The sequence below is a fragment of the Pseudomonas sp. 43(2021) genome, assembly GCF_017490805.1.
In the GTDB taxonomy this organism is placed as follows: Bacteria; Pseudomonadota; Gammaproteobacteria; order Pseudomonadales; family Pseudomonadaceae; genus Aquipseudomonas.
In genome coordinates, this window is the sequence record NZ_JAFGYJ010000017.1 from 52,843 (window position 1) to 105,235 (window position 52,393).

At 62.9% G+C, this 52,393-nt stretch carries 71 protein-coding genes (2 of these 71 running past the window's edge); 54 read left to right on the forward strand and 17 right to left on the reverse strand.

Features of this window, described 5'->3' with window-relative positions:
* On the reverse strand, positions 1-211 hold the 5' portion of the coding sequence (locus J5M71_RS16010; protein ID WP_207833625.1) for a Cro/CI family transcriptional regulator. The gene continues 38 nt to the left of window position 1, outside the view; only the first 211 of its 249 coding nucleotides appear in the window; its start codon is at positions 209-211; its stop codon lies off the left edge, out of view.
* A 96-nt stretch (positions 212-307) separates the two neighbouring features.
* Between J5M71_RS16010 and J5M71_RS16015 the strand changes: the two genes are divergently transcribed.
* From J5M71_RS16015 to J5M71_RS16020, 3 genes are all read left to right on the forward strand, one after another.
* Positions 308-1,150, forward strand: a complete 843-nt coding sequence (locus J5M71_RS16015) for a S24 family peptidase (RefSeq protein ID WP_207833627.1) — start codon at positions 308-310, stop codon at positions 1,148-1,150.
* A 2-nt stretch (positions 1,151-1,152) separates the two neighbouring features.
* Complete coding sequence (locus tag J5M71_RS29320) at positions 1,153-1,392, forward strand: hypothetical protein (protein ID WP_243434220.1); 240 nt, start codon at positions 1,153-1,155, stop codon at positions 1,390-1,392.
* 229 nt (positions 1,393-1,621) lie between these two features.
* A complete protein-coding gene (locus J5M71_RS16020; RefSeq protein ID WP_207833637.1) occupies positions 1,622-1,948 on the forward strand; it encodes a type II toxin-antitoxin system HicB family antitoxin in 327 nt (108 codons plus the stop codon).
* A gap of 385 nt (positions 1,949-2,333) precedes the next feature.
* On the opposite strand, the gene J5M71_RS16030 is transcribed toward J5M71_RS16020, so the two are convergent.
* Entirely contained in the window at positions 2,334-2,831 is a 498-nt protein-coding gene (locus J5M71_RS16030) for a hypothetical protein (RefSeq protein ID WP_207833639.1), read from the reverse strand.
* A gap of 119 nt (positions 2,832-2,950) precedes the next feature.
* Complete coding sequence (locus J5M71_RS16035; protein WP_207833641.1) at positions 2,951-3,292, reverse strand: DUF1654 domain-containing protein; 342 nt, start codon at positions 3,290-3,292, stop codon at positions 2,951-2,953.
* Positions 3,293-3,798: 506 nt separating this feature from the next.
* Between J5M71_RS16035 and J5M71_RS16040 the strand changes: the two genes are divergently transcribed.
* The 12 genes from J5M71_RS16040 to J5M71_RS16095 all read left to right on the forward strand — a co-directional run bounded on the left by J5M71_RS16040 (position 3,799) and on the right by J5M71_RS16095 (position 8,672).
* On the forward strand, positions 3,799-3,999 hold the full coding sequence (locus J5M71_RS16040) for a hypothetical protein (RefSeq protein WP_207833643.1): 201 nt from the start codon (positions 3,799-3,801) through the stop codon (positions 3,997-3,999).
* Between the two features lie 432 nt (positions 4,000-4,431).
* Positions 4,432-4,710: a hypothetical protein gene (locus J5M71_RS16045; protein WP_196183924.1), complete on the forward strand. Its 279-nt coding sequence runs from the start codon at positions 4,432-4,434 to the stop codon at positions 4,708-4,710.
* Positions 4,707-4,919 (forward strand): DUF551 domain-containing protein, encoded by a 213-nt coding sequence (locus J5M71_RS16050; protein ID WP_207833645.1) that lies wholly within the window; start codon positions 4,707-4,709, stop codon positions 4,917-4,919. Before J5M71_RS16045 ends, J5M71_RS16050 begins: the two co-directional genes overlap by 4 nt.
* Positions 4,920-4,939: 20 nt before the next feature.
* Complete coding sequence (locus tag J5M71_RS16055; RefSeq protein ID WP_207833647.1) at positions 4,940-5,194, forward strand: hypothetical protein; 255 nt, start codon at positions 4,940-4,942, stop codon at positions 5,192-5,194.
* On the forward strand, positions 5,191-5,421 hold the full coding sequence (locus tag J5M71_RS16060) for a hypothetical protein (protein ID WP_207833655.1): 231 nt from the start codon (positions 5,191-5,193) through the stop codon (positions 5,419-5,421). The genes J5M71_RS16055 and J5M71_RS16060 overlap by 4 nt, the downstream gene beginning before the upstream one ends.
* Positions 5,418-5,612: a hypothetical protein gene (locus tag J5M71_RS16065; RefSeq protein ID WP_015269564.1), complete on the forward strand. Its 195-nt coding sequence runs from the start codon at positions 5,418-5,420 to the stop codon at positions 5,610-5,612. Before J5M71_RS16060 ends, J5M71_RS16065 begins: the two co-directional genes overlap by 4 nt.
* A gap of 120 nt (positions 5,613-5,732) precedes the next feature.
* Positions 5,733-5,879 carry a hypothetical protein gene (locus J5M71_RS16070; protein WP_207833905.1) on the forward strand — a complete coding sequence of 49 codons (147 nt, stop codon included), beginning with the start codon at positions 5,733-5,735 and terminating at the stop codon, positions 5,877-5,879.
* 8 nt (positions 5,880-5,887) lie between these two features.
* Positions 5,888-6,520, forward strand: a complete 633-nt coding sequence (locus J5M71_RS16075; RefSeq protein WP_207833657.1) for an AAA family ATPase — start codon at positions 5,888-5,890, stop codon at positions 6,518-6,520.
* Between the two features lie 11 nt (positions 6,521-6,531).
* Entirely contained in the window at positions 6,532-7,185 is a 654-nt protein-coding gene (locus tag J5M71_RS16080) for a hypothetical protein (RefSeq protein WP_207833659.1), read from the forward strand.
* A 63-nt stretch (positions 7,186-7,248) separates the two neighbouring features.
* Positions 7,249-7,914: a 3'-5' exonuclease gene (locus tag J5M71_RS16085; RefSeq protein WP_207833661.1), complete on the forward strand. Its 666-nt coding sequence runs from the start codon at positions 7,249-7,251 to the stop codon at positions 7,912-7,914.
* 3 nt (positions 7,915-7,917) lie between these two features.
* Positions 7,918-8,112 (forward strand): hypothetical protein, encoded by a 195-nt coding sequence (locus J5M71_RS16090; RefSeq protein ID WP_121757586.1) that lies wholly within the window; start codon positions 7,918-7,920, stop codon positions 8,110-8,112.
* Positions 8,113-8,153: 41 nt separating this feature from the next.
* Positions 8,154-8,672 (forward strand): hypothetical protein, encoded by a 519-nt coding sequence (locus J5M71_RS16095; RefSeq protein ID WP_207833670.1) that lies wholly within the window; start codon positions 8,154-8,156, stop codon positions 8,670-8,672.
* On the opposite strand, the gene J5M71_RS16100 is transcribed toward J5M71_RS16095, so the two are convergent.
* Both J5M71_RS16100 and J5M71_RS16105 read right to left on the reverse strand, forming a co-directional pair.
* Positions 8,669-9,076, reverse strand: coding sequence for a hypothetical protein (locus J5M71_RS16100; protein WP_207833672.1), 408 nt, complete (start codon positions 9,074-9,076; stop codon positions 8,669-8,671). The genes J5M71_RS16095 and J5M71_RS16100 overlap by 4 nt on opposite strands.
* A gap of 69 nt (positions 9,077-9,145) precedes the next feature.
* On the reverse strand, positions 9,146-9,436 hold the full coding sequence (locus tag J5M71_RS16105) for a hypothetical protein (RefSeq protein ID WP_207833674.1): 291 nt from the start codon (positions 9,434-9,436) through the stop codon (positions 9,146-9,148).
* Positions 9,437-9,540: 104 nt separating this feature from the next.
* Here J5M71_RS16105 and J5M71_RS16110 point away from each other — a divergent pair, with 104 nt between their 5' ends.
* The 3 genes from J5M71_RS16110 to J5M71_RS16120 all read left to right on the forward strand — a co-directional run bounded on the left by J5M71_RS16110 (position 9,541) and on the right by J5M71_RS16120 (position 10,869).
* Positions 9,541-9,924 (forward strand): hypothetical protein, encoded by a 384-nt coding sequence (locus J5M71_RS16110; RefSeq protein ID WP_207833683.1) that lies wholly within the window; start codon positions 9,541-9,543, stop codon positions 9,922-9,924.
* Between the two features lie 78 nt (positions 9,925-10,002).
* A complete protein-coding gene (locus J5M71_RS16115; protein WP_207833685.1) occupies positions 10,003-10,353 on the forward strand; it encodes a hypothetical protein in 351 nt (116 codons plus the stop codon).
* 15 nt (positions 10,354-10,368) lie between these two features.
* Positions 10,369-10,869 (forward strand): hypothetical protein, encoded by a 501-nt coding sequence (locus J5M71_RS16120; RefSeq protein WP_207833687.1) that lies wholly within the window; start codon positions 10,369-10,371, stop codon positions 10,867-10,869.
* Here J5M71_RS16120 and J5M71_RS16125 read toward each other — a convergent pair.
* Together J5M71_RS16125 and J5M71_RS16130 are read right to left on the reverse strand one after the other, a co-directional pair.
* The gene (locus J5M71_RS16125; RefSeq protein ID WP_207833689.1) at positions 10,857-11,081 is read right to left on the reverse strand and encodes a hypothetical protein; all 225 of its coding nucleotides are present in this window, start codon (positions 11,079-11,081) and stop codon (positions 10,857-10,859) included. The two genes, J5M71_RS16120 and J5M71_RS16125, sit on opposite strands and share 13 nt — an antisense overlap.
* 163 nt (positions 11,082-11,244) lie before the next feature.
* A complete protein-coding gene (locus J5M71_RS16130) occupies positions 11,245-11,472 on the reverse strand; it encodes a hypothetical protein (protein WP_207833691.1) in 228 nt (75 codons plus the stop codon).
* Between the two features lie 123 nt (positions 11,473-11,595).
* On the opposite strand from J5M71_RS16130, the gene J5M71_RS16135 reads away from it, so the two are divergent.
* The 10 genes from J5M71_RS16135 (at position 11,596) to pbpG (ending at position 16,251) form a co-directional block, all read left to right on the forward strand.
* On the forward strand, positions 11,596-11,925 hold the full coding sequence (locus J5M71_RS16135) for a hypothetical protein (protein ID WP_207833693.1): 330 nt from the start codon (positions 11,596-11,598) through the stop codon (positions 11,923-11,925).
* A complete protein-coding gene (locus J5M71_RS16140) occupies positions 11,922-12,185 on the forward strand; it encodes a hypothetical protein (protein WP_207833695.1) in 264 nt (87 codons plus the stop codon). Before J5M71_RS16135 ends, J5M71_RS16140 begins: the two co-directional genes overlap by 4 nt.
* Positions 12,182-12,427, forward strand: a complete 246-nt coding sequence (locus J5M71_RS16145) for a hypothetical protein (protein ID WP_207833697.1) — start codon at positions 12,182-12,184, stop codon at positions 12,425-12,427. Before J5M71_RS16140 ends, J5M71_RS16145 begins: the two co-directional genes overlap by 4 nt.
* On the forward strand, positions 12,424-12,828 hold the full coding sequence (locus J5M71_RS16150; RefSeq protein ID WP_207833699.1) for a phage protein NinX family protein: 405 nt from the start codon (positions 12,424-12,426) through the stop codon (positions 12,826-12,828). Before J5M71_RS16145 ends, J5M71_RS16150 begins: the two co-directional genes overlap by 4 nt.
* Positions 12,816-13,148 carry a hypothetical protein gene (locus J5M71_RS16155; RefSeq protein ID WP_207833701.1) on the forward strand — a complete coding sequence of 111 codons (333 nt, stop codon included), beginning with the start codon at positions 12,816-12,818 and terminating at the stop codon, positions 13,146-13,148. The genes J5M71_RS16150 and J5M71_RS16155 overlap by 13 nt, the downstream gene beginning before the upstream one ends.
* Positions 13,149-13,203: 55 nt before the next feature.
* Positions 13,204-13,377 carry a hypothetical protein gene (locus J5M71_RS16160; RefSeq protein WP_023661633.1) on the forward strand — a complete coding sequence of 58 codons (174 nt, stop codon included), beginning with the start codon at positions 13,204-13,206 and terminating at the stop codon, positions 13,375-13,377.
* A 61-nt stretch (positions 13,378-13,438) separates the two neighbouring features.
* Positions 13,439-13,777, forward strand: coding sequence for a hypothetical protein (locus J5M71_RS16165; protein WP_207833703.1), 339 nt, complete (start codon positions 13,439-13,441; stop codon positions 13,775-13,777).
* Between the two features lie 37 nt (positions 13,778-13,814).
* Positions 13,815-14,159: a hypothetical protein gene (locus J5M71_RS29660; protein WP_258229932.1), complete on the forward strand. Its 345-nt coding sequence runs from the start codon at positions 13,815-13,817 to the stop codon at positions 14,157-14,159.
* Entirely contained in the window at positions 14,060-15,193 is a 1,134-nt protein-coding gene (locus J5M71_RS16170) for a tyrosine-type recombinase/integrase (RefSeq protein ID WP_347709867.1), read from the forward strand. The genes J5M71_RS29660 and J5M71_RS16170 overlap by 100 nt, the downstream gene beginning before the upstream one ends.
* Positions 15,194-15,324: 131 nt before the next feature.
* Entirely contained in the window at positions 15,325-16,251 is a 927-nt protein-coding gene (pbpG, locus tag J5M71_RS16175; RefSeq protein WP_063915020.1) for a D-alanyl-D-alanine endopeptidase, read from the forward strand.
* Positions 16,252-16,304: 53 nt separating this feature from the next.
* Here the strand turns inward: pbpG and J5M71_RS16180 are convergent, their stop codons facing one another.
* A complete protein-coding gene (locus tag J5M71_RS16180) occupies positions 16,305-16,751 on the reverse strand; it encodes a hypothetical protein (protein ID WP_063915091.1) in 447 nt (148 codons plus the stop codon).
* 176 nt (positions 16,752-16,927) lie between these two features.
* On the opposite strand from J5M71_RS16180, the gene J5M71_RS16185 reads away from it, so the two are divergent.
* From J5M71_RS16185 to J5M71_RS16225, 9 genes are all read left to right on the forward strand, one after another.
* Positions 16,928-18,262: a SidA/IucD/PvdA family monooxygenase gene (locus tag J5M71_RS16185; protein WP_207833708.1), complete on the forward strand. Its 1,335-nt coding sequence runs from the start codon at positions 16,928-16,930 to the stop codon at positions 18,260-18,262.
* A 313-nt stretch (positions 18,263-18,575) separates the two neighbouring features.
* Positions 18,576-19,769: a PepSY domain-containing protein gene (locus J5M71_RS16190; RefSeq protein WP_207833710.1), complete on the forward strand. Its 1,194-nt coding sequence runs from the start codon at positions 18,576-18,578 to the stop codon at positions 19,767-19,769.
* On the forward strand, positions 19,766-20,305 hold the full coding sequence (locus J5M71_RS16195; protein ID WP_207833718.1) for a thiamine pyrophosphate-binding protein: 540 nt from the start codon (positions 19,766-19,768) through the stop codon (positions 20,303-20,305). Before J5M71_RS16190 ends, J5M71_RS16195 begins: the two co-directional genes overlap by 4 nt.
* Entirely contained in the window at positions 20,302-20,622 is a 321-nt protein-coding gene (locus tag J5M71_RS16200) for a hypothetical protein (RefSeq protein ID WP_063915024.1), read from the forward strand. Before J5M71_RS16195 ends, J5M71_RS16200 begins: the two co-directional genes overlap by 4 nt.
* Complete coding sequence (locus tag J5M71_RS16205) at positions 20,619-21,188, forward strand: DUF6162 family protein (protein ID WP_207833721.1); 570 nt, start codon at positions 20,619-20,621, stop codon at positions 21,186-21,188. Before J5M71_RS16200 ends, J5M71_RS16205 begins: the two co-directional genes overlap by 4 nt.
* A gap of 16 nt (positions 21,189-21,204) precedes the next feature.
* Positions 21,205-22,107, forward strand: a complete 903-nt coding sequence (locus J5M71_RS16210; RefSeq protein WP_063915026.1) for a metal ABC transporter substrate-binding protein — start codon at positions 21,205-21,207, stop codon at positions 22,105-22,107.
* On the forward strand, positions 22,104-22,850 hold the full coding sequence (locus J5M71_RS16215; RefSeq protein ID WP_207833723.1) for a metal ABC transporter ATP-binding protein: 747 nt from the start codon (positions 22,104-22,106) through the stop codon (positions 22,848-22,850). The genes J5M71_RS16210 and J5M71_RS16215 overlap by 4 nt, the downstream gene beginning before the upstream one ends.
* Positions 22,850-23,749 carry a metal ABC transporter permease gene (locus tag J5M71_RS16220; RefSeq protein ID WP_207833725.1) on the forward strand — a complete coding sequence of 300 codons (900 nt, stop codon included), beginning with the start codon at positions 22,850-22,852 and terminating at the stop codon, positions 23,747-23,749. The genes J5M71_RS16215 and J5M71_RS16220 overlap by 1 nt, the downstream gene beginning before the upstream one ends.
* Positions 23,746-24,609 carry a zinc ABC transporter substrate-binding protein gene (locus J5M71_RS16225; protein ID WP_207833735.1) on the forward strand — a complete coding sequence of 288 codons (864 nt, stop codon included), beginning with the start codon at positions 23,746-23,748 and terminating at the stop codon, positions 24,607-24,609. The genes J5M71_RS16220 and J5M71_RS16225 overlap by 4 nt, the downstream gene beginning before the upstream one ends.
* Before the next feature lie 125 nt (positions 24,610-24,734).
* On the opposite strand, the gene J5M71_RS16230 is transcribed toward J5M71_RS16225, so the two are convergent.
* The 5 genes from J5M71_RS16230 to J5M71_RS16250 form a co-directional block, all read right to left on the reverse strand.
* Positions 24,735-25,787, reverse strand: a complete 1,053-nt coding sequence (locus tag J5M71_RS16230) for a DUF1615 domain-containing protein (protein WP_207833748.1) — start codon at positions 25,785-25,787, stop codon at positions 24,735-24,737.
* 26 nt (positions 25,788-25,813) lie between these two features.
* Positions 25,814-26,365, reverse strand: coding sequence for a hydrolase (locus J5M71_RS16235; RefSeq protein ID WP_043199084.1), 552 nt, complete (start codon positions 26,363-26,365; stop codon positions 25,814-25,816).
* 57 nt (positions 26,366-26,422) lie between these two features.
* Positions 26,423-27,142 carry an alpha/beta fold hydrolase gene (locus J5M71_RS16240; RefSeq protein ID WP_207833750.1) on the reverse strand — a complete coding sequence of 240 codons (720 nt, stop codon included), beginning with the start codon at positions 27,140-27,142 and terminating at the stop codon, positions 26,423-26,425.
* Entirely contained in the window at positions 27,139-27,360 is a 222-nt protein-coding gene (locus J5M71_RS16245) for an MbtH family protein (RefSeq protein ID WP_003256222.1), read from the reverse strand. Before J5M71_RS16245 ends, J5M71_RS16240 begins: the two co-directional genes overlap by 4 nt.
* A 119-nt stretch (positions 27,361-27,479) precedes the next feature.
* A complete protein-coding gene (locus J5M71_RS16250; protein ID WP_063915033.1) occupies positions 27,480-27,881 on the reverse strand; it encodes a hypothetical protein in 402 nt (133 codons plus the stop codon).
* Positions 27,882-28,145: 264 nt separating this feature from the next.
* Between J5M71_RS16250 and purU the strand changes: the two genes are divergently transcribed.
* From purU to J5M71_RS16280, 6 genes are read left to right on the forward strand one after another with little or no spacing between them, the layout of a single operon-like run.
* On the forward strand, positions 28,146-29,012 hold the full coding sequence (gene purU / locus J5M71_RS16255) for a formyltetrahydrofolate deformylase (protein WP_013973142.1): 867 nt from the start codon (positions 28,146-28,148) through the stop codon (positions 29,010-29,012).
* Complete coding sequence (folD, locus tag J5M71_RS16260; protein ID WP_207833764.1) at positions 29,009-29,920, forward strand: bifunctional methylenetetrahydrofolate dehydrogenase/methenyltetrahydrofolate cyclohydrolase FolD; 912 nt, start codon at positions 29,009-29,011, stop codon at positions 29,918-29,920. Before purU ends, folD begins: the two co-directional genes overlap by 4 nt.
* On the forward strand, positions 29,902-31,143 hold the full coding sequence (locus tag J5M71_RS16265; RefSeq protein WP_207833773.1) for an FAD-dependent oxidoreductase: 1,242 nt from the start codon (positions 29,902-29,904) through the stop codon (positions 31,141-31,143). Before folD ends, J5M71_RS16265 begins: the two co-directional genes overlap by 19 nt.
* 11 nt (positions 31,144-31,154) lie before the next feature.
* On the forward strand, positions 31,155-31,460 hold the full coding sequence (locus J5M71_RS16270; protein WP_063915037.1) for a sarcosine oxidase subunit delta: 306 nt from the start codon (positions 31,155-31,157) through the stop codon (positions 31,458-31,460).
* Complete coding sequence (locus J5M71_RS16275; RefSeq protein WP_207833782.1) at positions 31,457-34,360, forward strand: 2Fe-2S iron-sulfur cluster-binding protein; 2,904 nt, start codon at positions 31,457-31,459, stop codon at positions 34,358-34,360. The genes J5M71_RS16270 and J5M71_RS16275 overlap by 4 nt, the downstream gene beginning before the upstream one ends.
* 3 nt (positions 34,361-34,363) lie before the next feature.
* Entirely contained in the window at positions 34,364-34,969 is a 606-nt protein-coding gene (locus J5M71_RS16280; protein ID WP_207833798.1) for a sarcosine oxidase, read from the forward strand.
* Between the two features lie 357 nt (positions 34,970-35,326).
* Here J5M71_RS16280 and J5M71_RS16285 read toward each other — a convergent pair whose 3' ends face one another.
* Entirely contained in the window at positions 35,327-36,211 is an 885-nt protein-coding gene (locus tag J5M71_RS16285) for a LysR family transcriptional regulator (protein WP_207833806.1), read from the reverse strand.
* A 146-nt stretch (positions 36,212-36,357) separates the two neighbouring features.
* Here J5M71_RS16285 and J5M71_RS16290 point away from each other — a divergent pair, with 146 nt between their 5' ends.
* Positions 36,358-37,377 carry an alpha/beta hydrolase gene (locus J5M71_RS16290; RefSeq protein ID WP_207833808.1) on the forward strand — a complete coding sequence of 340 codons (1,020 nt, stop codon included), beginning with the start codon at positions 36,358-36,360 and terminating at the stop codon, positions 37,375-37,377.
* A gap of 54 nt (positions 37,378-37,431) precedes the next feature.
* Positions 37,432-38,154 (forward strand): pirin family protein, encoded by a 723-nt coding sequence (locus J5M71_RS16295; RefSeq protein ID WP_207833810.1) that lies wholly within the window; start codon positions 37,432-37,434, stop codon positions 38,152-38,154.
* Between the two features lie 114 nt (positions 38,155-38,268).
* Here J5M71_RS16295 and J5M71_RS16300 read toward each other — a convergent pair whose 3' ends face one another.
* Complete coding sequence (locus J5M71_RS16300; protein WP_207833812.1) at positions 38,269-38,562, reverse strand: DUF1330 domain-containing protein; 294 nt, start codon at positions 38,560-38,562, stop codon at positions 38,269-38,271.
* A 78-nt stretch (positions 38,563-38,640) separates the two neighbouring features.
* On the opposite strand from J5M71_RS16300, the gene ribBA reads away from it, so the two are divergent.
* From ribBA to J5M71_RS16335, 7 genes are all read left to right on the forward strand, one after another.
* Positions 38,641-39,762 carry a bifunctional 3,4-dihydroxy-2-butanone-4-phosphate synthase/GTP cyclohydrolase II gene (gene ribBA / locus J5M71_RS16305; protein ID WP_207833815.1) on the forward strand — a complete coding sequence of 374 codons (1,122 nt, stop codon included), beginning with the start codon at positions 38,641-38,643 and terminating at the stop codon, positions 39,760-39,762.
* A 328-nt stretch (positions 39,763-40,090) separates the two neighbouring features.
* Positions 40,091-41,116 (forward strand): ABC transporter substrate-binding protein, encoded by a 1,026-nt coding sequence (locus J5M71_RS16310; RefSeq protein ID WP_063915047.1) that lies wholly within the window; start codon positions 40,091-40,093, stop codon positions 41,114-41,116.
* Positions 41,113-42,030, forward strand: a complete 918-nt coding sequence (locus J5M71_RS16315; RefSeq protein ID WP_063915048.1) for an ABC transporter permease — start codon at positions 41,113-41,115, stop codon at positions 42,028-42,030. The genes J5M71_RS16310 and J5M71_RS16315 overlap by 4 nt, the downstream gene beginning before the upstream one ends.
* Before the next feature lie 6 nt (positions 42,031-42,036).
* Positions 42,037-42,846, forward strand: coding sequence for an ABC transporter permease (locus tag J5M71_RS16320; protein WP_015270845.1), 810 nt, complete (start codon positions 42,037-42,039; stop codon positions 42,844-42,846).
* 19 nt (positions 42,847-42,865) lie between these two features.
* A complete protein-coding gene (locus J5M71_RS16325) occupies positions 42,866-44,014 on the forward strand; it encodes an ABC transporter ATP-binding protein (protein ID WP_207833817.1) in 1,149 nt (382 codons plus the stop codon).
* Positions 44,015-44,171: 157 nt separating this feature from the next.
* The gene (locus tag J5M71_RS16330) at positions 44,172-45,479 is read left to right on the forward strand and encodes a phosphate ABC transporter substrate-binding/OmpA family protein (RefSeq protein WP_207833819.1); all 1,308 of its coding nucleotides are present in this window, start codon (positions 44,172-44,174) and stop codon (positions 45,477-45,479) included.
* A 396-nt stretch (positions 45,480-45,875) separates the two neighbouring features.
* Complete coding sequence (locus tag J5M71_RS16335) at positions 45,876-46,940, forward strand: TerC family protein (protein ID WP_207833822.1); 1,065 nt, start codon at positions 45,876-45,878, stop codon at positions 46,938-46,940.
* Positions 46,941-47,333: 393 nt separating this feature from the next.
* Here the strand turns inward: J5M71_RS16335 and J5M71_RS16340 are convergent, their stop codons facing one another.
* A complete protein-coding gene (locus J5M71_RS16340; RefSeq protein ID WP_207833824.1) occupies positions 47,334-48,734 on the reverse strand; it encodes a PAAR domain-containing protein in 1,401 nt (466 codons plus the stop codon).
* Between the two features lie 294 nt (positions 48,735-49,028).
* The gene (locus J5M71_RS16345; RefSeq protein ID WP_063915055.1) at positions 49,029-50,258 is read right to left on the reverse strand and encodes an acyl-CoA dehydrogenase; all 1,230 of its coding nucleotides are present in this window, start codon (positions 50,256-50,258) and stop codon (positions 49,029-49,031) included.
* A gap of 140 nt (positions 50,259-50,398) precedes the next feature.
* Between J5M71_RS16345 and J5M71_RS16350 the strand changes: the two genes are divergently transcribed.
* Positions 50,399-51,325, forward strand: coding sequence for a LysR family transcriptional regulator (locus tag J5M71_RS16350; protein WP_063915056.1), 927 nt, complete (start codon positions 50,399-50,401; stop codon positions 51,323-51,325).
* Positions 51,326-51,520: 195 nt separating this feature from the next.
* A protein-coding gene (locus J5M71_RS16355) for an aminotransferase class V-fold PLP-dependent enzyme (RefSeq protein ID WP_207833826.1) crosses the window boundary here: on the forward strand, positions 51,521-52,393 show its 5' portion. The gene runs 282 nt beyond the window's last position; only the first 873 of its 1,155 coding nucleotides appear in the window; the start codon lies at positions 51,521-51,523; its stop codon lies beyond the right edge, outside the window.

A 52,393-nucleotide genomic window follows, 5' to 3' on the forward strand; every position in this document is an offset into this window, starting at 1 on the left:
TCTGGTTCCACGGGAACGACGGACACAGGTCGGCACGATTCACGGCGCCATTCGTAAGCACCTCAATCTGCAGCGCGCGCTTGGCTGGGACTGCGCGCTCCCCGGAACACCATTGGTTGACGGTCGGCGCCGCAACATTCAGCCGGCGCGCCATTTCCGCCTGGCTGCCCAGCAAGCGGGATGCTTCTTTGGCTGCTTCTGCTGATTTCATGAGTTATCTCCTGGAGATTTACCGATGAATATAAGGCATTACCTTATTTTGCACAAGCCATTGCCTAACCAGCGCCGCGATAGGCCTAATTAGGCAATGCTTACCGGACCGGAATTAGGCGCAGCCATTGAGGCAGCGCGGATCGCCAAGGGCGTATCGAAGAAACAACTCGCAGACGACTTCCAGGTGAAGCCTCCGTCGGTACAGGGCTGGGTGAAAAACGGCCGGATCGACAAGTCGAAGCTGATGGACGTCATCGCCTACTTCGCTGACGTTGTAGGCCCTGAGCATTGGGGGCTGCGTCCAGGATTTACCTACGAGAGCCTGCCGGACGGCGCCTCAGTGTCGGTTGAGGAGCCGGCGCCCACCTCAGCTGCGGACATGGTTCGCAACATGCTCGCCAAGCAGGGGAAGAACCTGCCGGAAAGTGCTCGGGCGCAGCTAATGGCAGTTGCCGAAGCTTCGGACCAGGGCAATGTAATCACCGTCGACTTCTCCCGCCCGGGGCTCGTCGGGGATGAGGTTCGGATTGCTCACTACGATGTGCGCGCGGCCATGGGCAACGGCCAGGCCACGCATGACTACCCGGAAATGCTCAAGGACATCCGCGTCAGCCCGAGCCATCTACGTGAGCTGGGCGTCGAGTTCGAAGAGCACTTCCACCTGAAGGTGGTCACCGGCTGGGGCCAGTCGATGGAGCCCACCATCAAGCACCGTGACCCGCTGATCGTGAACATTAACGTCCGCGAGTTCGTAGGCGACGGGATATACCTATTCGTCTGGGATGACCTGCTCTACATCAAGCGCCTGCAGGTGGCTGATGAGGAGCACTACGAGATGATTTCGGACAACCCGAGGCACAAGGATCGTCTGATCCGGCGGGACATGACCTACATCCAGGCCAGGGTGCTGCTAGTCTGGAATGCGCATCTGGTGTAGCCATGCCCCTAACCAAGCCCAACCAAGAACTCCGCCGCGACCTCCACGGCTTGGCCAGCGACCTAAAGTGGTCAGCCATCGAGTTAATGCGGATTGCGGCTCGCCTGAGCCAGGCCGGAAGCGAGGCTGACGCCCAGGCAGTGATCAGGATCTGCCAGGTGATGCAAGCTGGGGAGGATCGTCTGGCGGGGTATGGGGATGAGGTTGGATCTGGCAGTATTATGCGGAAACCATTGCCCTAGAGGGCTTTTGGGCACCATTGATTTCCTTCATTACCCAGATAGTTACCGCTCGTTCGAACCAGTGGCGCCTTCGGCTGCCTAACCTATAGTCACTGTACGCACCACAAAATCGTTAGCTTCGGTTTCGTGGTGCGGATTTCAGTTGACTTATGCGGCGACGTATCCATAATCGCCATCCAGTGTTGTCTGTGGATAACCTGTGCACCAGTATTGTCGGAGGTTTTGCATCATGTCTAACAACCCGTTCGTTCTCCGTTGCTACGCAGAGAAGAAGGATGGTTATTGGATTGCTGCCTGCCCGCAATTTACCCTGGCCGCTCAAGGTGAAACCTTTGAAGAGGCCAAGGAGAAACTCGAAGGACAGATCAAGTCCTACGTGGTGGAGGCTCTCACTGTCGACAAGGAGCACGCAGCCGAGCTGCTTGGTCGACGCGCCCCACTATCCATGCGGTTGGGTTATAGCATTAAGGCTTTCTTCTGGTCTCTGGCTCAGCGCCGAAGCGCCAAGAAGAAGGTTCGATTCTTCAACGAGCCAACGCTTCAGTACGTTTGCTAAGGATTGTGAATGGGCTTTGGGCGCCATCGTCCTCTTACCTATAGAGAAGTCATCGGCGTCCTGAAGAAGCTAGGCTTCCGCTTCCGAAATCAGGAAGGAAGCCATGAGCAGTGGGTGAAGGACGGAAACCCTTTTCGAAAGGTCACTGTCGACAAGCCCAAGGCCCCATTCCACGGGGACCTCATTAAGTACATGAGTCTCCAGGCGGGCGTGAGCAAGAAAGAATTCTACAAGCTTGTTGATTAGTTAAGCCCGCCTCGGCGGGCTTTTTCATGCCTTCACGCTTTTTTCACGCCCTGTCCTGCACAGTGAAGGCTCATCCGATTCCCTACGTTAGCCCGCATAGCAGTGCGGGCTTTTCTTTGGCCGGTGCGCAGCTCGGTGGTCAGTTGACAGGAACTAGGCGCGCTCTCTGAGCTGGCGTTAGGTCGTCAATCACGCCCACTTTGAGGGTCTCGGCGCTGATGTCAGCCAGGGGCTTGCCCATGTCAGCAGATGCGAATTCTGGAAGCTTGTACATCGCGCCAGTAAGGGGGTCAACGATCAGCATGCCGATCAAACCGCCAAGCAAGATATTGCCCCAATACCAACCACTCAGGCTGGAATCGAGCTCAATAGTCTTGTCTGGATATCCGTCCTTTTTGAAGTGCAGCTTGTAAGTCTGGCCGGAAAAATACCCTTTACCAGACTTCAATGTGACGGTGCTTGGGGTGTTGCCTGAGTGGACCACGGTACCGTTTTTATCGGTGATCTCGAAGCTTGCTCCTTGTGGAGCACTTGATACAGCTACTGGGTAGCGAGACTCGCCAACAATACTTGCACACCCTTGAATACCAACGAGCGCGACAACCGCAACCACCCCAGTCACTTTCCGAAACGTCATTGATACTGCTCCATGTTGCCGTCATTGGCATGGCCGGATATCGGCCGGCGGCGATTGTACCCGTAGCAATATCATTTTGACATTATTCGAAAAAGCTTTTCGCCCGCAGGGTTGCATCCCTAGAAAGGCGCCTCCTCCTCCACCCTCTCCTCCTCCACCCTCTCCTCCTCCCAATCTCGCTCCACAACCAGGTCGTCCCGATCTTCGGAGCTCTGCGCCTCCCATCTCACCGTCACGCTCTCGTCATCGTTGAACATCAGATCCAACTCCGGCGTCTCGGCCAGCAGCCCCATCACCTCCTCCCACTCCATGTCTCCATCCGTGTCCAGGCGATGGATCGTCACCCAGCGCTGAGCTTGCGCGATTGGGTGATTGATCATCGACGAAACCCGCAGCCCAAGGCGTTCCAGCCCGGTCATCTCCTGGCGCGCCTGTGGCGCCGACTTCTTCTGCTTGGCCATTCCTTCCTCCGTCAACTGTACATCCATCCAGCATTAGGCAGAGCTTACCCGAGCCATCGAATGATGCAAGCCCGGATAGCAGATTAGGCATGCAAGAAAAAAGTTAGGCATTACCTATTTACAATAATTAGGCATTGGCTTATCGTTCACCTCAAGCAGTCCCTCACGAGGGACTGCAGAGACCCTCACAGGCCGCCGCTCTTTCACATCGATGGGAACCTCGCGGATCGATCCCGGCAACGGCACAGCGCGAGCAATAAATTCGATCCCCATGCCAGCTCTGGAACTGGCCAGCTCGAAATCAGGCGGAACGTCAGCACGGCAGGAACACAGGCCGGGCCACGGAAAGCGGATGGAGGGTTGCGCTGCAAACGCTCCCTGCCGGGATGCCCTCAGAACGGGCGTCGGTGCTTGGCACAGCGCGAGCAGCGAGGAAACACAGATTTCACTGGCTGGCCTTGGCGACAGGGCCAGACGGGAAATCAACCGCCCTGGAGGGCAAGACGATGGCGAAGCGGCCAACCAACCGCATCAAGTACAAGCTCTGGGATCCGAACTCCACCATGGAGTACGACGGCACTATCGATGAAGGCATCTACTACGCAGCATGGAGCCTTTCGCTTGAGGACCGAAAAGTGCTGATCGGCAAACTGGTAGAGCAGCAAGCAAGCGCCACGGCCAAGGCTGTTAGCGCCAAGTCCGCCTGACGTTAACTGCCCGATGCCCTGCTCCCATTCGCAGGCTGCATCGGAGTGTGATCTGAATGCGCAGGCTGATGCGCAGCGATGCAGGCTCATAAGCGCGGCGCCGGCGGGCTAAAGCTGACCGGCTCGGTAGAACCTGACATTTCTCACGCACGCCGGAGATCAGCACCGGCCAGATCACACCCCGATGCAGAGAAGCGCCCAGCTCAGGGCGCGGTTACCGAAGCACCTGTGGACGTCCCTTCACTCGCTGTGAGGGTAAACGAATTGCGCCGCTGGATGGGTCCACGCCAAGCCAGCTGCTGGGGTAGCGCTCGGCATCTGCATCCCCTTCCCTTCACATACGACCGCATCGGCAGGCGCCAGGCCACCTTTCACGGTGGGTTGGTCACCCGCGCCTGGCTCCTGGCCAATGCGGTTGCCGAGGATCACCACATGCACAATTGCACCGATACCCAGGCTGTGTGCCGGGGCTGCGGCCTCAAGTTGCGCGGGTCGCCTTCTTGGAAAGGTGGCCTGGCCTATCACCCCGACCCAAAAGGAGAAGTGCACCGCTGCCACTACGGCGGCTGGGTGTGCTCGCGGCGCTGTGACATCAAGGCCTGCGTCGAGCTGGAAGGAACCATGCCCGGGTGCGGCGGCGTGGATAGCTTCAGTCGCCTGTCGATCTACGCGAGACAGAGCATCAACAGCAATTGGCCGGAGGCAGCATGAGCGAATGGATCAAGTGCAGCGATGCTCTGCCCGGTGATCAGTACGACGGTGTCGCAGTGATCGTTGCTGCGCTCAATCACGCAGGACAGCTCATCTCGGAAACAGATGTTTGGCACAAGGGCCGCGGCCAAAATCGTCAGGGGCACTTCGAGTTTTGGACGAATACGGCCACCCACTGGCAGCCCCTCCCTTCCCCACCCACCGAGTAACCCACCACCTGGAGGCGACCATGGCTCGCGAGCATGAGCTTTACGCAGACAGCGCCCAGGCCCGCGAGGTCGACCGCCAGTACCAGCTCTTTGGTGACCCGTCGTGGGTTGACCATATGACTTCGGAGCAGGCCCGGGCGAACAACGAGGCCTGGAACACGATGATCCGCGAGCGTGATGAACGCCAGCAGGTTGAAACCCGCCGGGTGATCGCCTCGGCACTCGACAAGATGGAAGCCATGTGCGGCTCAGGTGCCGCCCGGAGGACAGCATGAACAAGGGTACCCGTCAGGCGGTGGTCGACATCATCGACTCCCGCTTCACAGCGATCTGCACGAACTTCAGCGAGATCCTGCGCGGCGAGCTGGTCATGGCCATAGACCTGGCCGGCCTCACTGGAGCCATCGACCTGGCCGAGCAGCGCAGCTACACCGAGCGCCTGAACCGCATCATCGAGCGCGAGCACGAGCAATGGATGGAAACCAACGGGAGGGTGGCATGAGCACAGCACCTGTGAAGTCCTTGATCGATGAGCAACTGGAGCAGATTGAGCGCACGCTGGCTGTGATCAGCTTCGGCATCCCATTCAACGAGGCCGTCGGCCTGCCGCGGGAAACGCCAGTGGCCAGTCTCAAGCGAAGTCTCGGCGTGACAATGAAGGGGCGGCGCATCGCCGTCCGCGTGCGGCCATGACCGGCTACCAGCGCGCACGCCGCTTCGCCATGTGGCGCGGCAGCTTCATCACCCTCTCCCTGTGCACCGCCTGGATGCTCGCCAGCGCTTACGCAGGCCGCATCACCTCCTGAGGCAACCATGAACACAACACCACGCCTGGCCGCCCAGCTCGACTGGAAGACGGTCGGAGAGTTCTCGCCTGAGCGGTACCAGGGCGAAGAGCGCAAAGAGTACGAAGAAGAGGCCGCTCGCATTGAGCGGCAGTGGGACAACCAACCAAGCTGAGGTGCCGCATGGCAACCGTAACCCTGATCCTCGGCAAGTCCGGGGCCGGCAAGAGCGCGTCGTTGCGCAACTTCAAGCCTGATGATGTGGCTTTGGTCCAGGTCATCAAAAAGCCGCTTCCCTTCCCCGGCTCTAAAGCGTGGAAGTCCTACGTCACCGACAACTGGGTCAAGGTCATCGGTGCCTGCCGCCAGACCAAGCGCAAGGTGATCGTGATCGACGACTTCCAGTACATCCTGGCCAACGAGTTCATGCGCCGGAGCGAGGAGAAAGGGTTCGACAAATTCACCGAGATCGGCCGGCACACCTGGAACATCTTTGAGGCACTGCTCGGTCTGCCCGATGACGTTCGCGTCTACATCCTTAGCCACACCGAGGAGACGGACGCCGGACAGATCAAGATGAAGACCATAGGAAAGATGCTGGACGAGAAGATCACCTTGGAGGGCATGGTCACCATTGTCCTTCGATCGGTTGTCAGCGACGGCCAGCACCTGTTCAGCACCCGAAACAACGGGTCGGACACCACCAAGGCCCCGATGGGCATGTTCAACGAGGCAATGATCGACAACGACCTCGCCCTGGTCGATGCCGCGATCTGCGACTACTACGACCTCACCAATACCAACCAGGCCGCATAGGAGCCTTCTGAATGTTCAACCTGGACGCAAATGCCGCGCGCTCCGCGGACAACAAGTCAGCCTTCATCGACGAGGCGGGCAAGTTCATTGGCGAGTTCCTGCGCGCCGAATACATGGAAAAGCAGGACACAGGCTCCACCGGTATCGGCTTCACCTTCAAGAGCCGCGACGGGGCCGAGGCCACCTTCTACCTCAACCTGACATACCAGCACGGCACCAGGAATGAGGGCGGCTACGCAATGATGAACGCCATCATGGCCTGCCTGCAGTTGCGCACCGTCGGCGCACCACAGCAAATCCAGTTCGAGAAGTGGAACAACGACACCAAGCAGCGTGAGCAGGTCACCGCCCCTGGCTTCCCCGAGCTCCTGAAGAAGCCAATCGGCCTGCTCATCCAGATGGAGATCGAGAAGAGCAGCCAGACCGGCATGCCGCGCCCGATCATTTACGCGCCATTCAGCGCCGAATCAGAAAAGACGGCATCCGAAATCCTAGACCCGCGTTGCACTGCCCCAGCGAAGCTGGAAAAGATGGTCCAGCAGTTGATGAAGAAGCCAGTGCATGACCGTCGACCGAAATCCGCCCAGGTAGCCAGCGGCTATGCCCAGCAAGACAACTATGACTACGGCGCACCGCCTGACTTCTCAGACGAAATCCCATTCTGATTGCTCATGAGCAGCAGTCCAGCATGCTGCTGCCCCCCCTTCCTCTTCCATGATGGACCTCATATGACCGCCTACATTTTCGACTCTGAAACCACCGGCCTGAACAACCCCGAGTTAGTTGAGGCTGCCTGGCTGCAGCTCGGTGCCGGCCTGGCCGTAACCGGCGAGTTCTTGCAGCGCTACAAGCCATCCAAGCCCATCGAACTTGGCGCCCTGGCAACCAGCCACATCCTGGACGAAGAGCTGGTCGACTGCCCGCCGCATGATTCCTTCAAGCTGCCAGAAGACGCCACCTACCTGATCGGTCACAACGTCGATTACGACTGGGGGGTGATCGGCAAGCCGGATATCAAGCGCATCTGCACCAAGGCCCTGAGCTCGATGCTTTGGCCGGACGCTGACTCGCACACCCAGTCGGCGATGATCTATCTCCACTACCGGTCGGAAGCTCCCGAGCTGCTGAGAAACGCCCACGCCGCGCTTGATGATGTGAAGAACTGCCGTCGCCTCCTGGCCGCCATATTCAGCACCCTGAAGGCGCAGCTGGGGCGACCGGTGGCCAGCTGGGAAGAGCTCTGGGAAATCTCCGAAGACGCTCGCATCCCGAAGATCATCCGCTTCGGCAAGCATGCCGGCTCGAAGATCGAAGACATCCCTCGCGACTACAAGCGCTGGCTGCTTGGCCAGGCCGACATCGACCCGTACCTGCGGAAAGCCCTGGAGAAGTAAGCCATGAGCGATTGCGGCGAGCACCCCAGCGTCTACTACCTTGGCCGGGAATGTCGCCGCAACGGTGGCGGCAAGCTGGCCAACCCATTCGCCTCTCACACGTTCCACGGCTCCTGGTTCTTGGCCGGCTGGAACGACATGGACCTTGAGATTGAACAGAAAAATCCGAAGCGCGCTGCAAAGAACAAGGCGGCGTGAGCAGTTCAACCTACCGCCCAGCGGATTGAAGGAGGTGCCGTATGGCGATGGACCAGGCAGAGCGCGACCGGCGCCGACGCGAGAAGGCCGAGCGCCTGCAGGAAGAAGACCTGCGCTTGAAGGTTCGACCAGGGACTAAGCAGGCCCTGCTGGAACTGATGGAGTGGGCCGGGATCGAGGAGCAGGGCGAGGCGATGACGCTGATGATTCATCACATCGAAGCGCTCGGGCATCACGCGCTGTTCAGGATCGCGCGCCACGAAATCGAGGCTCACCGGAATGTGGCGCGGACCGAGCCGCTGAGGCTTTCAGCCAGGACGCGAACCGGCCAGCACCTGCGGGCGATCTGCGGTTGGGCTGACGCTACCTACAGCCAGATGATCGAGGCGCTGATCCATGGCATCCACGCCTTGGGGCAGCTGCACGCGGCGAGATTTCTCACCCCGCCGCGGCATGAGATCAGCATATCGCCGCGGCTGGCCCTGGCCTTCGACCGGAAGAGCATGCTGATGATTCAGCAAGACCCGGGCGACGAGGTTATTAGCCCTAGCTTTTACTAGCGCTTTCGAGGGTACTTCGCCATTTCACGCTCTATGGCAAGCATCCCTTCTTCGCTGATGCGCGGGCGCTGATGAGGGTAGTGAGGAATTTCCTTCTTCGATGAAGCAACGAAGCTGTCTACAGGGCCCGAAAATGACTTCCTGGCATCATGCAAATACTGGGCTTCAGACATCCACTTTTCTGAACCTGGAACCTTCCACTGATCAAGCAGTAAACGCTTGTCACTGGACTGAGTGGTCAAAAGCATCCAGACGGCATCATCCCCATTGGTGCTGAGACATACGAAAGGACGCATACCTATATGCCCATGATCTCCATTCGCAATCAATGGGTCCTTCAGCAATGCATCGCCGTCCAGGTACGCTACGGCCCCTCGAGAAACTTCCTGTTTAGTCAAAGACATTGCTGGCTCCATTCGGTTTCGGTAACCCGTAATACCCCATCCCAAACCAAATTGCCACCATGCCAAATTTCAGCGAATCGGCATCGGCTTTCCCTGGTAGCGGCGGACTGACAAAGCGTTGCCGACTGCACCCGCCGGACAGCCAGCCGGCAGCATGCGTATCCGGCCCTTTTCATTGAATGCACCAGATTCAATCAAAGAGCGGAGGCCGGCTTCATCGATACCGATGTAGTTGAGGTTGTTGTCCGTCTCAAGTGTGTAGCTGTATTGGCCAGCCTTTTTACCGCGGGTGAGCTTGTACGGATGACAGACCAGGCCGGCCTGATTTACGCCGACCACATCCTCTAGCAATTCAGCCATGTCTCTCTTCCTCAAAAGATGGAGAGCTCTAATTACCCCATTAATTACTAATTTGCCACCATGCCGCCACCAGCACGGAGGGCGGCGCATGCATGGAGAAAGCCATGAGCAACTACAACTGCGACTACGTTCGCAGCCACTACGATGTGCCCGCCGAGATCGGGCGCCGGGTGATCGCCAACGGCGAGCAAGGCGTGATCATGGCCGACCGCGGCAACTACATCGGCGTGATCCTCGACGAAGACCCGAAGAAGCGCATCCGCAACTACCACCCCACCTGGGAAATGCAGTACGGCGAGATGGCCGAGAAGCTGCCGCTGAAGCGCTACCAGGTGCTCGTCGCTGGCTGGGACTGGTGGGACATCACCAATAGAACAATCGTCGATGTGTTCGCCAGCACGCCGTCGCAGGCCAAGTACAAGGCCTACGAGCGGTGCGAATACCGCGACATCGAGTGCATGTTCGGCTTCAAGGTTCGCCGGGCCTGACTCGCGCTGCCCGCCAGCGCCTTCCCCTATTCAACGATAACGCCTCCCCGGCGAGGGCGGCGCCTGCCTGGAGGCACCATGAAGATTCAGATCAGGACGCTCTACAAGTGCGGCTCCTGTGGCGAAATCCACGACGATGAAGATGGAGCCCGGGAGTGCTGCCAGCCAGAAGTGGAGGAGATGTTTGAATGCCCAGCATGCAAGACCATCCATGACGACGAGGACGAAGCTCGCTTGTGCTGCGGCAGCGACTCGATAAAGTGCCCGTCCTGCTACCGGGACCACTCATCCATCACGCTGTCGTTCCAGGCAATCAAGATTGCTGGCCACTGCACCACCTGCAACCCGATGTTCACAATCGACCAGCAGCAGGCCATTCAGGACTTGCACTACCACGAGACTGGGCGCCGCGAGCACCTTTTCGACTGACTTCCGGAGTTCCCCATGCCCACAGAAAACCGATCCAGCAATACCGAGATGGTCAGCGTGCCGCGCGACACCATCGAGTTCGCAGTTGGCTTCACCCGCCACGGATACAAAAGCCAGACGGACCAGAAGCTCGATCAGCAGCAGGCGCAGGACCAGCTTCGCGCCATTCTGGCAGCACCAGCACAACATCCCCACCCCGAGCCTATAGCCTGGATGGTTGGTACTGCCTTCTGGTGGACCAAAGAAGAGGCAGAGAGGGATGCGGCGGAGACTGGGCTGCCGATTGTTGGGCTGGGGCCGATGACCGATTCCGCTGAGGTCGAGCGGCTGCGAGAGGCCCTGAAGTTCTACGCGGACCGGGACCACTTCGCGGAGGACATTGGCAGCGACTGGGACAGCGTGAGCGGCGAGCCAGCGAACGTGCTGTGGCATGACTCCGAGGCTTGGTTCGTTGAAGACGGCTCCATTGCCCGCGCAGCCTTGAGCGCAACACCCGACAGCCTTCAGCTGGCCTGAACAGGCTCCGGATCCACCAGAAACAACGCTCCCTCGATCTCAGCGATTGCCCCAGGCACATGCTCGGGGGCAACCCAGCGCCACGACGCATTGCCTATAAGGCCACCTATGGCCTGACGGCGAAGCTGAATTGGATCAAGCCCCTGTTGCTCTGCCGCAGCAAACACGGCCGCCAGCGCTTGCTCCAAATGCATAACCCGTTCTGTGGTCATGTCTGCTCTCCGGTTGGGACGCTAAGTCTAGTCCCTGCCTGAACAGTCGGAAACGCAAAACACGAAAGAGCACATTTGTACTCCACCCCGCTGTAACCCCTCTCCCCTCTATTCACCTGCCGCGATATCGCGGCGAGGAGAAGTGTCGATAGCCATCGGCCAGTCAGTCGTCGTTAGGGCTTTCTGAAGCTGAATCTTTTCCTTCAGCGGCCCGTATATCGGCGAATTTGATCCACTCATCGAAGGCGATTCGGTGGGCTTTGCAGGTCTTTTCCCATTCGATCCCATTCATTCGCCCATAGGCGATCTGGTTCATCGTGGCTGCAATTTGAGCATCGAGCTCTCTGAGAAGCAGATAAGCCTGGTAATGGCTTTCCTTTGCGTTGGGCATATAGCTCACCTCACGGATGGATGACAGAGCTATCAGCTTCAACGGCTCATACGGTGGACTGCCGGTTCCCCAGTTAAATCCCATCACTTTCAAATAATGCCGATAAATCGGCAGGAGTATGTCATGCCTGAAGAAAAGCAACTGATCCAGCCGCTACAGGTGGAGCGCGATGAATACGGCTTCTGGACCCACCCGGCTTGGCCAGATGACGGCGACGAATGCGCGCTGCCGCTCAGCTGGTTCGGTGACCAAGGCCTGGAGTACTGCGTGATCGAGATGGAAAACGACAGCCCGGAAGAACTGAATGCGGAATGGCTCGACGCCGGCGGCGACTATGACTGCACGCCCTGGCAGCCAAGCAAGCCGGTCGGTGATGGCTGGTTCACCTTCTCGATCCACGACACCGAAGACGGCCCTGTTTGCGTGTGGGTCCGCCACAAGGTGGCGGCATGACCCGCCTCGCCCTCTGCCTGCTGCTACTGGCCACCGGCGCCAGCGCAGCACCTCAGCCCCAAGAGAACGTCATCAACGTCCAGCACGACAGCCAGCGCGGCGTCACCTGCTACCTGCTGAATGGCGTAGGCATCAGCTGTATCCCCGACAGCCAGCTGCAGGCCGGCAACGAGCGCCAGCTCTCCCCGCACGAAACCCAACCCGAACCTACACCCGCTCTGGCGCCTGGGCGCTGGATTGATGAGAGGTATCAGCTGTGACCGAGCTTACATACAAAGTCAGCGCGAGACTCCCGGCCCTGGCGGTTGGCGATGAGGTCGAGTGCCTGGATCGAAACTTCAAAAGCATGGGCACCCAGAAAATCAGCAAAGTCGCCAAACGCTACGTGCAGACCGAGTGCGGCCGGCAGTGGACCACGGATTATGGCGAGTGGATCGCATGCTTCCACGGCAACAAACCCGAGTCATACCCGTTCCCTTCGATTCGCAAGGTGCAACCATGACCGATCTGATCGAAGTGAGAGTATCCAACCTGGTCGGCGCCCCGCTGGACTGGGCTGTGGCCATAGCCGAAGGATTCAAGTCAGATCCAGAGCGCCTGACAAATGTTTGGCTCAACGAAGAAGACCCTACCAGCGTCAGCATCCGCGGCGTCGAGATGGGCTATGGATTCAGGCCCTCATCAAACTGGGAGCACGGTGGGCCGCTGATCGAAAAGCATCAGGCAGGCTTGAGCCATGACCGGTATTTGTCAGGCGGTCCATGCGGCTGCAGCGCAGGCCCGCTCAACTCGACATGGCTTTCCGGACCTACGCCCCTTATCGCATTCTGCCGCGCCTTGGTTCACGCAAAGCTCGGCCCAGTCGTGCGGGTACCAAAGGAGCTGATCACATGCCCAGCCTGATCAAGGTGCAAACCTGCGACCTAGCCGGCAAGGCGCTGCTATGGGCCGTCGAGCTGGTAGACGGTCCGATCCCGGCGGCGGCCGGCCAGCTGCAGCTGCCACTGGGCGGCCAGGCCATCGACGAAGGGGCGGGCGAATATCTGATCCAGAAGCACGGCATGTGGATCGATCGCGGCTACAGCTGGCCATGGTTGGCCTGCGTGTCCGGGCACCCGCTGGATCGTCAGCCGGGCGACACCCGGGCAGAAGCTGCAGCCCGTGCCGTCGTGCACGACGCCCGCGGCGAAACCATCAGCGTGCCGAAGGAGATGCTGCTGTGACCGTGATCCTGCCCCTGATGTACATGGCCTACCTGATCTACAAAGGACCGCGACCATGAAAGCGCGCATGACCTACTGGAACGGCTCCTGGTGGTGCCGGCGAATGGGGTGCACCGGCCAGGGCTCGACGATGAAAGAGGCCTGGGACGACATGTGGAAGCTGTACTTCGAAGCCGTCCGTCCTGCTCGCCCGCAAACCTTCCATTCGCCGCGCGTCCGCTGCGGCTGAATAAAACTCACCCCTCCCCCTACTACTCAAGCCCGCCGACATGCGCGGGCGAGGATGACCTGTGCTCAAACAAATCGGAAAGCTCATCACCGAGCCGCTTCGCAAAGGCGACAAGCATCGTCCGCTGAAATGGCGGATGGGCATGCGCCTGAATCACGTCCACTTGGCACTCCACAGCGAATATCCGCGCATCTGGAACGCGATCGTGCTGGCCGGCCGCTGGCTGATCTGCAAACCCTTCGGCCATCGGTGGTCAGCGTTCTCACCAGTGAAGTACGGCGACTTCGGCGAATCGCGCATGTGCAAGGTCTGCCGCATTAGCCACGGCAAGCACCGCTGCGTTGATACCTACCACGAGACGCACCGGCCAGGCGGCTGGACGCCGATCACCAAGCCCTGACCACCAACCTGCCGCCACCGGCGGCGTGGAGACCATCATGCAAGACGAAGAACGTCAGCCGGTGGCCTATGTGTCCGACAAGGTCCCGGAGGAGAGAATGGCTGAGCTGGTCGGTACGACCAAGCGGGCCCTGGAAGGCAAACGAAGCCGCGGCGTGATACCCGAGGGGGTCTGGAAGAAGATCGACGGCCGAATTTTTTACAGCATCAGGAGATACGAAGCGTGGCTGGAAGGAAGCTGGGGCTACCCACTGGAGTCGAATTCATCGGCGAATCAATCCGGATCCGTTTTACTTGGAACGGTGAGCGTCGGTCCGAAACTCTCGCGTACCCCCAGACCGCCAAGGGGATCAAAGCGGCAGCCGATCTACGCGCTCAAGTAACCAGCCTGGCCAAGCACGGCGTATTGGACGAAAAACGATACGCCGAGCTATTCCCGGACTCGAGTTACACGGCGCCAGCCAGCGAACTGATGTTTGGCGAATACGCTCAGAGCTGGCTAAACAGCCTGGAGGTGGTGCACGACACGCGGGTCAACTACAAAGGCTTGATGAACAACTACTGGATGCCCCATCTGGCAACACTGCCTATCAAAGCGGTCACTCCGATGGTGCTGAGAGAGGTGGTCGCGAAGACCGAGTGGAAGAGTTCGACAGTCAAGCGCGCCGCTATCGCCCGGGTCAAGGCGATGTTCCGCGCGGCTGTGTTTGACGAGGTAGTGGACAGGAACCCGGCGGCATCGATTCAGTTGCCGCAGAAGAACAGGAAGCAGGTCGACCCCTTCACGGTGGAAGAAGCGGAGGCCCTGATCGAATGGATGTACGAAAACTTTTCCCGGTGCAACCAGGTGTTCGCAGCATTCTACGAGTTCGCCTTTTACACCGGGATGCGTACCGGCGAGATCATGGCGCTACGCTGGGACGAGATCGATTTCGAGAAAAAGACGGCTCACATCTGCCGGATCGTGGTCGAGAAACAGGTGGTCGAGCGGACCAAAACCAAATACACCCGCACCGTGATGCTGAACAGCCGGGCCCTTGGCGCGCTAGCCAGGGCCAAGGACATCGCTCACTACCGTTCCAAACAAAAACGCCGGGTGTCGACCGAGTCGCCGTTCATCTTCCAGCCAGCAGGCTCGTCGCCACACATCACTGTACCCGAGACCGCCGGCAAGCACTTCAACCAGGCAGTCGAAGCGAAGGGCTTCAAGCATCGCCCTCAGTACAACTGCCGGCACACTTATGCCACGATGTGCCTCATGTCAGGGATGAACCCGGCTTTCATTGCAGGGCAGCTTGGGCACTCGGTTCAGGTGCTCCTTTCCACCTACGCGAAGTGGCTGAATTCGGCTAACGACTGGGCCGAATTGGCGAAACTGGAAACGAACGTAATTGGTACAGAATTGGTACAGGATTAAATTTCGTTCACGTTGCGCCCTTTAGATATAAGGCATTCGACAGGCGTTCAGCCATACTCCAGAATGCAGCGGTTTTTAGGGGGAAAACCCTTGCACAGCCAACGACATACCAACTTTTAGTGAGCCTCAACGTGAAAACATCCCTGTCCATCCTCAGCCTGCTGCTGTTGCTCACAGGTACTGCGACCCTTCCGTCGACCGCTGCTGCACAACCCCCGGCCCAGGTTCAACGCGACCCGTCCAAGCTGCACCTTGCCTCTGGCAGCGCCCTGCTGATCGACCTGAACACTAACCAGGAGCTGTATTCGAGCCACGCCGACCGCGTGGTGCCGATTGCCTCGGTGACCAAACTGATGACGGCGATGGTAGTGCTGGATGCCAAGCAGCCCATGGATGAGATGCTCACCATGACCATTGCCAACAACCCGGAAATGAAAGGCGTGTATTCGCGTGTGCGCCTGGGCAGCCAGCTCGACCGCCGCGAAACATTGCTGATTACCCTGATGTCTTCGGAAAACCGTGCGGCCAACACCTTGGCCAACCATTACCCCGGCGGCTACCCGGCGTTCATCAAGGCAATGAATGCCAAGGCCCGCAGCCTGGGCATGGCGCATACCCGCTACGTCGAGCCGACCGGCCTGTCGACGCAGAACGTATCCAGCGCCCGCGACCTGGCCAAGCTGCTTATGGCCTCGCGCAAGTACCCGATGCTGAGTGAACTGTCGACCACCCGCGAGAAGACCGTGGCCTTCCGCAAGCCCAACTACACCCTGGGCTTCCGCAACACCGACCACCTGGTGAACAAGAGCAACTGGGACATCAAGCTGACCAAGACCGGCTTCACCAATGAAGCCGGGCACTGCCTGGTGCTGCTGACCCGCATGGACAACCGCCCGGTGGCCATGGTCATTCTCGATGCCTTTGGCAAGTACACCCACTTCGCCGATGCCAGCCGCATGCGCCAGTGGCTGGAAACCGGTGCCGCCAAGCCGGCACCGGCGGTGGCCATGCAGTACAAGGCGGAGCGGCAGAACAAGGGGCGCCTGGCGGCCGAGTGAGCTGAGCCAGAAATGATAGGGCCCTGAACGGGCCCTATCGCAGCCCCAAGGTTTCAAGCCGTGGCGCTGACCATCCCGCCCGCACTGCTGCCGCCCTCTTGCTGCAACAGCTCCAGCAACTGCGCCGTGGCCGCCATGATCTGCCCGTTGATGGTGGCAATGCTCGCCTGCTTGGCCCCCACTGCAGCCGCCTTGGCAGCCTCGTCCATCTTGCTGTTCTGCAACGCAGCCAACTGCTTCTGCTCCTCGGCCAGTTGCTTCTGCAGATCCTTGATCAGTTGACGCAGCTCGGTCACCGCCTGCGAGTCGCCACTGTCTTCACTGTCGGTGGATTGCGCCTGGCTACCCGCTGAGACCTTCATGCTGTCACTGCTGATACTCAACGGGCCCAGTGCCTCACCGGCCTGTTTTGCCTGTTCGCGTTCAGTAGCTGCGTTCGCGCTCAGCGTCTGCGCTGAGACGCCATTGATCATCAGGTTGCTTGCCGTAATTCCGCTCATGTCGATTCCCTGCCAGAAAGATCGGTCCTTGCCGTAACCCCCCCCTATCGGCCGCCTCACGCAGTTCTTTAGCCCGCTTAAATTCCCCCTCGTCTGGCTCGTTCCAACTCATGTACTTGCGCAGGAGCCGGAGCCCCGGCGGGCGTCCAAATTCGACCATTCAGGGAATCGCAGCCATGAGCCAGCCCTCACAGCAGGAAACCATCAAAGATCTGATCGGCGTGGGCTTCGGCCCTTCCAACCTGGCCCTGGCCATCGCCCTGGAAGAACTCGCCGAGTCCCAGGGCCATGCCCTCGACGCGCTGTTCATCGACAAACAGCAGGACTACCGCTGGCACGGCGAAACCCTGGCCACCCAGAGCGAGTTGCAGATCTCGTTCCTCAAGGACCTGGTGTCGCTGCGTAACCCCACCAGCCCCTACAGCTTCGTCAACTACCTGCACCAGAAGCAGCGCCTGGCCGACTTCATCAACCTCGGCACCTTCTACCCCTGCCGCCTCGAGTACAACGACTACCTGCGCTGGGCCGCCGAGCACTTCGCCACCCAGGCGGTATATGGCGAGGAGGTGCTGCGCATCGAGCCGGAAGTGCACGCGGGTCGGGTCGAGCACCTGCGCCTGGTCTCGCGCGACGCACAAGGCCGCGAATACAGCCGCCGCACCCGTTCGGTGGTGGTCGGCAGCGGCGGCACGCCGAAAATCCCGGAAAAGTTCGGCGCCTTCAAGGACGACCCGCGGGTATTCCATCACTCCCAGTACCTGAGCAGCCTGAACAAGCTGCCGTGCACCACCGGCAAGCCGATGCGCATTGCCGTGATCGGTTCCGGCCAGAGTGCCGCCGAGGCGTTCATCGACCTCAATGACAGCTATCCGTCGGTCAAGGTCGACATGATTCTGCGCGGTTCGGCCCTCAAGCCTGCCGACGACAGCCCGTTCGTCAACGAGATCTTCTCGCCGGACTACACCGACCTGGTCTACAACGAACCGGCCGACCAGCGCAGCAAGCTCCTGGGCGAATACCACAACACCAACTATTCGGTGGTCGACCTCAACCTGATCGAACGCATCTACGGCATCCTCTACCGGCAGAAGGTCGCCCACCAGTACCGCCACAACGTGCTGTGCCGGCGCCAGGTCGAAGCCGTGGTGGCCACTCGCGAAGGCCTGGAACTGACCTTGCGCGACCTCGCCACCGGCCAGCAGCAAACCCACCGCTACGACGCAGTGATCCTCGCCACCGGCTACGAACGCCGCTCGCACCGTGATCTGCTGGCGCCCCTGGCCGGCTACCTGGACGATTTCAACGTCGACCGAAACTACCGCGTGCTGGCCAGTCCCGACCTGCAGGCCTCGGTGTACCTGCAGGGTTTCTGCGAGAACAGCCACGGCCTGAGCGACACCTTGCTCTCGGTGCTGCCGGCACGCGCCGCAGAAATTGGCCGCGCGCTGTACCAGGACCTGGGGCAGTTGCACGGCAAGCCGCAACCGGCAGTGGCCCTGACCCGCGCCTGATCCCTCCTGCCTCATGCCTTCCAGGCCGCCCTTGGCCTGAATCGATTGGGGCCGCTTTGCGGCCCATCGCCGGCAAGCCGGGCTCCCACAGGTACAGCACAGACCTCAAGGTTGCGCGTTCCCTGTGGGAGCCCGGCTTGCCGGCGATGGGCTGCGCAGAGCCCCAATGACAGTGACTGACAGGCATTGGCCTCAACCTTGAAACATTTGCTTGCATTTAAAGCGGCAGGTTTTCGATTCTCATTCGTCTTTATCAGTACAGCCCCTCTTTGGCTGGGCACACGCTCGACTCCCCATTGCAGAAGACCGTCAGATGGCCAAATCACCGAAAAAATCCAAATCCAGGCTGTGGTTCCTGGTCCACAGCTGGCTCGCCTTGCCGATCTGGTTCTTTGTCCTGATCGTCTGCTTCACCGGCATGCTCGCCGTGGTCAGCCAGGAAATCGTCTGGCTGGCCGACCCGGCCGTGCGCGCCAACAAGCCCGGCGCCGACGTCGAGCGCCTGAGCTTCCAGCAACTCCTGGAAGCCCTGCACAAGGCCGAGCCGGACATGGTGGTGGAGCGGCTCAACCAGCCCGACGGTTCGCACTTTGCGGTCAAAGCCAATGTCACCTTGCCTGACGGAACCAGCCCGACACTGTATGTAAACCCCTACACCGGGGCCATCCAGGGCAAGACCCCGGACTTCAACTTCGAAGCCTTCACCCGCGCTCTGCACGGCTGGTGGCTGGTGCCGTTCACCAACGGTTTCAGTTGGGGCTGGTACCTGGTGTCGCTGCTCGGCCTGCCCATGCTGGCTTCGCTGGTCACCGGCCTGGTGGTGTACAAGAAGTTCTGGAAGGGCTTCTTCAAGCCGGTGCGCACCGGCCATGGTTCGCGGATTTTCTGGGGCGACCTGCACCGCCTGGCCGGGGTCTGGTCGATCTGGTTCATTGCGGTCATTTCCATCACCGGTACCTGGTTCCTGATCCAGGCGATCCTGGCCGACAACCACATCACCATTTCCAGCCGGCCCGTCGTGCCGGTGATCGCCCGTGAGGACGTGCCGCAAACCCCGACTGGCAGCCCGGCACCGCGCATCGACCTGGATGAAGCGGCACGCATTGCCGGCCTGGCGATCCCGGGGCTGGAAATCAACTTCATCTCGCTACCGGCCACCGCCTACAGCCACGTCACCCTGGCCGGGCCGGGCTGGTACCCGCTGATGTTCCAGAGCGCTTCGGTAAACCCCTACACGCGCAATGTCGACAGCCAGTTCCTGATCAGCGACCGCTCGGCGCTGGAGTTCGTCACCGAGTCCATGCGCCCTCTGCACACCGGTGATTTCGGCGGCCTGCCGATCAAGCTGGTGTGGTTCTTCTTCGGCCTGGTCCTCACCCTGATGGTGTTCAGCGGCTTGCTGATCTGGACCAAGCGCACCGCCCAGGCCACCGCCGCCGCCCTCAAGCGCAGCGAGCGCACGCCGCGCATGACGCGCAATGCCCCCCCCGTGGAGATCCGTACATGAGCCAGGCCCAAGCCGTGCCCGCCAGCCCGCTGAAGCAACGATGGCTGAAGTGGCGTTTTCACCTGAACATCCTGCTGATCCTCATCCCGCTGGGCTTCATGCCCAAGTACTTCGCCGACGCCAAGCTGTTCCGCGGCGAAGCGGGCCTCGGCGCCAATGTGATCAGCGACATCCAGGTCGGCCCCTATACCCTGGACCTGGCCGAACTGCGTGACGAGCCCCCCCGCGCCGACGGCCCGGCCGGCCACTTCAAGGTCTTCAATGCATCGCTGTGCAAGGCCTGCATCAACGGCGTCAAGGCAGCCTACCTGCGCATCGGCAAGCCGCGCAGCCTGCGCGCCGCCGGCACCATTTTCTTCGGTGCACCGTACAACATGGGCACCTCGTTACCGATCCCGCCACGCACCAAGCCCGATGCGCAGATCTGGATCACCCTGGAAGGCTGGGACGGCAGCATGCACCAGGCGTCGGTCCCGCTGGCCAAGGCATCGCCAGCCACCGTGGCCTGGCTCGAGAAACAAGGAGGCAAGAAATGAAGCACGTGATGCGCACTCTCACCCTGCCCTTGCTGGTGCTGGCCGCTGGCCCGGCCCTGGCGCACAACCCGATGTGCGAATGCGAAGAACTGGCCAGCGGCCAGGTCAAGTGCACCGGCGGTTTCTCGGACGGCAGCGGTGCCCCCGGGGTAACCCTGGATGTGATCGGCTACGACGAACAGGTGCTGGTCGGCGGCAAGCTCGGTGATGACTCGACCCTCACCTTCAAGCGCCCGGACGGCGAATTCTACGTGCTGTTCGATGCCGGCCCCGGGCACGTGGTTGAAGTCGACTATGCCGATATCGCCCAGCCATGAGCCGCGCCCAAGTGATCCGCCCGGCCGGTGCCGGGCACGAAACCCTTTACGTGCTGCTGGTCAGCCTGCTGATCGTGGTACTCGCTGCCAGCGTGGTGCTGCTGCGCGGCGAACGTGAGGACGAACAGGCCATTGCCAGCCACCAGATCGACGCCCGTCGCGACCTCACCGCCGCCGAGCAAGGCCTGTACACCGACCTGCGGGTGGCCTTCGACGAGATCCTGCTGCTACGTGAAGAAAACGCCGCCGCGCCCAGCGTACAGGCCCTGGCCGAGGAGGGCCTGCCGCCGTTCGTGGTCGATGCCGGCAGCCAGAGCCGCGGCAGCCACCAATGGTCGTGGCTGGAACCCGGGGCCTACCTGGGCCGCAGCCAGGCCCCGGAAGTGGCCGGCAGCCTGCTGCTGATCCTGCCGGCCGACAGCACTGGCCAGGCCGATGTCTGGCTGCGCCGGGACAGCGCCGCCCTGCCCCCGGACGACCTCGGCCAGGCCGCCCTGATCGCCGCCGGCTGGCAGCAGGTGGTCAGCCACTACGACGCCGGGGTCACCCGCGAACACCGTCACTGAACCCAAGGACTCCCCCATGCTCCGCTCCGCCCTCGCCCTGCTCCTGGCCCTTGCCCTGCCGGCACTGGCCCTGGCCGATAACGGCAAGCCGCTGCGCATCGGCATCACCCTGCACCCCTACTACAGCTACGTGAGCAACATCGTCGGCGACAAGGCCGAAGTGGTGCCGCTGATTCCGGCAGGTTTCAACCCCCATGCCTACGAACCACGGGCCGAGGACATCAAACGCATCGGCACACTGGACGTGGTGGTGCTCAATGGCGTCGGCCATGACGATTTCGCCGACCGCATGATCGCCGCCAGCGAAAAGCCCGGCATCAACACCATCGAGGCCAACCAGAACGTACCGTTGCTGGCAGCCACCGGCATTGCTGCCCGCGGCGCCGGCAAGGTGGTCAACCCGCACACCTTCCTGTCGATCAGCACCACCATCGCCCAGGTCAACAACATTGCCCGCGAACTGGGCAAGCTCGACCCGGACAATGCCAGGCTGTACACGCAAAACGCCCGTGCCTATGCCAAGCGCCTGCGCACATTGCGTGCCGACGCACTGGCCAAGGTCACCGAGGCCCCCAGCGCCACCTTCCGCGTCGCCACCATTCATGCTGCCTACGACTACCTGGTGCGCGACTTCGGCCTGGAGGTGACCGCGGTGGTCGAGCCAGCCCATGGCATCGAACCCAGTCCGGCCCAGCTGAAGAAGACCATCGACCAGCTCAAGGCGCTGGACGTGCGGGTGATCTTCTCGGAAATGGACTTTCCATCGGCCTATGTCGAAACCATCCAGCGTGAATCCGGCGTGCGCCTGTACCCACTGACGCACATTTCCTACGGCGAATACACCAAGGACAAGTACGAGGTGGAGATGAAACGCAACCTCGACACCGTGGTCCGCGCCATTCAGGAGAACCGCGCATGACCGCCGCCGCCAACCTGGTGGCAGCCTGCGGGCCGCGCATCGAGTTCGCCGGCATCGACCTGACCCTGGGCCGCACCCGCATCCTCGAACAGGTCAGCTTCAACGTCGCCGCTGGCAGCGTGCATGCCATCGTCGGCCCCAACGGCGGCGGCAAGAGCTCGCTGATCAAGACCCTGCTCGGGCAAATGCCGCACCAGGGCCAGCTGACCCTGCACTGGCCCGGCGAACGCGAAGTGATCGGCTATGTGCCGCAGGCACTGGAGTTCGACCGTGGCCTGCCGATGACCGTGGACGACTTCATGGCTGCCATGTGCCAGCGCCGCCCCGCCTTCCTCGGCCTGTCGCGCCGTGTGCAGCCGGCCATCGACGCGGCCCTGGCACAGGTCGGCATGCTGGACAAGCGCAAACGGCGCATGGGCGCGCTGTCTGGCGGCGAACGCCAGCGCGTGCTGCTGGCCCAGGGCCTGATCCCCGAGCCGCAACTGCTGGTGCTGGACGAGCCGATGTCGGCCCTTGATGAAGCCGGCATCCAGGTGTTCGAGCAACTGCTGCTGGGCTGGCGCCAGGCCGGCACCACCGTGCTGTGGATCGAGCACGATCTGGAGGCCGTGCTGCGCCTGGCCGACCGGGTTACCGGCCTGAGCCGCCAGGTACTGTTCGACGCCCCACCCGCCCAGGCCCTGACCCCGGAGCGCCTGCTTGGCCTGTTCTCCGTTCACCCGCGTAGCGAGAGCCTTGCCTGATGAGTTTTGAAACCTTTCGCCAAACAGTCCAGGACTGGGCCACTGCCGGCTACCTGCCCGAGGCGCTGGCCTACGGCTTCGTGGTCAACGCTCTGCTGGCCGGCCTGATGATCGGCCCGGTGCTGGGCGGCCTGGGCACCCTGGTGGTGGTCAAGCGCTTTGCCTTCTTCTCCGAGGCAGTCGGCCATGCCGCGCTGACCGGCGTGGCCATCGGCATCCTGCTGGGCGAGCCCTACACCGGCCCCTATGGCAGCCTGTTCGGCTACTGCCTGCTGTTCGGCATCTTGCTCAACTTCCTGCGCAATCGCACCGGGCTGTCGCCGGACACCCTGATCGGCGTGTTCCTGTCGGTGTCGCTGGCGCTGGGCGCCAGCCTGCTGCTGATGCTGGCGGGCAAGATCAACGTGCACATCCTCGAGAACGTGCTGTTCGGCTCGGTGCTGACCGTGAGCGGCCAGGACCTGGTGGTGCTGGGCATCGTCGCGGCGCTGGTGCTGGTGCTGGCCGTGCCGCTGTACAACCGTATCATGCTGGCCAGTTTCAACCCGCAACTGGCGGCCGTGCGCGGCGTGGCGGTGAAAACCCTGGACTACCTGTTCGTGGTACTGGTGACCCTGGTCACCGTGGCCTCGGTGAAGGTGATCGGGGCGATCCTGGTCGGGGCGCTGCTGGTAATTCCCGCTGCCGCCGCACGCTTGGTCAGCCAGTCGCTGAAGGGCTTTTTCTTCCTGTCGGTGCTGATCGCCACGCTGAGCACGCTGCTCGGCATCCTGCTGCCGATCGTTTTCGACCTGCCGGTGCCGTCCGGCGCCGCGATCATCCTGGTGGCCGGCATCTGCTTCGCCCTCGCGGCGCTGGCCCGCGCCCTCGTCCCCCGCCTGCAAGGAAACTCGGCATGAACCTGAAACGCCTGACTCTGGTACTGGCCCTGGCCGGCCTGCCGTCGTTGTCTTTCGCCACGCAAGTGCTGACCACCCTGCCCGTCACCCACAGCCTGGCCAGCGCCCTGCTCGACGGCACAGCGGTGCAGCTCACACGTGCAGCGCCCGCCAACCTGCCGGCCAGCCGCCAGCCGTCCTATTTCAGCGGGCGGGGTGGTGCCGGCCTGCACAAGGCCGCGCAGCAGGCCGACGCGGTGATCGGCGTGCGCTCGATCTGGCGTGACGACCCGCTGTACCCGATGGCCCGGCGCAGCAATATCCGGATCGTCGAGATCGACGCCGCCCGGCCGTTGGATGGCGCGCTGCCGGGTATTGCGGTGAACGGTGACGAGGCCTATGGCGCCTACCCCTGGCTCAACCCGAGCAACTTCGGGCGCATGGCCGATGTGGTGGCCAATGACCTGGAACGGTTGGCACCAGACGACAAGGCGAAGATCCAGGGCAACCTGGCGGGGCTCAAGCGCCAGTTGCTGGAGCTGTCAGCCAGCAGCCAGACGCGATTGGCCAAAGTCGACAATCTGACGGTGGTGAGCTTGTCGGAGCGGCTGGGTTATCTGGCCAGCGGGTTGAACCTCGACGTGGTCGAGCAACCGTTGCCGGCCGAGTGGGATGCGGCTGCGCTGAAGGCACTGGGTGACAATCTGAAGGCGCAGGATGTGGCACTGGTGCTGGACCACCGGCAGCCGGAGGCGGCTGTGGCCGAGGTGATCAAGGCAGCCGGGGCGAAGCTGGTGGTGGTGGAAAGTGACCCTGAGGATGCGCTTGCCGGATTGAAGGCCAGTGTGGATCAGGTGGTTGGGGCATTGGCCGAAAGCTGATAGCGCCTATGCCGGCCTCTTCGCGGGCTTGCCCGCTCCCACAGGTACCTCACTGCTCTCTGGCCCTGTGCTATCCCTGTGGGAGCGGGCAAGCCCGCGAAGAGGCCGGTGCAAAACGTAGACAGCTAACGCTTCATGCACCGCTGATAGCGCTCATCCACCCGCCCGGCAAACCACGCCGTGGTCAGCTTGCGGGTGATCTTCGGGCTTTTCAGCTGGATCCCCGGCAGCACCGCCCGTGGCAGCGGCTTGCCGGCCGCGGCCTCCGCCAGCGCAAACACCCCGTTGTACAGCTTGCCGTCCTCGAAGGCCAAGCTATCGCCCTCCTCCAGCTGGCTGCGAATCTGCGGGTTGCGCAACCCAAGCTTCGCCCCCAGCTTGCGCGCTGCCTGTTCGGTAGTGCCCGGCATGATCGAGCCCGGCGCTACCAGATCGCCGTCCAGCGCCAGCGTCACCCCCGTCGCCTTGCTCAGTGCCGCCTGAAATGCCGCATTGCGACTGGCGTACCAGCCCGCGTTGAAATCGGCAAAGCGATACAGCTGGCGATCGTAGTTGGCCGAATAGCCTAGCAAGTGGGCGATACCGAAATACATGCCGCCGCGCCGGGTGAACACTTCCTGGCGAATGCTGCCGTCGTGGCTGTAGGGGTAATCCCGCGCATGCTTTTCGGCGAAGTCGATGCTGACCTGCATCGGCCCACCGGTATGCACCGGGTTCAGCCCGCCCAACAAGGTCTTGCCCAGCGGCACGCGAGCGATGACCTCATCGTACAGTTCGCTCAACTGCTTCTCGCTGCGCACCGCCTGCAAGCGTTGCTGGTAGCTCTTGCCGTTACCCGACGGCGTCTTCAGTGCACCGTCGACCAGCAGCTTGGGGATATGCAGGCGCGCGGCGCGGCGGTCGATTTCCTCACGGGCGATACGCCCCAGGTTGGGCACCTGCGGGTCGGCGCTGAAGGTCGACTCCTGCTCGGTCACCGCCAGCACCGCGCACAGGTTGCTCTTGCCGGGGGCAATGCGCTGGGCCTCGAACGCCACCTGAATGTCCCGGGCCCAGCCCTCCCGGTCCTTGGCCTGGGCGGGCAACAGCCGCAGCAGTTGGGCGCGGACCTTGGCCGGGTCCGCCTCGGGCGCTTCCTCACGGCGCCCGGCGCAGCCTTGCAGCAGCGCCAGGGCCATCAACCCGGCAGCCAGTAACCGGCCGTTCAGGGCTGTTCACCGACCAGATAGGTCTTGCTGATGTGGCGGAACAGCGGGTGGCCGGCACTGCCCATAAGCTCGAACAGGACCATTTCGCGGGTCACCACCTGCGCCCCCGCCGCCCGCATGCGCGCCAGGCCTGCGGCCTTGCTCGCCGGGGTACGGCTGTCACAGGCATCCTCGACCACGAACACCTGCTTGCCCAGTGCCAGCAGGCCAAGCACGGTCTGCAGCACACAGACGTGGGTTTCCATGCCGCAGACAATCACTTGCTCCCGGGCCATCAGACTTGCTGGCAGGCACTCGGCGGCCACGCAGGAAAAATGGCTTTTCTCCACCACCTCTGCGGCCGGCGCTGCGGCCAGCAGCTCGGCCAGGGTATGGCCCAGGCCCTTGGGGTACTGCTCGGAAATCACCGTCGGCAGTTCCAGCTCGGCCGTCGCCGCCAGTAACCAGCGGGCTCGCGCGCGGGTGCCTTCAGGGTCGCTCATGGCGCCGATGAGTTTTTCCTGGATGTCGACGACCAGCAGCGTGGCCTTGTGGGGATCGATCAGCATTGTCTGCCTCTTGCCTGGGAAAAGGCCTAGCCTCCACCAGGCAAGCGGTAACGTCAATCAGGCGGACAGCCGAAGCGGTTGCAGCGACGCGGCCAGCGCAGCGAGCACCCGGTCCTCATGTTCATGGATGAAGAAGTGACCGCCGGGGAACATCTGCAGCGAGAACGCGCCGTGGGTTTCCCTGCGCCAGGCCTGCAACTGCTCGTCACTGGCCCGGTCCTGCATGCCGCCCAACACGTGCAGCGGGCACTGCAACGCCGGCCGCTGGCGGTAGGCGTAGGTACCACAGAGCAGGAAGTCGGCGCGCAGGGTGGGCAAGGTCAGGCTCATCAGCTCGGCGTTGGCCAGCACTTCCTCGGGCGTGCCCTGAAGCTCGCGCAACTCGCCGATCAACTCGGCGTCGCTCTTGGGCTCGCGCCAGTTCTTGCCGTCGTAGTCCTCACGGCGGGTCGGCGCTGCGGTGCCGCAGGCGAACAAGGCCAGTGGCGGCGGGCAGCCCAGCGCTTGCAGCTCATGGGCCAGTTCGAAGGCCAGCAATGCGCCCAGGCTATGGCCGAGCAGCGCGTAGGGAGTGCTGGCCGCCAGGCGCTGTTCGGCGGCCAGTTGCCGGGCCAGGGCCTGCATGTCGGTGTGCAGTGGCTCGGCCATGCGCGCACCACGCCCGGGTAGCTCCACCGGGCGTACCTGCAGCCACGCCGGCAGCTTGCGCCGCCAGCGGCTGTAGACCATGGCGCTGGCCCCGGAATACGGCAGGCACAGCAGGTTCAACGCAGTCACTGGGCGGCGGCTTCGGCCATTTTCTGGCGCAGGCTCAGCGGGCGCATGTCGGTCCAGACCTCGTCGATGTAGGCCAGGCAATCCTTCTTCAGGCCGCTCTTGCCGACGGCACGCCAGCCATTGGGGATGGCTTTGTAATCGGGCCAGATCGAGTATTGCTCTTCGTGGTTGACCACTACCTGAAACTGGATATCGTCGCGGTCGAAAACGGAAGTCATTGCCTGTCTCCTTGAGTGATGAATGCCGCTGCGCGCCTGGCGCAGGGGGGCTTTCAAGTAGACGTAGCGTGCGGCGGAAAAATTAGTGGGGCCTGACGCTCCCACGCCGGGATGAAAGATCAGGTATCACGCAGCAGGTCGTGGGTATCGAGCAACCGGAAGGCAACCTGCGGGTTGCGCTCCAGCCCACGACGGATTGCCGCCGGGATCGACTGCCGGGTCTTGCGACACAGCCCGGGCTGGTCGTCCAGTTCGATAACGATGCCGCGCATGGTCCGCACTTCATTGAAGCCAGGGGCGATGTGCACGCGGATGCCAAGGTTTTCGTACATCCGTTGCTGCAGGCGCTGCAGGTCTTCCAGGTCCTTGAGGTTTTCCAGGCGTTCGAGCAGGCGCTTTTCTTCCTGGCGGGTCAGCAGGAGGATGCGCTGGGCTGTCTGCGGGTGGTTGGCCAGGTGTTCGCGGCCACAGTCGCAGGCGCCAGGCGGACAGGGTTGGCGCAGGGGGGGAGAACTGGTCATTGGGCAAGCATAGCCAGTTTTTGTGCCTCTTGTGCGGGCCCTATTGCCGGCAAGCCGGTCCCCCCAGGAGCTGCGATGGCCTGAAAAAAGTTTCCTGAGAGGATAAAAAATTTCACAAACCTCTAGACCGCCAACCCTGACTTCGCCTATAAATTGCCTAAAGGAAATTTATATTCCTACAAAGAAACAACCCTTCGCCTCCTCGCGAAGCTTCTTTTGCCCTTGTGCCCGATCTGCCCCACTCCATCACGAGGCCTATCCGACATGCACCCCGCTCCCGATCACTTCATCCTGCGCGTCAGCTGCCCGGCCGTGTCCGGCATCGTCGCCGCAGTGACCACCTACCTGGCCGAGCACGGTTGCTACATCAGCGAGATGGCGCAGTTCGACGACGAGGACAACGGGCGCTTCTTCATGCGCGCGGTGTTCCGCTACAACACCGGTGTCACGGGCGACACGCCGCAGCTGGAGGCCGGCTTTGCCGATGTCGCCCAGCGTTTCGACATGCAGTGGAGCCTGCACAGCAGCGCCCGGCCAATGCGCGTGCTGCTGATGGTGAGCAAGTTCGACCACTGCCTGTCCGACCTGCTGTACCGCCATGCCAAGGGCGAACTGGACATGCAGATCACCGCCGTGGTCTCCAACCACCTGGACCTGCGCCCGATGGCCGAGCGCCAGGGCATCCGTTTCGTCTACCTGCCGGTCAGCAAGGACACCAAGGCCGAACAGGAAGCCGCGCTGCTGCGCATCGTCGAGGACACCGGCACCGAACTGGTGGTGCTGGCGCGCTACATGCAGATCCTCTCCGACGATCTGTGCCGCCAGCTGTCGGGCCGGGCGATCAACATCCACCATTCGTTCCTGCCCGGTTTCAAGGGCGCCAAGCCTTATCACCAGGCCTACCAGCGCGGGGTGAAGCTGATCGGCGCCACTGCCCACTACGTTACCAGCGACCTGGACGAAGGCCCGATCATCGAGCAGGAAGTACAACGCGTGGACCATGCCTATGCACCGGACGACCTGGTGGCCATCGGCCGCGACACCGAGACCATCGCCCTGTCCCGCGCCGTGAAGTACCACCTGGAGCACCGGGTGTTCCTGAACCACGACCGCACGGTGATCTTCAAATGAGCGCCATTCCCGGTGTCAAGCTGATCGACGGCAAGGCCACCGCGACGCGGGTGCTGGCCGAGGTGCGCGAGCAGGTTCGGGAACTGCGCCAGGGCGGCGTGCAACCGGGCCTGGCCGTGGTGCTGGCAGGCACCGATGCCGCCAGCCAGGTGTATGTGCGCAACAAGGTGCTGCGTGCTGAGGAGGTGGGCATCCGCTCGCTGGAGCATCGCCTGCCCGCCGACACCAGTCAGGCCCAGCTGCTGGCGCTGATCGAGCGCCTGAACCGCGACCCCGAGGTCAACGGCATCCTGGTGCAACTGCCGTTGCCGGCCCATATCGACGAACACCGCATTCTCCAGGCGATCAGCCCACTGAAGGATGTGGACGGCTTCCACAGCGAGAACGTCGGCGGCCTGGCCCAGGGCCGCGATGTGCTCACCCCGTGCACGCCCAGCGGCTGCATGCGCCTGCTGCGCGATGCCTGTGGCGAGCTGCGCGGCAAGCATGCGGTAGTGGTCGGCCGCTCGAACATCGTTGGCAAGCCCATGGCCGCCCTGCTACTGCAGGCGGACTGCACGGTGACCGTGGTGCACTCGCGCAGCCGCGACCTGCCGGCGTTGTGTCGCCAGGCCGACATCCTGGTGGCCGCAGTGGGCAAGCCGAGGCTGATCGGTGCCGACTGGCTCAAGCCCGGCGCGGTGGTGATCGATGTCGGTATCAACCGCATCGATGAAGGCGGCCACAGCCGCCTGGTCGGCGATGTCGACTTCGCCGCCGCGTTGCCCCGGGTGGCGGGTATCACTCCGGTGCCCGGCGGCGTCGGCCCGATGACCATCGCCTATCTGATGAAAAACACCCTGCTCGCCCTCGACCTGCAGCAACAGGCCGCCCACCAGGAGCGCACCACATGCCTTTCGCCCTGCTGAAATACGGCCTGAGCGCCGACTACCCGATGGAGGTCGACCTGCCGCCACCGTGCGAACTCAAGCCACGCTATGACGTGGTGATCATCGGCGGCGGTGGCCACGGCCTGGCAATTGCCTACTACCTGGCCAAATACCACGGTGTCACCAATGTCGCCGTGCTGGAAAAGGCCTATCTGGGCGGCGGCAACACTGCGCGCAACACAGCGGTGATCCGCTCCAACTATCTCACCAGCGAAGGTGTGCGCTTCTACGCAGAATCGGTGCGCATGTTCCAGAACCTGTCGAACGAGTTCGACTTCAACATCATGTATTCCGAGCGCGGCCAGCTCACCCTGGCGCATACCGACGCCACCGTGCGCGCCTTCCGCCAGCGCGCCGAGGTCAACAAGCACTTCGGTGGCCGTACCGAAATGATCGACCGCCAGCAGATCCGCGAACTGGTACCCAGCCTGAACCTGGACCCGGGCCACCTGCCGGTACTGGCCGGCCTGTGGCACATCGACGGCGCTACCGCGCGCCACGACGCGGTGGCCTGGGGCTACGCCAGGCAGGCGGCCAAGCGCGGCGTCGAGATCCACCAGCTGACCGAAGTGCAGGACCTGCTGATCCGTAACGGCCGCATCGAGGCAGTGAAGACCAACCGTGGCACCGTGCAGTGCGGCTGCGTGGTGCAGGCGGTGGCCGGCGCCAGCTCGCTGCTGATGGCCAAGGCCGGCATCCGCGCGCCGATCCACACCTACCCGCTGCAGGCCATGGTCACCCAGCCGTTCAAGCCGTTCCTCGATCCGCTGGTCAGCTCGTCGGCGCTGCACTGCTACGTGCAGCAGACCAGCCGTGGCGAGATCGTCTTTGGTGGCGGCTCCGACCCTTACCCGCTGTACAACACCCGCTCCACCCTCGACCTCAAGGAAAGCCTGCTGGCCCACGCCATCGAGATGTTCCCGTTCATGGCCAACGCCAAGCTGATGCGCCAGTGGGCCGGGATGACCGACATGACCCCGGACTACAGCCCGATCATGGGCCTGTCGCCGGTGCACAACTATTACCTGGACGCCGGCTGGGGCACCTGGGGTTTCAAGGCCACGCCAATCTGCGGCAAGACCATGGCCGAGTTGGTCGCCAGCGGCGGCAAGGTACCGGAGCTGATCGCCCCCTTCGCCCTGGAGCGCTTCAGCCGCTTTCAGCAAGTCAACGAAATGGGCGCCACTGCGGCCAGCCATTAGGAGCGACGACGATGAAGATCCTGACCTGCCCCTTGAACGGCCCGCGCAATATCAGCGAGTTCACCTACGGCGGCGAGTTCAAGCACATGCCCGACCCGGCCACCTGCAGCGACGCCGAATGGGCCGACTATGTGTTCAACAGCGACAACCTGGCCGGGGTGGTGATCGAGTGGTGGCTGCACAACGCCTCCAGCTACTGGTTCCTGGCCGAACGCCACACGGTAAGCGACCAGGTGCTGCGCACCTTCGACCCGAAAGAACTGTTCGACCGCCGCGTCGACTTCGCCCCCGCCGCCACCCCGGAGATTGCCGGATGAACAGCCACACTCGCCTCCCCGCGCCCATGGGCCTGCTGATCGACCGCGAGCGGCCCCTGCGCTTCCAGTTCGACGGCCAGGCCTGCCAGGGCTTTGCCGGTGACAGCATCGCCAGTGCCCTGCTCGGCAGCGGCCGCTGGCTGCTGTCGCGCTCGTTCAAGTATCACCGCCCGCGCGGCCCGCTTAGCATGGCCGGGCAGGACGCCAACACCCTGGTGCAACTGCCGGACGAGCCCAACGTGCTGGCCGACCTGGAAGCCGTTCGCGACGGCCTGGTGGTCGAAGGGCAGAACTTCAACGGCAGCCTGGAGCACGACCGCGACGCGTACCTGGGCAAGTTCTCGCGCTTCATGCCGGTGGGCTTCTATTACCGTTCCTTCTACAAGCCCAAGGGCATGTGGAAGGTGTGGGAGCCGCTGATCCGCAAGAAGGCCGGCCTGGGCGTGCTCGACCTCGGCTTCAAACCGCACTATCACGACAAGGCCTATCTGTTCGTTGACCTGGCCGTAATCGGTGCCGGCCCGGCGGGCCTGCGTGCGGCACTGGACGCGGCCGATGCCGGGGCCAAGGTGTTGCTGATCGAGCAACAGCCGGTGCTTGGTGGCTCGCTCACCTACGCCCGCTTCGACATCGCCGGCACCCGCGCCGCCAGCCTGCGCCAGGAACTGCTGGCTGCCGTCGAGGGCCACCCGAACATCCAGGTGCTGCTGGAAGCCACCTGCAATGGCTGGTTCACCGACAACTACCTGCCGGTGATCCAGCACAAACGCCTGTACAAGGTGCGCGCCAGCCGCTGCCTGGTGGCGGCCGGCTCGTTCGACCAGCCGGTGGTGTTCCGCAACAACGACCTGCCGGGGGTCATGCTGACCAGCGCCGCGCAGCGGCTGATGAAGCTGTACGCGGTAAAGCCTGGCCAGCGCGCGGTAATCCTCACCGGCCACGATGACGGTTACCTCGCCGCCCTCGACCTGCAGGAGCAAGGCGTGGCCGTGGCCGCGGTGGTCGACATGCGCGCCGCGCCAGCCGATGCCGCACTGGCCGCCGAACTGAAGCGCCGCGATATACCCGTGCACCTGGGCAGCACCGTGTACGAGGCCCTGCACGAAGCAGGCATGCGCCACGTGAGTGGTGTGGACATTCGCCCGATCACCGGCCAGGGCAAGGTCGGCCCGCATGGCCTGCGTCTGGCCTGCGACCTGCTGTGCATGTCGGCAGGCTACATGCCGGTTTACCAGTTGCTGTGCCAGGCCGGTGGCAAGCTGGCTTACGACGTCAACCGCGACGAGTTCGCCATCAGCAACCTGCCGGCCGGGCTGGATATCGCCGGCTCGGTGAACGGCTGTCACGCACTGGGCAATGTACTGGCCGACGCCACTCGCGGGGCTGCCGAAGCGCTGGCAGCGCTGGGCCTGGAATCGCCGACGCAGCCAGTGTTCAGCGCCGAAGCCAAGGTCAACTTCCCCTGGCCGATCTTCCCCCACCCCAAAGGCAAGGATTTCGTCGACTTCGACGAAGACCTGCAAGTGCGCGACATCGTCAACGCCACCCGCAGCGGCTACCGCGACGTGCAGTTGGTCAAGCGCTTCTCCACGGTCGGCATGGGCCCCTCCCAGGGCCGCCATTCGGCGCTGCCGACCGCCCGCCTGGTGGCCCACGCCACCGGGCGCAGCATCAGCGAGACCGGGGTGACCACCGCTCGTCCACCGTTCCAGGCAGAAAAACTGGCCCATGTCGCTGGCCGCGCCTTCGACCCGTACCGGCAAACGCCGATGCACCGCCGCCACCTGGAAGCCGGGGCGAAGATGATGCCCGCCGGCATCTGGCAGCGCCCGGCCTATTATGGCAAGCCCGAGGAACGTGAACGCTGCATGCAGGAGGAAGCGCGCCACGTGCGCGAGAAGGTCGGCCTGATCGACGTTTCCACCCTCGGCGGCCTGGACGTGCGCGGCCCCGACGCCGCCGAACTGCTTGAGCGCCTGTACACCTTCGGCTTCGCCAAGCTGGCCATCGGCCGCACCCGCTACGCGCTGATGACCAACGAGCACGGCGTGGTGATCGACGATGGCGTGTGCGCTCGACTGGCCGAGCAGCACTTCTACGTCACCGCCACCACCAGCGGCGTCGACCGCATCTACCAGCAGATGCTTAAGTGGAACGCGCAGTGGCGCCTGGACGTGGACATCACCAACGTCACCGCCGCCCTGGCCGCGGTCAACCTGGCCGGGCCGCTGTCACGCCAGGTGCTGGCCAAGCTGTGTGACGAGGTGGACCTGTCGGCCGAGGCCTTCCCTTACCTCGGCGTACGCCAGGGCAAGGTGGCTGGCATTGCCGCGCGCATCCTGCGGGTCGGCTTTGTTGGTGAACTGGGCTACGAAGTGCACGTGCCGGCGCGGCACGCCGAGCGCCTGTGGGACGCCTTGATGCAAGCCGGCGCGGGGTTGGGCATTCGCCCGTTCGGTGTCGAGACCCAGCGCCTGCTGCGCCTGGAAAAGGGCCATGTGATCATCAGCCAGGACACCGACGGCATGACCCACCCGGCGGAGATCGACATGCAGTGGGCCATCGGCCGAAAGAAGCCATTCTTCGTCGGCAAGCGCTCGATCGAGATCCTCGAAGCGCAGCCGCTCAAGCGCAAACTGGTCGGCTTCACCCTGCCCAAGGGCAGCCCGCAACCGCTGGAGGGGCATCTGGTGCTGGACGGCCCGGACATCAGCGGCAACGTCACATCCTGCGAATACTCGCAAACCCTGGGGCAAATCATCGGACTGGCTTACGCCGGCGCCCATCAGGCTACGCCTGGCATGCATATCCCGATCCGCGTGGAGGGTGGCGTGATGGTCAATGCCAAGGTGGTGCCCCTGCCCTTCCACGATCCCGACAACCTGCGCCAGGAGCTCTGAGCCATGACCAGTTTGCAAGCCGAAGCTTTTGTTCCACACAGCCCGCGGGCCGAGCTGTTGCACACCTGCGCGTTGACTGACCTGACCGATCTGGCACGGGTCGGGTTTCGTGGGGGCGACAGTGCCGCTTATCTGCAGGCGCGTGGCTACCACTTGCCGTCGCTGCCCAACCAGGCCGTGCGCCAGCAAGACGGTGGCTGGGTAGCGCGCTTGTCGCAGACCGAGTACCTGCTGCTGGGCAGCCTGGCCGACGACGGTGCACGGGTGGCTGCCGAAGAGGCCGGGTGGGTGCAGGAAGCCCAGCGCAACTACCTGCTGCCGCGCCAGGACAGCCATGCCTGGCTGCAGCTGTCAGGGGTGCACTGCAGCACGGTGATGGCCAAGTTGTGCGGGGTGGACTTGCGTGCCCAGGCGTTTCCCGTTGGGGCAGTGGCGCAGACCTCGGCGGCGCGGATCAACGTGATCGTGCTGAACGTGGGGAGTGATGAGAGGCCGGCGTTGCAGTTGCTGTTTGATCGGGCATCGCTGGCGTATTTCCGTGAAGCAGTGCTGGATGCCATGGACGAGTTCGAGGGTGGTTGGGTCGGGGTGGAGGAGTTGATGCAATAACCTTGTACCGGCCTCTTCGCGGGTAAACCCGCTCCTACAGGGTCATCACAAGGCTTGGGTGCTGTGGCATACCTGTGGGAGCGGGCAGGCTCGCGAAGAAGCCAACGCGGTGGCTGGCACCGGCTGCGCCGGTGTTCGCGGGCACGCCCGCTCCCACAGGCTCATCACAAGGTTTGGGGGCTGTGGAGTACCTGTGGGAGCGGGTTCACCCGCGAAGAAGTCAACGCGGTGGCTGGCACCGGCTGCGCCGGTGTTCGCGGGCGTGCCCGCTGCCACAGGGTCATCACAAGGCTTGGGGGCTGTGGAGTACCTGTGGGAGCGGGCGTGCCCGCGAAGAAGCTCACTCAATACCGAAGGTCAGAGCTGCACCAACCGCTCACGCAGGAAGTTCACAAACCCCTGCACCGGCCGCGCCACCTGTCGGTGCTGCGGGTACACCGCCGACAGCTGCAGCGCCGGCGGTCGCCACTCATCCAGCACCGTCACCAGCCGCCCATCTGCCAGTGCCTGGCCCACGATGAAGGTTGGCAGATAAGTCACCCCCATCCCGGCAATCGCCGCATCCCTTAGCAGCTCGCCATTGTTCGCCCGCATCCGCCCGGCCACCTGGATCGCCTGTGCCTTGCCGCCCTGACTGAACTGCCACTGCACCTGCCGCGAATGCCCATAGGGCAGGCAGTCATGCCCAGCCAACTGCTCCGGCCTGGCCGGCACGCCCCGCGCTTCCAGGTACACCGGGCTCGCACAATACACCCGCTCGACACTGGCAATACGCCGGGCAATCAGGCTGGAATCCTCCAGCGCACCAATCCGCAGCGCCAGGTCATAACCCTCGCCAATCAGGTCCACGGCGCGGTCGCTCAAATCCACTTCCACATCCACCTGCGGGTGCAACTGCAGAAACTCGGTCAGCAGGCAGCCCAGGTGCGCCATGGCGAACGACAGCGGCGCGCTCAGGCGCAAGGTGCCGCGCAAGGCCTGTGCCTGGCCACTGATGTCGTGCTCCACCTGCTGCACTTCGCCGAGCAGGCGCAGCGCCGACTGGTAGTAGTGCTGGCCCAGCGGCGTGGCGTCCAGGCGCCGGGTGGAGCGATTGAGCAGGCGCACGCCCAGGCGCTCCTCAAGCTGCATCAGGCGCCGGCTGACCGATTGCTTGGACATGCCCAGGCGGTCGGCAGCGGCGGTGAAACTGCCGGCCTCCATCACCTGGGCAAAGATGCGCATGTCTTCGTAAGGGTTCATTGTCTTGCTCACAGTGACAGTCAAACGCTTTATAGCGGCTTTTTCCCATCGATGCATCTCCCTAATCTACGCACAAGTCGCAGCGATGGCCCTGAAGGCCAGGCAAGACGCCCACTACCAACACTTGCACAGAAAAGGATTCGCTCATGAACATTGTCCACAAAACCCTTACCGCCTCCCTGCTGGCCCTGTCCGTTTCCAGCGCCTTCGCCGCTGGCAGCCCGGGCGTCGAACAGCACACCCAGGCCTTCCTCGAAGCCCTGGAGCAAGGCGGCGGCAAGCCGCTGGAACAGCTCAGCCCGAAAGACGCCCGCGCCGTGCTGACCGGCGCCCAGGCTTCGGTCAAGGTCGACCTCTCCGGTATCGAAGTGAAGGAACGCACCATCCAGGCCAACGGCGAGTCGATCAAGCTGCAAGTGGTACGCCCGGCCAATGTGAAGGGTGACCTGCCGGTGTTCATGTTCTTCCACGGTGGCGGCTGGGTACTCGGTGACTTCCCGACCCACCAGCGGCTGATCCGCGATCTGGTGGTTGGCTCTGGTGCGGTGGCGGTCTATGTGGACTACACCCCGTCGCCGGAAGCGCATTACCCGACGGCGATCAACCAGGCCTACGCCGCCACCCAATGGGTGGCCGAGCATGGCAAGGAAATCGGCGTGGACGGCAAGCGCCTGGCTGTGGCCGGCAACAGCGTCGGCGGCAACATGGCGGCAGTAGTTGCCTTGAAAGCCAAAGAGGCCGGCACCCCGGCCCTGCGCTTCCAGCTGCTGCTGTGGCCGGTGACCGATGCCAGCTTCGAGACCGCGTCGTACAAGCAGTTTGCCGAGGGACACTTCCTCACCACCGGTATGATGAAATGGTTCTGGGACAACTACACCACCGATGCCAAGGCACGGGAACAGATTTACGCCTCGCCGCTGCGCGCCAGCAGCGAACAGCTCAAGGGCCTGCCGCCAGCACTGGTGCAGACGGCCGAGTTCGACGTGCTGCGCGACGAAGGTGAAGCGTATGCCCGCAAGTTGAATGCGGCAGGTGTGACGGTGACCTCGGTGCGCTACAACGGGATGATTCATGACTATGGGCTGCTCAACCCGTTGAACCAGGTGCCGGCTGTGAAGGCGGCGATGCGACAGGCTGCCGGTGAATTGAAAGTGCACCTGCAATAACCTCATCCACCCATGCGGCAGGGCCTGGTGCCCTGCCCGTTCAGGAGACCTGTCATGCTGACCGTACGCAACGCCCAAGACCGCGGCCTGGCCTTCCATGGTTGGCTGAAGTCCTTCCACACCTTCTCCTTCGGCCATTACCGCAACCCGGACGAGCAAGGTTTCTCCGACCTGCTGGTGATCAACGACGACCGCGTCATCCCAGGCAAGGGCTTTGGCGAACACCCGCACCGCGACATGGAGATTTTCTCCTACGTGCTGGAAGGCGCGCTGGAGCACAAGGACACGCTGGGCACCGGCTCGGTGATCCGCCCGGGCGATGTGCAGCTGATGAGCGCTGGCCACGGCGTGGCCCACAGCGAGTTCAACCACAGCCAGGTGCAGCCGGTGCACTTCCTGCAGATCTGGATCGTGCCGAACGTGCAAGGGGCAACACCGCGTTACCAGCAACAGCATTTCAGTGCCGAGGAAAAGCGCGGCAAGCTGCGCCTGATCATCTCGCCGGATGGCGCCGAAGGGTCGTTGCAGGTGCGGCAGAATGCGCGGGTGTATGCCGGTCTGTTCGACGGTGACGAACGCGCCACCCTGACCTTGCCGGAAAACCGCCATGCCTATGTGCATGTGGCCCGGGGCAGTGTCGAGCTCAATGGGCAGCTGCTCAATGAAGGGGATGGCGTTCGGGTAAGGCAGGAACAGCTGCTGGAGCTGGGCAACGGGGTGGATGCCGAGGTGCTGGTGTTCGACCTGCGGCCGCATGAATTGCCTGGCATGCCATAAGGCAGGTCCGGCCCTTTCGCGGGTAAACCCGCTCCCACAGGTACGCCACAGTCTTCGAAATCTGTGGCGTACCTGTGGGAGCGGGTTTACCCGCGAAGAGGCCGCAAGTTCAACTCAAGGCTCGAACCCTTCGACGATGATCACCTCAGCCTTCGCCACTCCCTGACGATGTCTGCAAGCCTCCTGGTACAGCTCGGACCGATAACACGCCAGCGCCCGCTCATACGAATCGAACTCGATCACCACGCTACGCTGAGGGGTGGGCCGCCCTTCCATCGCCTCGCTACGCCCGCCACGGGCCAGGAAGCGGCCGCCGAATGCCTTGAAGGCAGCCGGGGCGCGCTGGGTGTACTGCTGGTATTGCTCGGGGTCGGTCACGTCCACATGGGCGATCCAATAGGCCTTCATGCGCTGCTCTCCTGTTACGGCGATATTTGTGTATGATGGTATACCATAATAATCACCCCACCACAGTGAGCGTGCAACATGGCTTTCAACACCATCGAAGAACTTCTCGAGGACTACCGGCAAGGCAAGATGGTCCTGCTGGTGGATGACGAGGACCGGGAAAACGAAGGCGACCTGCTGATCGCCGCCGAGCATTGCGATGCCCAGGCCATCAACTTCATGGCCCGTGAAGCGCGCGGGCTGATCTGCCTGACCCTGACCGACGAACACTGCCAACGCCTGGGCCTGGAGCAGATGGTGCCAGCCAACGGCAGCGTGTTCAGCACTGCCTTCACCGTGTCGATCGAGGCGGCCACGGGCGTTACCACGGGTATTTCCGCCGCCGACCGGGCGCGCACCGTGGCGGCAGCCATGGCCCCCAACGCCCGCCCCGAAGACCTGGTGCAACCCGGGCACATCTTCCCCCTGCGCGCCCGCGAAGGCGGTGTGCTGACCCGTGCCGGCCACACCGAAGCCGGCTGCGACCTGGCGCGCCTGGCGGGCTTCACCCCGGCCTCGGTGATCGTCGAAGTGCTCAACGACGACGGTACCATGGCCCGCCGCCCGGACCTGGAAGTGTTCGCTGCCCGGCATGGCATCAAGATCGGCACCATTGCTGACCTCATCCACTACCGCCTGAGCACCGAGCAGACCATCAAGCGCATCGGCGAACGCGAACTGCCGACCGTGCATGGCACCTTCCGCCTGGTCACCTACGAAGACCGCATCGAAGGTGGCGTGCACATGGCCATGGTCATGGGCGATATCCGCCGCCAGCAGCCGACCCTGGTGCGGGTGCACGTGATCGACCCACTGCGTGATCTGGTCGGTGCCGAATACGCCGGGCCGGCCAACTGGACGCTATGGGCGGCGCTGCAGAAGGTGGCCGAGGAAGGCGCTGGCGTGGTGGTGATCCTCGCCAACCATGAGTCCTCGCAGGCACTGCTGGAACGCGTGCCGCAGCTGACCCAGCCGGTGCGGCCTTACCAGCGTGGGCAGTCGAAAGTGTATTCGGAGGTGGGCACCGGGGCGCAGATTCTGCAGGACCTGGGCGTGGGCAAGCTGCGCCATCTGGGCCCACCGCTGAAATATGCGGGGCTGGCCGGGTATGAGCTGGAGGTGGTGCAGAGCATACCGTTCGAGCCAGACATGGTCGGCTAAAGCACATAAGCAACTGACCTGGCAGGGCTCTGTGGGAGCGGGTTCACCCGCGAATACGATGGTGAAGCCACCAACGCATTCGCGGGTGAACCCGCTCCCACAGGGTCCGCGCTGTTTCTGAAAGGACGGAGTGATGGCCGGTCGCCTCATACCTCTTGCCAAAAGTTTGGAATACCATAATATGATATCCCGTAGACCTTAAATCTGCAGGCCGGCACCTACAACCACAAACGGCCACAAGACACTTTGTTTTAGCTGCTCCCCGAACACTGTTGGCGGGCGCACCATAAGCCCCGCCTCGAATAACAAAAGCAACGAGGGCGTAACCATGCTGTTGAGCAAACGTGTAACCGCAGTGCTGTCCGCCAGCCTGCTGACCCTGGCATGTCAGGCCGCCCAGGCCGCCGACAGCCTGAACTTCGTCAGCTGGGGCGGTACAACCCAGGACGCCCAGAAAGAAGCGTGGGCCGCACCCTTCACCAAAGCCACCGACATCAAAGTCGTCCAGGACGGCCCCACCGACTACGGCAAGCTCAAGGCCATGGTCGAGAGCGGCAACGTGCAGTGGGACGTGGTCGACGTCGAAGCCGACTTCGCCCTGCGTGCCGCCAGCGAAGGCCTGCTCGAACCCCTCGATTTCAACCAGATCAAGCGCGACAAGATCGACCCACGCTTCGTCTCCGACCATGGCGTCGGCTCGTTCTTCTTCTCCTTCGTGCTCGGCTACAACGAAGGCAAGCTCGGTGCCAACAAACCAGTGGACTGGACCGCACTGTTCGATACCAAGGCCTACCCCGGCAAGCGTGCCCTGTACAAATGGCCCAGCCCTGGCGTACTGGAGCTGGCCCTGCTGGCCGACGGCGTAGCTCCCGACAAGCTGTACCCGCTGGACCTGGACCGCGCCTTCAAGAAGCTCGACACCATCAAGAAAGACATTGTCTGGTGGGGCGGTGGCGCCCAGTCGCAGCAACTGCTGGCCTCCGGTGAAGCCTCGCTCGGCCAGTTCTGGAACGGCCGCGTCTATGCCTTGCAGCAGGACGGTGCACCGGTGGGCGTGAGCTGGAAGCAGAACCTGGTAATGGCCGATTTCCTGGTCATCCCCAAAGGCGCCAAGAACAAGGACGCCGCCATGAAGTTCCTGGCCAACGCCAGCAGCGCCGAAGGCCAGGCCGAATTCGCCAACAAGACCGCCTACGCGCCGGTGAACGTCGACAGCGTGGCCAAACTCGACAAAGACCTCGCACAGAACCTGCCGACCGCCTATGCCCAGGACCAGGTCACCCTCGACTTCGCCTACTGGGCCAAGAACGGCCAGGCCATTGCAGCCCGCTGGAATGAGTGGTTGGTCAAATGAAAGTCGCCATCAACGCCCTGCATAACGCGCAAGGTGCCCCCACGGGCACCGGCGCCCCGGGAACGGCCCCCCGCCGCGTCAGCCTGAGCCAGCGCTGGAAAGGCAGCCGCAACCTGCTGCCGGCCCTGCTGTTCCTTGGCCTGTTCTTCTTCGCCCCGCTGGCCGGCCTGTTGCTGCGCGGGGTGCTGGAGCCAACGCCGGGCCTGGGCAACTACGAGCAGCTGTTCGCCAACTCGGCTTATGCGCGGGTACTGTTCAACACCTTCTCGGTGGCCGGCGTGGTCACCCTGATCAGCGTGCTGCTGGGCTTCCCGCTGGCCTGGGCAATAACCCTGGTGCCCAAGGGCTGGGGCCGCTGGCTGTTGAACATCGTGCTGCTGTCGATGTGGACCAGCCTGCTGGCGCGCACCTACTCGTGGCTGGTGCTGCTACAGAGCTCGGGGGTGATCAACAAGGCGTTGATGGCCATGGGTATCATCGATGCTCCGCTGGAAATGGTGCACAACCTGACCGGCGTGGTGATCGGCATGAGCTACATCATGATCCCGTTCATCGTGCTGCCGCTGCAGGCGACCATGCATGCCATCGACCCGATGGTGCTGCAGGCCGGCTCTATCTGCGGCGCCAGCCCGTGGACCAATTTCTGCAAGGTGTTCCTGCCGCTGTGCCGCTCGGGGCTGTTCTCCGGGGCACTGATGGTGTTCGTGATGTCGCTCGGTTACTACGTCACCCCGGCCCTGCTGGGCGGTGCGCAAAACATGATGCTGCCCGAATTCATCATCCAGCAGGTGCAGTCGTTCCTCAACTGGGGCCTGGCCAGCGCCGCCGCCGCACTGCTGGTGGTGATCACCCTGGTGCTTTTCTACCTGTACCTGAAGCTGCAGCCGGAATCCCCGGTTGGCAACGCGAGGTAAACCACCATGCTCCTGTCTCCCAATGCCATGGGCCGCCCGCTGCGTACAGGCCTGTACCTGACCACCGGGGTCATCGCGGCCTTCCTGCTGCTGCCAGTGGTGTTCATCGTGTTGCTGTCGTTCGGCTCATCGCAGTGGCTGGTGTTCCCGCCACCGGGCTGGACCTTCAAGTGGTACGGCCAGTTCTTCTCCAACCCGGAGTGGATGGACGCCGCGCTGGCCAGCCTGAAGGTGGCCGTGCTGACCACCATCGCCGCCGTGCTGCTCGGCCTGCCCACCGCATTCGCCCTGGTGCGTGGCCGCTTCCCCGGCCGCGAGCTGCTGTACGGGCTGTTCACCATGCCGATGATTGTGCCGCTGGTGATCATTGCCGTGGCGGTGTACGCGCTGTTCCTCAAGCTTGGCTACACCGGCACGCTGTTCGCCTTCGTGGTCAGCCACGTGATCGTCGCCCTGCCCTTCACCATCATCTCGATCATCAACTCGCTGAAGCTGTTCGACCAGTCGATCGAGGATGCCGCGGTGATCTGTGGCGCCTCGCGCCTGCAGGCGATCTTCAAGGTGACCTTCCCGGCGATTCGCCCGGGGATGATCGCCGGCGGCCTGTTCGCCTTTCTGGTGTCGTGGGATGAAGTGGTGCTGAGCGTGATGATGGCCAGCCCCGACCTGCAGACCCTGCCGGTGAAGATGTGGACCACCCTGCGCCAGGACCTCAGCCCGGTCATCGCCGTGGCCTCGACCTTGCTGATCGGCCTGTCGCTGCTTGTCATGTTCATTGCCGCCGCCTTGCGCCGGCGCACCGAAGCCAACGCCTGAGCGCGCGGAGAAAACAACAATGAGTGCAGTGATCAAAGACAACGCGCACGGCAAGACCCTGGTCAGCCTGCGCGGCCTCAACAAGCACTACGGCGACTTCACCGCCGTGGACAACCTCGACCTGGAAATCCAGGACGGCGAGTTCCTGACCTTTCTCGGCTCCAGCGGCTCGGGCAAGTCCACCACCCTGTCGATGCTGGCCGGCTTCGAAACGCCGAGCAGCGGCGAGATCCTGGTCGATGGCCAGTCGCTGGTCAACGTGCCACCGCACAAGCGCGACATCGGCATGGTGTTCCAGCGCTATTCACTGTTCCCGCACCTGAACGTGCGCGACAACATCGGCTTCCCGCTGGCCATCCGCAAGCTCGGCGCCAGCGAAACCAGCAAGCGCGTCGATGCCATGCTCAAGCTGGTGCAGCTGGAGAAGTTCGCCCACCGCAAGCCGTCGCAGATGTCCGGTGGCCAGCAGCAGCGTGTGGCGATTGCCCGGGCGCTGGTGTACGAGCCGCGCATCCTGCTGATGGACGAGCCGCTCGGCGCGCTGGACAAGAAGCTGCGCGAAGACCTGCAGGACGAACTGCGCCAGTTGCACCGGCGCCTGGGCATCACCATCGTCTACGTCACCCACGACCAGGAAGAAGCCATGCGCCTGTCCCAGCGCATCGCCATCTTCAGCCACGGCAGGATCGTCGGCCTGGGCACCGGTTACGACCTGTATCAGAACCCGCCGAATGCCTTCGTCGCCTCGTTCCTGGGTAACTCCAACTTCCTGCGGATCAAGGCCAGCAGCAATGGCGCGGGCAGCTTCGAGGGCCAGCCGGTGGCCATCCGCCTGACCCCGGGCCTGGCCGCCTCGCAGGATGCCCTGATCATGGTACGCCCGGAAAAGGCCCTGGCCCTGACCACCGAACAGGCCACGCGCGAGCCGCTGCCGGCGGGCTGGAACGAGGTCAGCGCCAAGGTTGGCGAAGTATTGTTCCTGGGCGAGAGCCAGACCTGCCATGTGGTGACCGCGGGCGGCACCGAGCTGACGGTGAAGGCGCTGTCGGCCGCGGGCATGCCGATGCAGCCGGGGGATACCGTGAAGGTGCGCTGGGCGGTGGCGGATGCGTGCATTTATACCGAGTGGGCAGAGAGTGACCTGAGCAAGTCCGCCGGGGCGCATTAACATCTTGAGTGCTGCAACGCCTGGTAGACCGAGCGCCGCGCGGGCGGCGCTCGGTCTACCAGGCGTTGCACAACTCAAGATGTGAACAACACCGTCACATTATCATCACGCCACTGTCGTAATCTGCCGGCCAACCCTATGCCATAGGCCTCCCGGCATGCCCCGCCTGCTTGTCTTGCTGCTCACCCTGCTACCGCTGGCGACCCTGGCCGAGCCCGCGCCCCTGCGCGTGCAAGGCTCCAACACCATTGGCGCGGCCTTGCTGCCGGCGCTGGTGCAAGGGCAGTTGCGCGCACAGCAAGCTACTGCCATCGAACAACACCCGGGCGAGTTGGCCAACGAGACCGTTATCACCGCACGTGACGCGCACGGCCAGCCTTTGCGCATCGATATCGCCGCCCACGGTTCCAGCACCGGCTTCTTCGCCCTGGGCCATGGCGACGCCGACCTGGCCGCCGCCTCGCGGCCGATCAACGACAGCGAAGCACGCCAACTGCAGGCTTTGGGCGACCTGCGCGCCGCTGCCGCCGAACAAGTCATCGGCCTGGATGGCGTTGCAGTCATCGTTCACCCTGACAACCCGTTGCCGCAGCTCACTACCCGGCAACTGGCGCAGGTTTTCTCGGGGCAGATCCAGCGCTGGGAGCAACTGGGCGTCAGTGGCGGGGCCATCCACCTGTACGCCCGTGACGACCGCTCCGGTACCTTTGAGACCTTCAAGGCACTGGTGCTGGAACCCCAGCACGGCGAGCTTTCGCCCAAGGCCCAACGCTTCGAGTCCAGCGACGAGCTGGCCGCGCGAGTGAGCACCGACCGCCAGGCCATCGGCTTCAGCAGCCTGGCAGCAATACACGGGGCCAAGGTGCTGGCGGTGGCCGAGGGCGACGCACCTGCCATGTTGCCGGAGCGCGCGCTGGTGGCCAGCGAAGACTACCCATTGTCACGGCGCTTGTACTTCTATTTGCCGGCTAACCCCAAGCCCCAGGCCAGGGCCCTGGCTGACTTTGCCCAGAGCCCGGCCGGCCAGGCGATCGTCGCCCGGCAGGGCTTCGTTTCGCAGCAGATCAAGGCCCAACCTGTAGCGCCCCTGGCGAACATGCCGCCGCGCTATCGCACCCTGGCCCAGCAGGCGCAGCGGCTGAGCGTCAACTTCCGCTTCCAGGAAGGCAGCGCCAGCCTCGACAACAAGGCCCTGCGTGATGTACAGCGGGTGGCCGAGTACCTGCGCAACGCCGGCAAGCTGCAGCGTAAAGCGGTGCTGGTGGGCTTTGGCGACCCCAAGGAGACACCCGGTCGCGCCGCCCTGCTCTCCCGCCTGCGGGCCCAGGCCGTGCGCCGTGAGCTGGCGCGCGATGGCGTGGAGGTGCTTGAAGTGACGGGTATGGGGGATGAACTGCCGGTGGCAGGAAACGAGCTGGAGCAAGGGCGACTGCGTAATCGTCGGGTGGAAGTGTGGGTGTATTGATCTGAAAGCAGCGCACATCCCTGTAGGAGATTTCCCAGCCCTTTGGGCTGCGCTGTCGCTTGGAGAGCTGAATTCGCAAGCGGTCCGCGTACCCTGTGGGAGCGGCTTTAGCCGCGAAGAATCCAACGCGGTGCATGGCACCGGCTGCGCCGGTGTTCGCGGCTAAAGCCGCTCCCACAGGGTCCCTGCTAATTCAATGACTTATGTGCTGCTCCTAAAGGGTGCGTGCGTACACTGTGTGCCAGCCTGGCAAAGAAATGTAACAGCTCCCCATTCGGCATCACCGGCAAACGGGTCTAGGCTCAAGCCCATGTGATACCGGGCCCCTCTGACGGCTGCCAGGCCGCCATGTCGGATCACTGTTGCCATGCAACGTCGACATTCAAGGAGGGGCTCATGACAGCTCTACAGGTATTCCTCACCACCCCGTTCCTCGGTACCAGCACCTGGTTGTGGCTGGTGTTCATGGCCATCGTCATCGGTTTGCTGGTACTCGACCTGGGTGTGCTGCACCGCCACGACCGGGAAATCGAAATGCGTGAAAGCCTGCTGCTGTATTCGGGCTATTTCAGCGTCGGCGTGCTGTTCGGCGCCGGGGTCTGGTACCAGCTGGGTGCGCAGTCGGCGCTGGAGTTCTACACCGGGTTCCTGGTCGAGCAGTCGCTGTCGATGGACAACGTGTTCGTCATGGCGATGATCTTTGGCTACTTCGCCATCCCCCGCCGCTACCAGCACCGCGTGCTGTTCTGGGGCATCCTCGGGGTGGTGTTCCTGCGGGCGATCATGATCGGCGTGGGCGCGGCGCTGGTGCAGAACTTCGCCTGGGTGCTGTATATCTTCGGTGCCTTCCTGCTGTTTACCGGGGTGAAGATGGCGCTGTCGAAAGAAGACAGCCGTCCCGACCTGGCCAACAACCCGATCCTGAAGTTCGTGCGCCGGCACATGCGGGTCACCGAGCAGATCCACGGCTCGCACTTCTTCGTGCACCAGACCCCGCCCGGGGAGCACAAGGCAGTGCGCTATGCCACCCCGCTGTTCATGGCACTGGTACTGATCGAATTGGCCGACCTGGTGTTCGCCGTCGACAGCGTGCCGGCAATCTTCGCCATCACCCAGGACCCGTTCATTGTCTACACCTCGAACATCTTCGCTATCCTCGGCTTGCGCTCGCTGTATTTTGCGCTGGCGGCGTTGATGCACCGGTTTGTGTACCTCAAGTACGCGTTGGCGCTGGTGTTGATCTTCATTGGCTGCAAAATCTTTTATCACGGCATGGTGGGTAAGGTGCCGGCGTTGCTGTCGTTGGGGGTGACGTTCGGGTTGTTGCTGGGTGGGGTGGTGGTTTCGTTGCTCAAGACTCGGAGGGAGAAGCCGGAAAGCAAGGAGGCTCAATCCAGACAGCCTTCAAATGCCGATAGTACAGCCAGCCAGAAAGAGGAAGACCCGCAGATGCGGGTCTGATCCCCGCTCTACTTGAATTTAAATAGTGCCCATACAACCACCATCCAGATGAAACCAGTCATGATTAGCCACGCGGATATCTTCAACCTACGCTTAAGCTTCCGCGGAAACGCATTTAACTCACCGACATCCAGTTGCCCCATACGCAGTACTAGCCACGGAAATGCAACTAGTCCACTCACCGTACAAAGGGTCATCCAGCGCCACTTAAATGATCCAGAACCCCATGCACGCTTAATGCTTTCGAAATAGGGATTGCTCGTAATGGCCGAGCAAGCGATGCCATAATCTTTTGTCAACGTCGAGACAGCACTAAGGACTAGCCCTGGCATGCCGATAACAAAAGGGCTGAGTAGAATTACCAATTTGGCAAGTGGTTGCCAGCCAGTAATGTCAATCACTGGTCGCCTCGTAAATAACTTCGCCTACCGACTCACCAAGCATCCCGCCCAGCGCTCCTCCAGCCATACCGCTGGCTCCCACCAGCACTATGCCGCACACTGGCGCGGCCAGACCTGCAGAGCCCATAGTAATAACGGCACATATTGTTCCAGATACAAGGGTTGCTCCTGAGGAACCAAGCATGGCTCCCGCGGTCCCAACAGCAAAACCTCCTGTCTCGGTCAGCCTGACCTTTTTACAAGCTTCAGTCTCACCAGTTCGACAAACCTCTTGTACTTTAAGATAAGACGAAGTCCCACCCAACCCAATTGCAGCATACCCTCCATATTCCAGGTACTTGCTGAGCCGCGCCACCTTGTCCAGGTGCGTCGCATACCCCGGAATCTGCCCCGGCCCGCCCGCTTTCGACCAATGGTGCACAAGGCTCTTGGTCGAAATGTTCAAGCTCTTCTTCAGCCGCTCATAGCTGCCCAGGTTCAGCTGTTTGTTGAGGTACGCCGCTTTCAACTGTCCATCCAGTTGCTGCAGCAGCTGTCGCCGTTCGGCAAAAAAGCCCGGGCTGTTCAAGTGGCCATGGCGCATGAACTCGCGCTGATGCAGTTGCTCGATACTGGTCAGCGTATTACTGACCTGCTTCAAACCTTGTTCCAGCATGTCCTTGCCCACGCCCATGGACTGGCTGGCATTGCTGAGCAAGCCGGCGATTTCGGCCTGGTGCTCCATCATGAAGTCCGCTTCGGCGAAATCGAGCACCGCCAGCGCGCGGCGTGCGTGCTGCGCCGCCGCCATCAACTGCCCCTCCTCGCGGGTGCAGGCATCACCATTGTCAGGGTCACCGATAACGAAGATTTCCCCTGCCTTGAAGCCTTGCTCGAACGTCGGGTTAAGCCGTTGCAGCCGGGAGATTGGCAACGTGGCATCGTGCTCGGCCAATTGCAGCAGCACCTGTGCGAATGACATGCGCCGAGGCACTACATAGAACCCGGGCTCCAGGGTTCCGGGCAACGCACTTACTATGGGTTGGGAGAAACGCCCGGGGTAGATCGCGGCTGATGGCGCGGAAGAGTGGCTATTCGCGCGCCCTCCAAGGGAACGCAGGGGCGGAAATGCTTCACCCAACGGTGCGACCACCCGATTGCTGCCCGGTGGACAGCCACAGACTACCAGCGCACCGTCCATGGCCACCCGGCGGCCATCGGAAATGAAGTGGTCCACCCCTTCAGCGACCATCCCCTCCTGCCCGCAGAGGGGGCATGGCGCGGTGCGATCACCTTCGCGCAGCACCATTCGGCCCTCGTCAAGATAGCTGGCGTCCGTGGCAATGCAGACAGCCCCCGTAGTGGTGACATCGCTATCTACTGCCTGACCTTTTCCCTCCAGACTGACACGCATATGCAAACTCCCTGTGCATGGTTGAGGTTGAAAACCTAACATCAGCAAGGGAGGCTCAAGTGGCTTGGGTCGAAATTCAGAAGTTTCTTACAAAGTTTGAAATGAGCAAGCCCATGAGTCTGCTGGCGACGAAGGCGGCCAAGGATCGGGGGGTGGACCTGAAGACACAGTGAACCGTCAAGGGCCCCCTTCGCGGGCTTGCCCGCTCCCACAGGTACTGCGCGCAGCTCGGAGGCGGCACGGTACCTGTGGGAGCGGGCAGGCCCGCGAAGAGGCCGGAACAGGCCGGCAAAATCACCGCCCGCTACGCAACATCTCCGCCGGCACGTACTTGCCGATCTCATACTTGCCAATTGCTGCCCGGTGCACTTCATCCGGCCCGTCAGCCAGGCGCAGGGTGCGCTGCATGGCATACATGTAGGCCAGCGGGAAGTCGCCACTCACCCCTGCCCCGCCATGAATCTGGATCGCCCGGTCGATCACCTTCAGTGCCACGTTCGGTGCCACGACCTTGATCTGCGCAATCTCGCTGCGGGCCACCTTGTTGCCGACCGTGTCCATCATGTAGGCCGCCTTCAGTGTCAGCAGCCGGGCCATGTCGATCTCCATGCGCGAGTCGGCGATCTTGTCGACGTTGCCGCCCAGGCGCGCCAATGGCCGGCCGAAAGCCGTACGCTCCACCGAGCGCTTGCACATCAGTTCCAGCGCCCGCTCGGCCATGCCGATCGAACGCATGCAGTGGTGGATACGCCCCGGCCCCAGGCGCCCCTGGGCAATCTCGAAGCCACGGCCCTCACCCAGGATCACGTTCTCATACGGCACCCGCACGTTCTCGAAAAGCACCTCGGCGTGGCCATGGGGGGCATCGTCATAGCCGAACACCGGCAGCGGGCGGACGATCTTCACCCCGGGCGTATCGGTGGGCACCAGCACCATCGAGTGCTGCTGGTGGCGCGGCCCTTCAGGGTCGGACAGGCCCATGAAGATCATCACCTTGCAGCGTGGGTCGCAAGCGCCGGAAGTCCACCACTTGCGCCCGTTGATTACCCATTGGTCACCATCACGCACCGCGGTGGCAGCCATGTTGGTGGCATCCGAGGAGGCCACGTCCGGTTCGGTCATGGCGAACGCCGAGCGGATCTCGCCACGCAGCAGCGGCTCCAGCCACTGGCGCTTCTGCGCCTCGCTGCCATAGCGCACCAGCACTTCCATGTTGCCGGTGTCCGGCGCCGAGCAATTGAACGGCTCCGGGCCGAGCAACGAGCGGCCCATGATTTCCGCCAGCGGGGCATATTCCAGGTTGCTCAGGCCGGCGCCGTATTCAGATTCGGGCAGGAACAGGTTCCACAACCCTTCGGCGCGGGCCTTGGCCTTGAGCTCCTCCATGATCGCGGTGGGCTGCCAGCGGTCGCCCTCGGCGACCTGGCGCTCGAACACCGCCTCGGCGGGGTAGACATAGGCGTCCATGAACGCGCTGACGCGCTCGCGCAGTGCCTGGACCTTGGGCGAATAGGCGAAATCCATCGGGGCTACCTTCACGGTTCGGAGTACATGGGCCAGAGCCTAGAGCAGCATGGGCCCATCCACCTAGTCTATTTTCCACGTGTATAAACATTCATAACCGATATATGATCGCCCCATAATTCCAACAAAGAGCGGCGCCCATGAACCTCAGCAAGGTCGACCTCAACCTGTTCATCGTGTTCGATGCGATCTACACCGAAGCCAACCTGACCCGCGCCGGGCAGATCGTCGGCATCACCCAGCCGGCAGTGTCCAACGCCCTGTCGCGGCTGCGTGAAACCTTCAACGACCCGCTGTTCGTGCGCACTGCGCAAGGCATGGTGCCCACGCCCATGGCGCAGAACATCATCGGCCCGGTGCGCAATGCCCTGGCGCTGCTGCGCACGTCAGTGCAGGAAAGCCGCATCTTCAACCCGCAACAGGCCAACAAGACCTTCCGCATCAGCATGACCGACCTGACCGAAGCGGTGATCCTGCCGCCTCTGTTCCAGCGCTTGCGCCGCCTGGCGCCGGCGGTGCTGATCGAGAGCTTCCTGTGCAAGCGCCGCGAGACCACCAAGGAACTCGCCGCCGGCCGCCTGGACTTCGCCATCGACGCACCGTTGAACACCGACCCGCAGGTACGCCACGTCAAACTGATGCAAGACCGCTATGTCTGCGCCCTGCGCCAGGGCCACCCACTGGCAGACCGCAAGCTGACGCTGGACAACTACCTGGGCATGACCCACATCCATATCTCCAGCCGCCGCAATGGCCTGGGCTACGTCGACCTGGCCCTGGGCAAGATGGGCGTGCAACGCAAGGTTGCCTTGCGCTCGCAGCATTACCTGATGGCCTCGCAGGTGTTGCAGCAGACCGACATGGCGATGACCGTCCCCGAGCGCTTTGCCCGCCGCCATCAGTTGCGCTACCAAGCACTGCCGGTGGAGGTACCAGCGCTGGAAACGCACCTGTACTGGCATGAAAGCACCGATCAGGACCCGGCCAACCGCTGGATGCGCGAGCAGATCACCGAGTTGTGCGAACGCGTGGTGGCCGAGGAAGAGAAGGCTGTGGAGTCGGCCTGAAGAGGGCTACCGAGGGGCCTTTGGTGAGCCCCTCCCGGCCAAGAGAAAAAAATTCTATGTATAACTTATTAGAGAGAAATTTTTTTCAACAATCTTGAGAACAGAGTCGCTGGAAGCGAAAAATGTCTCTCCAGCAGTGGGTACGCTTGCTTCAACGATCGCCGATTTCACGGCAACAGACACGGACCCGCCCCAATGCCTAGCGCCCCGCTCTACTTCGATTACGCCGCCACCACTCCGGTCGACGACCGGGTCATCGAAACCATGCTCGCCAGCCTTGGCAGCCAGGCCAACTTCGGCAACCCGGCGTCCAGTGGCCATGCCTTCGGCCAGGCCGCGCGCCGCGCCGTGGAGCAAGCCCGCCAGCAAGTGGCCGAACGGGTCGGCGCACAGGCCGATGCACTGGTCTGGACCTCGGGTGCAACCGAGTCCAATAACCTGGCGCTCAAGGGCATTGCCCAAGGCCTCGGCCAGCCCGGGCACCTGATCACCAGCCAGCTGGAACACAAGGCCGTGCTCGACACCGTGGCCGAACTGGAGCGCCAGGGCTGGGCCATTACCCGCCTGACACCGGATGCCGCCGGCCTGATTCAGCCCGCAGCGGTGCAGGCAGCGTTACGCACCGACACCCGCCTGGTGTCGCTGATGGCGGTCAACAATGAACTGGGTACGATCACCGACTTTGCCGCAATTGGCGAACAGGTGCGTGCCCACGGTGCCCTGCTGCACGTGGATGCGGCGCAGGCGGTGGGCAAACTGGCCATCGACCTGAGCGTAATGGCCGTGGACCTGATGTCGTTCTCGGCGCACAAGGTGTATGGCCCCAAGGGCATCGGTGCACTCTACGTCGGGCCGCGCGCCCGTACGCTGATGCGCGCGCAGATGCACGGTGGCGGCCATGAGCAGGGCCTGCGTTCCGGCACCCTGGCGACCCACCAGATTGCCGGCATGGGCAGCGCCTTTGCCTTGGCCGGCCAGCCCGGCGACAGCGAACACCTGCGCCTTGAGCAACTGGCCAGGCGCCTGCGCGAAGGCCTGCTGGCCCTGCCCGGCGTCACCCTCAACGGC

Coding starts and splice junctions, on each gene's coding strand:
- J5M71_RS16195 (WP_207833718.1), top strand. CDS start 19,766: ATGAGCCAGGCCCAAGCCGTGCCCGCCAGCCCGCTGAAGCAACGATGG.
- J5M71_RS16020 (WP_207833637.1), top strand. CDS start 1,622: ATGTCTAACAACCCGTTCGTTCTCCGTTGCTACGCAGAGAAGAAGGAT.
- J5M71_RS16350 (WP_063915056.1), top strand. CDS start 50,399: ATGAACCTCAGCAAGGTCGACCTCAACCTGTTCATCGTGTTCGATGCG.
- J5M71_RS16270 (WP_063915037.1), top strand. CDS start 31,155: ATGAAGATCCTGACCTGCCCCTTGAACGGCCCGCGCAATATCAGCGAG.
- J5M71_RS16035 (WP_207833641.1), bottom strand. CDS start 3,292: ATGGCCAAGCAGAAGAAGTCGGCGCCACAGGCGCGCCAGGAGATGACC.
- purU (WP_013973142.1), top strand. CDS start 28,146: ATGCACCCCGCTCCCGATCACTTCATCCTGCGCGTCAGCTGCCCGGCC.
- J5M71_RS16100 (WP_207833672.1), bottom strand. CDS start 9,076: ATGTCTTTGACTAAACAGGAAGTTTCTCGAGGGGCCGTAGCGTACCTG.
- J5M71_RS16235 (WP_043199084.1), bottom strand. CDS start 26,365: ATGCTGATCGATCCCCACAAGGCCACGCTGCTGGTCGTCGACATCCAG.
- J5M71_RS16300 (WP_207833812.1), bottom strand. CDS start 38,562: ATGAAGGCCTATTGGATCGCCCATGTGGACGTGACCGACCCCGAGCAA.
- J5M71_RS16095 (WP_207833670.1), top strand. CDS start 8,154: ATGGCGATGGACCAGGCAGAGCGCGACCGGCGCCGACGCGAGAAGGCC.
- J5M71_RS16225 (WP_207833735.1), top strand. CDS start 23,746: ATGAACCTGAAACGCCTGACTCTGGTACTGGCCCTGGCCGGCCTGCCG.
- J5M71_RS16065 (WP_015269564.1), top strand. CDS start 5,418: ATGAGCACAGCACCTGTGAAGTCCTTGATCGATGAGCAACTGGAGCAG.
- J5M71_RS16060 (WP_207833655.1), top strand. CDS start 5,191: ATGAACAAGGGTACCCGTCAGGCGGTGGTCGACATCATCGACTCCCGC.
- J5M71_RS16190 (WP_207833710.1), top strand. CDS start 18,576: ATGGCCAAATCACCGAAAAAATCCAAATCCAGGCTGTGGTTCCTGGTC.
- J5M71_RS29660 (WP_258229932.1), top strand. CDS start 13,815: ATGCAAGACGAAGAACGTCAGCCGGTGGCCTATGTGTCCGACAAGGTC.
- ribBA (WP_207833815.1), top strand. CDS start 38,641: ATGGCTTTCAACACCATCGAAGAACTTCTCGAGGACTACCGGCAAGGC.
- J5M71_RS16295 (WP_207833810.1), top strand. CDS start 37,432: ATGCTGACCGTACGCAACGCCCAAGACCGCGGCCTGGCCTTCCATGGT.
- J5M71_RS16185 (WP_207833708.1), top strand. CDS start 16,928: ATGAGCCAGCCCTCACAGCAGGAAACCATCAAAGATCTGATCGGCGTG.
- J5M71_RS16070 (WP_207833905.1), top strand. CDS start 5,733: ATGAACACAACACCACGCCTGGCCGCCCAGCTCGACTGGAAGACGGTC.
- J5M71_RS16200 (WP_063915024.1), top strand. CDS start 20,302: ATGAAGCACGTGATGCGCACTCTCACCCTGCCCTTGCTGGTGCTGGCC.
- J5M71_RS16050 (WP_207833645.1), top strand. CDS start 4,707: ATGAGCGAATGGATCAAGTGCAGCGATGCTCTGCCCGGTGATCAGTAC.
- J5M71_RS16345 (WP_063915055.1), bottom strand. CDS start 50,258: ATGGATTTCGCCTATTCGCCCAAGGTCCAGGCACTGCGCGAGCGCGTC.
- J5M71_RS16335 (WP_207833822.1), top strand. CDS start 45,876: ATGACAGCTCTACAGGTATTCCTCACCACCCCGTTCCTCGGTACCAGC.
- J5M71_RS16040 (WP_207833643.1), top strand. CDS start 3,799: ATGGCGAAGCGGCCAACCAACCGCATCAAGTACAAGCTCTGGGATCCG.
- J5M71_RS16180 (WP_063915091.1), bottom strand. CDS start 16,751: ATGAGCGGAATTACGGCAAGCAACCTGATGATCAATGGCGTCTCAGCG.
- J5M71_RS16075 (WP_207833657.1), top strand. CDS start 5,888: ATGGCAACCGTAACCCTGATCCTCGGCAAGTCCGGGGCCGGCAAGAGC.
- J5M71_RS16120 (WP_207833687.1), top strand. CDS start 10,369: ATGCCCACAGAAAACCGATCCAGCAATACCGAGATGGTCAGCGTGCCG.
- J5M71_RS16280 (WP_207833798.1), top strand. CDS start 34,364: ATGACCAGTTTGCAAGCCGAAGCTTTTGTTCCACACAGCCCGCGGGCC.
- J5M71_RS16155 (WP_207833701.1), top strand. CDS start 12,816: ATGCCCAGCCTGATCAAGGTGCAAACCTGCGACCTAGCCGGCAAGGCG.
- J5M71_RS16055 (WP_207833647.1), top strand. CDS start 4,940: ATGGCTCGCGAGCATGAGCTTTACGCAGACAGCGCCCAGGCCCGCGAG.
- J5M71_RS16045 (WP_196183924.1), top strand. CDS start 4,432: ATGCACAATTGCACCGATACCCAGGCTGTGTGCCGGGGCTGCGGCCTC.
- J5M71_RS16115 (WP_207833685.1), top strand. CDS start 10,003: ATGAAGATTCAGATCAGGACGCTCTACAAGTGCGGCTCCTGTGGCGAA.
- J5M71_RS16210 (WP_063915026.1), top strand. CDS start 21,205: ATGCTCCGCTCCGCCCTCGCCCTGCTCCTGGCCCTTGCCCTGCCGGCA.
- J5M71_RS16140 (WP_207833695.1), top strand. CDS start 11,922: ATGACCCGCCTCGCCCTCTGCCTGCTGCTACTGGCCACCGGCGCCAGC.
- J5M71_RS16015 (WP_207833627.1), top strand. CDS start 308: ATGCTTACCGGACCGGAATTAGGCGCAGCCATTGAGGCAGCGCGGATC.
- J5M71_RS16110 (WP_207833683.1), top strand. CDS start 9,541: ATGAGCAACTACAACTGCGACTACGTTCGCAGCCACTACGATGTGCCC.
- J5M71_RS16125 (WP_207833689.1), bottom strand. CDS start 11,081: ATGACCACAGAACGGGTTATGCATTTGGAGCAAGCGCTGGCGGCCGTG.
- J5M71_RS16220 (WP_207833725.1), top strand. CDS start 22,850: ATGAGTTTTGAAACCTTTCGCCAAACAGTCCAGGACTGGGCCACTGCC.
- J5M71_RS16150 (WP_207833699.1), top strand. CDS start 12,424: ATGACCGATCTGATCGAAGTGAGAGTATCCAACCTGGTCGGCGCCCCG.
- J5M71_RS16320 (WP_015270845.1), top strand. CDS start 42,037: ATGCTCCTGTCTCCCAATGCCATGGGCCGCCCGCTGCGTACAGGCCTG.
- J5M71_RS16290 (WP_207833808.1), top strand. CDS start 36,358: ATGAACATTGTCCACAAAACCCTTACCGCCTCCCTGCTGGCCCTGTCC.
- J5M71_RS16265 (WP_207833773.1), top strand. CDS start 29,902: ATGCCTTTCGCCCTGCTGAAATACGGCCTGAGCGCCGACTACCCGATG.
- J5M71_RS16080 (WP_207833659.1), top strand. CDS start 6,532: ATGTTCAACCTGGACGCAAATGCCGCGCGCTCCGCGGACAACAAGTCA.
- J5M71_RS16310 (WP_063915047.1), top strand. CDS start 40,091: ATGCTGTTGAGCAAACGTGTAACCGCAGTGCTGTCCGCCAGCCTGCTG.
- J5M71_RS16135 (WP_207833693.1), top strand. CDS start 11,596: ATGCCTGAAGAAAAGCAACTGATCCAGCCGCTACAGGTGGAGCGCGAT.
- J5M71_RS16205 (WP_207833721.1), top strand. CDS start 20,619: ATGAGCCGCGCCCAAGTGATCCGCCCGGCCGGTGCCGGGCACGAAACC.
- J5M71_RS16325 (WP_207833817.1), top strand. CDS start 42,866: ATGAGTGCAGTGATCAAAGACAACGCGCACGGCAAGACCCTGGTCAGC.
- J5M71_RS16160 (WP_023661633.1), top strand. CDS start 13,204: ATGAAAGCGCGCATGACCTACTGGAACGGCTCCTGGTGGTGCCGGCGA.
- J5M71_RS16330 (WP_207833819.1), top strand. CDS start 44,172: ATGCCCCGCCTGCTTGTCTTGCTGCTCACCCTGCTACCGCTGGCGACC.
- J5M71_RS16085 (WP_207833661.1), top strand. CDS start 7,249: ATGACCGCCTACATTTTCGACTCTGAAACCACCGGCCTGAACAACCCC.
- folD (WP_207833764.1), top strand. CDS start 29,009: ATGAGCGCCATTCCCGGTGTCAAGCTGATCGACGGCAAGGCCACCGCG.
- J5M71_RS16285 (WP_207833806.1), bottom strand. CDS start 36,211: ATGAACCCTTACGAAGACATGCGCATCTTTGCCCAGGTGATGGAGGCC.
- J5M71_RS16030 (WP_207833639.1), bottom strand. CDS start 2,831: ATGACGTTTCGGAAAGTGACTGGGGTGGTTGCGGTTGTCGCGCTCGTT.
- J5M71_RS16275 (WP_207833782.1), top strand. CDS start 31,457: ATGAACAGCCACACTCGCCTCCCCGCGCCCATGGGCCTGCTGATCGAC.
- J5M71_RS16130 (WP_207833691.1), bottom strand. CDS start 11,472: ATGCCCAACGCAAAGGAAAGCCATTACCAGGCTTATCTGCTTCTCAGA.
- J5M71_RS16340 (WP_207833824.1), bottom strand. CDS start 48,734: ATGCGTGTCAGTCTGGAGGGAAAAGGTCAGGCAGTAGATAGCGATGTC.
- J5M71_RS16250 (WP_063915033.1), bottom strand. CDS start 27,881: ATGACCAGTTCTCCCCCCCTGCGCCAACCCTGTCCGCCTGGCGCCTGC.
- J5M71_RS29320 (WP_243434220.1), top strand. CDS start 1,153: ATGCCCCTAACCAAGCCCAACCAAGAACTCCGCCGCGACCTCCACGGC.
- J5M71_RS16105 (WP_207833674.1), bottom strand. CDS start 9,436: ATGGCTGAATTGCTAGAGGATGTGGTCGGCGTAAATCAGGCCGGCCTG.
- J5M71_RS16090 (WP_121757586.1), top strand. CDS start 7,918: ATGAGCGATTGCGGCGAGCACCCCAGCGTCTACTACCTTGGCCGGGAA.
- J5M71_RS16215 (WP_207833723.1), top strand. CDS start 22,104: ATGACCGCCGCCGCCAACCTGGTGGCAGCCTGCGGGCCGCGCATCGAG.
- J5M71_RS16315 (WP_063915048.1), top strand. CDS start 41,113: ATGAAAGTCGCCATCAACGCCCTGCATAACGCGCAAGGTGCCCCCACG.
- J5M71_RS16245 (WP_003256222.1), bottom strand. CDS start 27,360: ATGACTTCCGTTTTCGACCGCGACGATATCCAGTTTCAGGTAGTGGTC.
- J5M71_RS16230 (WP_207833748.1), bottom strand. CDS start 25,787: ATGGCCCTGGCGCTGCTGCAAGGCTGCGCCGGGCGCCGTGAGGAAGCG.